We start from the raw sequence: 57,671 nt of genomic DNA, 5'->3' as shown, positions 1-57,671 counted from the left end.
AGTGAAAAAGTGAGTAAATAGATCGCTCATCTTTAATTTGTTTCAAACAATAAAGAAAAACTGCATCCCTATAAGAAATTGCCATTGGATCACCCAAACCTGATGTGTCTAATTTTTATTATTTCAACAAATACTATGTTCCTACCCTCATTTTATCATGAATCGACAATTAATGACGAAAACTTCTTATAGGATTATGGAGGATTATGGAGAATTTACCATAGAAAATTATTCTCAGTCTTTTTTATATTGAAAAGTTGGTGATACAGTTTTACAATAAACATGAGGCTTACGTTTTCACAAACATATTTTCGAAAACGATACCAAACTGTTTAAAATACGGGAGGTTTTTTTCATGGCAAAGTATACAATTGTTGACAAAGAAACTTGCATCGCATGTGGTGCTTGTGGCGCAGCAGCTCCAGACATCTACGATTATGATGATGAGGGTATTGCGTTTGTAACACTTGATGATAACGAAGGAATCGTTGAAATTCCAGACGTATTATTAGATGACATGATGGATGCTTTTGAAGGATGTCCAACTGATTCAATTAAAGTAGCTGACGAACCATTCGATGGTGACGCACTAAAATTCGAATAGTAGTTTGCTATAAGAAAAACTGAACAGTTATCAAAAGTAATCTTTTAAACTGTTAGGTTATAATAAAACCTCTACCTATTAGGCGGAGGTTTTATTTTTTACTGAATACAAAAAGCAGTGGTACATTAACCACTGCTTTTTAATTATGCACTTTTATACTGTTGGCTACTAATCCACGTATACATTTTCGAAAACAACAACATAAAGACCAATGAAATTAGTAATCCTTTAAAAATATTAAACGGCAAAATGCCTGTTACAATCATCGTTTTTAATTCAGGAGCAGCTATAGCAGGCGCATTTAAGAACAATGTATAAGCTGGCATGATTACATAGTAATTGAGGACACTCATGACAACACTCATGACCACAGTTGCAATTACTAGAGCAAGAGTCATCCCTTTTTTGGTTTTTAATTTCGTATAAATATAATAAGCAGGTAAGACAAACAAAATACCGGCTACGAAATTAGCAATATGACCAACGGGTACCCCAGTAGCACTTCCTGTCATAAAGTAATCCAAAATATTCTTAAACAATTCAACAAGCACTCCCGCAGCAGGACCAAAGATTAACGCTGCAATTAACGCCGGTATGTCGCTAAAATCAATCATTAAGAAGTTTGGGAATGGCGGTATCGGAAAATTTAATAACATTAACACATAAGAAATACTACTTAACATCCCAATTGAAACCAACGCTTTGACACTAAATTTTTTCATTTTCTTCCTCTCTCCTTTTTGAGATCCACCTCAAAGAAGAAAGGTTCAGCAAACAAAATGCACCTAAGAATTGAAAAACCCTCAAACCAAGGCTTGAGGGAGAAATTCAAAAGGAAGGTACACCTAATAAACATTCAAAAACATTGCATTTTTTGAATGCCTGCAGAACCTCCACCTTCTCCCATCCAGACTTTACTGTCGGCTTTGGAATCGCACCAAATCCTGCCTTTCGGCTCGCGGGCTTAGAGTTTGCACTCATCACCGCCGGTCGGGAATTTCACCACGCCCCGAAGATAGATCATATTTTTTTATTACAACTCTATTATACTTTAAAAACAAAAAATTGGAAAGTGTCATATCCGTGTCTATTTGTAATTTACAATACAGATAGGACATTAATATGTTAATCAAATAATCTCTATAGTTTGAAAGGACGAGGATACCAATCCTCGTCCTTTCGGTTTTATTGAAATCCTAATCAATAATCAGTACTTGTTTGGGGTGTATGACATTGGAGTCAAGTTTATTTTTATTAATAATTTCCTTTACACTAATTCCTGTTTTCCTAGAAATCGAACTCAGGGTATCTCCTTTCGCTACTATATAATGCTTTACCTGATTTATTTTGTTAACAACAAGTTCTTGTCCAACTTTTATATTGTTTTCCTTAATCTTATTAAGAGCTACAAGGGTGTCGACAGTCAAATGATATTTTTGGGCAATAAACCACAGTGTTTCTCCAGGCTTGACTATATGTGTAGTAACTAGTAAGTCTTCATGGTTGCCCCTATTCTCCTGTGCTGATAGTAATTTTTCTGTATTTTCTTCTGTCAGTGCTTGACTTGAAGTTTCTATTGAACCACCCGGATTTGCCCTACTTTGTGCAACTACTGCCTGTCCAACTTCAGTCAATCCCAATGCATGATCAGGATCAATCACATTTTCTTTACTGTATGTCCATTCATCTTGATGAACCTCGAAATGCAAATGAACTCCTGAGGAATCACCTGTATTTCCCATTACACCGATTTGTGTGCCTTGTTGGACGCTGTCCCCTTCATTAACATTTCTTTTATGTAAGTGTGCGTATACCGTCTCGTAGTCATTCTGATGCTTAATGAAAACGACATGACCGTATGTATCGGAATAGTAAGACTTGCTAACTACACCACTATCTACCGCATATATCGGGGTATATAACTCTGCCGCTATGTCAATACCCATGTGCATTCCATTTCTTGTACCAAAGGTATCTGTAATCTCACCATCCGCGGGCCAAATCCAATGCTCAGTTTGACCGGACACTCCTTCTGCCTTAGGACTCTTTCCCCCAAGAAAAAGTAAGCTAATACAGAGTGCAATCAACCCTGCTATCAGAAGACGCCTAATATAGTCTCTCATTATGATCCTCCCTGACCTTTGTACACTACTACCTCATACCGTATGAAAGCCTGTCCCAAAATAGAACTTTTTATCCAGACGAGAGAGATAAATAACAAACATGGAGTTATTATTTGGTAATCAGCGGCGACTTTATGCAAAAATTTGAGAAAAAAGGTTGTTTAATAAAGAGAATTGCTAAATTCCTAGAAGAATTTCAGTGACAGAACCTACGAGTTATGGGGCTTCCAACCGTTTGCAGGTACTTTTCTTTCATCATTGAAGGTTTGTTTCAAAATCAATGATGTCCTTGATGTCCAAAATAAAGTTCGAGAAAAGAGAATAAAAAAAGAGCCTGAAATCAATTCAGACTTAGTTTAGTTGTATTAATTTTTTGTTCGGGCCGACTGGTAAGAGAACATCTTCTGTTAAACTGAACGGTCCAATTTGTTCTATCCCTTGTCCTTCAACTCTTATTTTATCGTAACCAAAGCTTTTAGCCGTCAGCATGATTGCCTCAAAATTATATAAAAATTGATTATCAAGGGCAGACTCTTCTGCTACTTTAATTATTAGAGTTTGAGCATCATCTTCTGCAGTAGTAAAATCCATCTTGATACCTGTTGGAATTGAGGCTTGAAGACCAAGTTCAGCCTCATCCTTTTCCATCGCCGAGTATGCTTCCATAATGGAAGCAAATTTCTGCTCTGATGGAACCATATAGGGACGTGGATTGCTTCCCAAGTACGTGAAATAATAAGCACGGTTTTGGTATTCTTCCGTTTGAAGCTCATATATTTCACCATAATTGCCTAATACAATTCCTTTTTTCCCTTCAGTAGTAAACTTAATCGTTTTTACCTTTTCATTCGGAAAAGATTCCTGTAGAGTTTTTGTAAACATCGTTTCAGCAGCTGAACCATGCCCGTATTGGTGATTAGCCGGGACATCAACAAGAACTGTTTCACTTGCTTGGTCGTAGCTTAGGTTTACATCTAGTGGAAAGTATTCCGCAAGTCCCCATTTTTCCTCAGTCAACTTTGGCATCATCTCTTCAAACAGTTCGAACCAAGTTTTCTCTTCCATTTTCTCTATAAGCACCGTTACAGGTACTGTTAATAAAGCATTAGGATCAGGTATTGCGATCGTGAATGCCTGGTAAACATTTAAATCTTCTGGATATACAGCACTTGGCTCTTCTACTAGCATTGCCGTAAGCTCATTGATTTGTTGATCATTTCCCTCAGAAATCTCCAGCTTTTTTGCACCATACTCGCTGTCAGTAGACTTATTTTCAATGCTAGTCGAAGAATCATTTCTACTATTATCGCTAGCTGTATCATGTATCCCTGTCAACTGTGGGGAAAGAATAAAAATTAACAAAAGAACGATTCCAGTCGCGACCCCCGGGATAAGCCAAGTTGGTAAGCTCCTTCTTCTTTTCTCTTTGTTGCGTGAGATATTACGGTAAATTTCTCGTGGATGACGATTATCATTAACTTTTGGTAATTCTCTTAGTAGGTCTTCAAGGTCCTTATCACTTAATCTCGATTTTCCCACTAGGCATCACCTCCTTATCCAGGTCTTCCATTTTCTTACGCAGTGTCTTAATCGCTCTATGCTGCGTTGTTTTTACTTTACTTTCTGTCCAAGTTAGTGCCTCTGCTGTCTCACTTATTGATAATTCATGAATATACCTGAGAATGACGACCATCTTTTGATCCATTGTACATTCATTTAAACACTGATAGATTAACTTTATCTCTTCACGTTGTTGTGCGATTTCCTCAGGCAAAGGGACATCATCGCTTATCTGCGTGGTTGAAAAGTCCATCTTTTCAACCAACCACCTTTTCCACCCTTTTTGCTTACGAAAATGGTCAATTGCTACATTTTTTGCAATTGAAAATAACCATGTTTTTTCACTACTTTTCCCTTCAAAACGATCATAAGCTTTAAGAACTCGAATATACACTTCTTGGACCAGATCCTCAGCTAATTCTTTGTTCTTTACCATATAAAATAAAAACCGGTACAAGTCCTGGTGGTATTTTTGATATAAACCATCAAAAACGGAGTCCATTTCTTCACCCCTCCGTATCATATAAGTAGTCGTCGATTATGTATAAAAGGTTTCAATTTTACTATATTCTTTTAAACTGGAAATGGAAAGGATTAATTTTTCACCCTTTAAACCCTAAGAAAATAAAACCCCCTCTACTATTAGTAGAGAGGGTAGGTAATACTATCTTTTGTTCCTTGTGAATCAAGATAAGTCGGCAATATTTTTACAGCAGTTCATTATTTCGTGGAATAAAAAAGGAAAATGTCGTTCCTTGTCCCAATTTGCTTCGCACTGAAATATTGCCTTTATGCGCTTCAATTATATTGCGTGCTATAGCAAGACCAAGTCCTGTACCAGCACGTCCTCTAGTCCTAGACTTATCTCCCTTATAAAAGCGTTCAAATAAAAACGGAAGGTCTTCTTCATGTATCCCTGGTCCGTTATCACTTACCTCAAATAAGAGCTCTGGCCCGATTGATTTTACTTTTACTGTAATTGAACCCGATGTTTGAATATGTCTAATTGCATTATCAAGCAAGTTCGTTAGTACTTGTTCAATTCGATCAGGATCAAAAGGAAATTCTGCAGTTTCCGTTTCGATTACGGTGTTCAATTGAACATCTTTGTCCTTTGCCAAAGTTTGAAACTTCCGTGTAATCCTGTTAATATATGATTCCAAATCTACTTCTTCCAACTCTAGCTGAATATGACCGGATTGCATACGAGCCAAATCCAATAGTTCATTTACCAGGCGTCCCATTCTCAGAGACTCATCATATATGATCTGAGCCATTTCTTGTTTTTCTTCATGTGTTTCTGCTATCCCATCCACAATCGCTTCACTATAGCCCTGCAACATCGAGATTGGAGTCCGCAGTTCATGTGAAACATTTGCAATGAAGTCATCACGGAGCTTATCAACTTTCCGTTCTTCAGTCATATCACGAACGACGGCTACGGCTCCTCGAATTGTTTTCTTATTAAACAAAGGACTAATAATAATGACAAATGATCGCCCTTGAAGGGTAATCTCCCCTACCTGCTCATTGACAGTATTAACAGCAAGTTGAAAAAGCTCCATCACTTTTGATGGTACGGCGTCTGTATTTTCTGAGGCGCCCTGTTCATAATACCAATATCGTAAAAAACGTTCAGCTGGTGGATTCGTAATTAGGATTGTTCCGTCCCGGTTGAAGGTTATTACACCATCTGCCATACTACTTAATATGCTTGAGAGCTGCTCTTTTTCCTGACTCAAAGCATTCATATTAAATTTTAATTGGCGCCCCATTTGATTAAAAGCTGTTGCCAACTCACCAATTTCATCATTCGTAAGAATTGGTACCTTTGTATCAAACTTTCCTCGCGCAACCTCGAAGGCTGCTTCACGCATTTTTCGAAGTGGGGCATTTATTCTTGTTGATAGAAAGAAAGCAAAAATTGTTGTTAGGACCAGACCCACACCTGCTGATATCAAAATAATCTGTGTAGTCTGTTGCATCGTTTTTTCCATTACTTCAAGGGATTGATATACAAAGACTGCTCCATCTCCACCCTCAAAATTTTGGAGCGGGACACCGATAATTAAAAACTGAGTTTCAGTTTGATTGTCTAATGGATAGGTAATAATCTTATCGATTCCTTTATTCTCTTCAAACACAGACAGCATTTCTTGATCATTTAGAAAATAAGGGACCGGGATTCGCCTTGTTTCATCTTCCCCAGGAGAATTATAGTAAGTGGTCTCATCCTTAATTACTACTGCATTCGTTACTTCATCTAAGAGACCCCAGGTTATTTCAAGCCCTATCCCAAGTTCCTCTCCACCATGTTGCTGAAGATTTGCTGAAATCTTTTCTGCTGTATACGTCAAATCTTGCCTTGTTTCGTTGATGTTATAGTTCTCAAAGAACTCTAGCAATAAAACGGTTAAGATGGAAAGTACAAAGGCTACAAGCAAAAGAATGGTAAACCATAGCTTACCTACAACACTTCGCAAGAACATCATTCATTGACAACCTCGAATTTATATCCGACACCCCAAACCGTTACAATCATTTTTGCAGCTTGTTCGGATACCTTATTTAGTTTTTCTCGAAGTCGCTTCACATGGGTATCAACTGTTCTCAAATCACCAAAGAATTCATAATGCCAGACTTCTTTTAATAATTGTTCTCGATCAAAAACTTTATCTGGAGCTTTTGCCAGAAAATACAGTAATTCATATTCTTTAGGAGTTAAGTTAACCTCTTTGCCATCAGCGGATACCCGATGGGCGTCATTATCAATGGTCAAATGAGGGAAGACAATAACATCCTTTGTCGTTGTCTCTGTTTGTAAATAGCTTGTACTTGATGAACGGCGAAGCATCGCTTTCACCCTTAGTACAACTTCTCTTGGGCTAAAAGGTTTTACAATATAATCATCTGTTCCTACTTCAAAGCCTTGAACACGATTCACTTCTTCACCTTTAGCGGTTAGCATAATAACAGGAGTTGACTTTTTCTCCCTTAAATCCCTACATACTTCAATCCCATCTTTACCAGGCATCATCAAATCAAGCAGGATGACATCATATTCATTCGTGAGTGCTTTGTTGAGAGCCTCATTACCGTCTTCTGCTTCGTCAATGATGAAATTTTCACGCTCTAGGTACATCTTTAATAACCTTCTAATTCTTTCCTCATCGTCTACTATTAAAACTTTAATATCCTTCTCCATTTGATTAATCCCTCCTGTGAATAATTTTACTTAATGAATTCCCATGTTGCTATTGTTTTTTATCTTATTCATAATGTTAACCTGTGTCTTCGCCTTAAAATAGACATAATTTCAATATTGTATGTATTTTCCAGTGTTTTTTATAAATATGGCTCTATTAAGTGCTTTTTCACAATCAAGTTTTAGTTATCTATCTGTTCATTAAAAGAGCCTTTGGTTGTTTTTCTTAGTTCATAATAAAAGCCTTCACTATAAATTAATAGTGAAGGCTCCGGAAGGAATGGGCATTAAGAGCCCGCATAAGAGTGTAATCCAGCAATCACTAGGTTCACGACAATTAGATTAAACATGATAATGAAAAATCCGATAATAGCAAGCCATGCCGATTTTTCTCCATGCCAGCCTTTAGACAAGCGGAGATGCAAGAAAGCCGCATAAAATAGCCAAGTGATTAGAGCCCAGACTTCTTTTGGATCCCATCCCCAGAACCTCGTCCAGGCAATTTGAGCCCAAATCATTGCAAAAATGAGCGCTCCGAGTGTAAAAACAGGGAATCCTATTAAAACCGACCGATAGCTAATTTCATCCACCAAATCCAGATTGATGTTTTTCACTAGAGGTTGTAAAGATGCAGCAATACGCTTCCGTAATATTAATCTTAAAATCCAATAGAGAGCAAGTCCTACTACTAATGACCAGATGACCGTATTTAATTTTTTCGAATTGATGATAGCAGGTGTTTCAATGAGTGGCTCAAATCTGCCTTCTGTGATTAATTTCCCCTCATTTGGTCCAATTATTGCAGGAATTTGGTATTCATAAACTGCTTCTACACCCTCTTTATCAATATAATTAAATGTTGCTCCATAATTAGCCATTGAAAAGCCTGATGTCACCAGAATAAACCCTACAACACTTACTAAGGAATACATGACCATTTCTAGCCAAAACGTTCGCTTGCTTCTTACAGACTGATCAACCGCTTTAACTAGGTAAATAATACCTGCTGCGAAGGAAATGGCTAAAATGGCTTGTCCAAGTGCCGCTGTTGTCACGTGAATATGAAGCCAGTCACTTTGGAGTGCCGGGATAAGTGGCGAAATATCCCGCGGGAACATACTTGCATAAGCAATAATTAACACTGCTACCGGAAGCGTGAATACTCCGAGCCAAGGTGTTTTGTATATATAATAGATAAAGATGAATGCCCCCACTAAGCACATCCCGAAAAACGTTGTAAATTCAAACAAATTACTTACAGGTGCATGTCCAGCTGCAATCCATCTAGTAATAAAATATCCTACTTGTGAAACAAAGCCAATTATCGTGATGATTATGGCTAGTTTTGCCCATTTATTTTTACCTTCAACTTTTTGGCCATCTTTTTTCGCTTTAATTGAGCCTCCAAAAAAAGCTGTGGCAACTAAATAAGCAATAAAAGCGACATAAAGTAAATTTCCGCTTAATTCAACCATGGTTCTCCCCCTTAACCTTTCCTTCCATCTTCATCTTGCTGTTGGTCCTTTGGTACATTAAGACCAGTACCTTCAAATATTACCTCAATTTCCCTTTTAAGCCCATGCCAATTTTTATTCGTATGACCTGCTACCCAAACCTTGTCTCCTATTCTTCTAATCCAAATACGTCGGTGGTTCCAGTAAGCACCTTGGGCTACACCAATCATAAAGATGATCCCACCTATGCCAAGAAACCAAAGAGTTGAGTCTTTTCTAACTGTCAACCCAGAGACATTCTTGGTTTCTACGGATTTAAAGGCCATTTTATACTTATTATCACCGAGGGGCTCTATTGTCTCTTGGATTGCAACAAAACTTACTTCCCCTTCAGGCTTATCTGGTGCGGTCATTTCAAAGACAAACGCAGGGTTATTCGGTACTCTAGATTTGGTCGCTGGTTCGCCGTCTTCGTTAAATTCAAAATCCGGGAAATAGCTTTTTACGTGTACAGAATATCCATTTTCGAGATCATACTTTTTTTCTGGATTATTAAGGTCAATGAGAATTTCACCAAACTCCTCACCCGTCTCTTTATTTTGTAGAGTAAACGACATCTTATGAAGTTCGTTCAATTTATAATCTACTTGATAAAGCGCAAGTCCCTCTATTTTAAGAGGTTCATTCACCCGAATTTCTGCGTCTCTAACCTTTTCAAGCTCTGGTTGTTCTCCAGCTACAGTTTCTCCCTGCCGCTGATAAAGAGTGACATCTGCTTGATAGGTCTTTACAACACCACCAGCACGGTCGAGAGCTTGTTCAAATACTTCTCCATCCTCTTCCTTATCGTACAACTCAACAATAAATTGATTGTTCTTTAAATAATATTGTCCATCTGTCGCTGGTATCGTTTTCGTTTCACCTTCTCTTAACCAAAGGGTCTCATCGACATACATTCCAGGCACGAAGCGTAGCATTCCACCTATTAGGAAAATAATAAGACCTATATGGTTTATATATGGACCCCAACGAGCAAACCGGTTCTTTTCGGCAAGGATGTTTCCGTTTTCTTCACGGATTTTATATCGTTTGGATTTCATATTTGCAATAACAGTAGTAACCATTTCCTGATTTTGCGGTACATCAGAAATGCCATATAAACGCTGACGTTTCAGAAAACCTTCATGTCTTGCAACGCGCTGATTATTAAGTGCTCGATACAATGGAATAACACGATCAAGACTACAAATTACAAGTGAAACACCTATTAGTGCAATGAGTAGTAAATACCACCATGAACTGTATAAATTATGAAAACCAAGCTCATAATAAAGTCTTCCAAACCATCCATATTCATTTTCATAATGTTCTACCGCTGGGATCGTTTGTGGAATATACATGGACTGAGGCAGGATGGTCCCAAGAATGGAAGCCAACAAAGTAATAACAATTAGCCAAACACCGACTTTAACAGATGAGAAAAAGTTCCAGATTTTATCAATTATCGTTTTATTATAAGTTTGGGACCTTCTTGCGCTCCCCTCATATCTCATATCCAGAAGCTTCTTATCTTTTTCTTTTTCCTCTAGTACCTTCCCACACGATTCACAAAGAACGGTCCCATGTGGATTCACGTGACCGCATTCGCATTTTACATTCATCTCCAAAAACTCCCCATTTTTCACTGGTTAGATAAAAAATATTCTTAGAATTTTCCGCTTTTCTTATTGTCCAGCTCCAGCGCTTAGGGGCTCGGGTCATAAGCCATTCCATCAAGCAGGTTAAAGAACAACCTCCCTGCTGGCTCGTCTTATGCCTTTCGCCCCTGGACAAAGCGCTTCCGCTTTTCTTTTTGTCCAGCTCCAGCGCTTAGGAGCTGGGTCATAAGCCATTCCGTCGAGGAGGTTAAAGAACAGCCTCCTGGCCGGCTCGTCTTATGACTGTCGCCCCTGGGCAAAGCGCTTCCGCTTTTCTTTGTCCAGCTACAGCGCTTAGGAGCTGGGTCATAAGCCATTCCGTCGAGGAGGTTAAAGAACAGCCTCCTGGCCGGCTCGTCTTATGACTGTCGCCCCTGGGCAAAGCGCTTTCGCTTTTCTTTGTCCAGCTCCAGCGCCCAGCGACTAGTGGACTTCGCCGAACGGGCGCTTTCGCTTTTCTAGTTTAAGGCTGTATTTCTTCCATAAATTCATTGACGGTAGCTTGAGTAAGCTCACCTGTATGTGAACGCACTACTTCTCCATCCTTATTTATTAAAAATGTTATTGGCAGTGGATTAATTCCATAAGCTGTTTGCACTTGTCCATCTTTATCAATCATAACTGGAAAGCTAAGATTATGCCTTTCAATAAAATTACTAACTGCCAAGTCTGACTCCCCAACATCTACAGTAAGTACCTTAACTCCCTTTTCCTTAAACTCTTTGTAGGACTTGTCGATATAAGGCATTTCCCGCTCACATGGCTTACACCAGGTTGCCCAAAAATTAAGGAAGACACCTTGGCCACGATAATCCGAAAGTCGATGTTTCTCCCCGTTCATATCCACCAACGCAAAGTCAGGTGCTGTTTTTCCAATCGCTACCTTTTGAACGGTATCCTTGGTAAAGTTTGCGTATAGCGTGTAACCAACCGCTGCGGCAAGAATCACTAGTATAACCGTTCGAATGACTAGTCTTCTCTTTTTCATTCTCTCTCGCCTCCCCAATCTCAAAACATTATATCATTTGCCTTTTTGAAAAGATGAAGTTATTTATTCTTTTTTTTCATTGCTAATACTCTTAACTGCTTAACCTCATGCGGAGTCAATTCCTTTGCTTCCCCTGCATTCAATCCATGTAACGTCAAGGTACCATAACGTTCTCGTTTTAGTTTCAAGACTGGATGTCCAATTGCTTCAAACATTCTTCTTACTTGGCGGTTTCTACCTTCATGAATAATTAACTCAACAATTGCTGTCTCCGCCTTTTTATCAAATGACATTAGTTTCACTTTTGCAGGGGCTGTTTTTCCATCCTCTAGACGAATTCCTCTTTCTAAACTTTTTAATTTTTCCTTTGAAGGAATTCCTTTTATTTTCGCTACATAGACCTTTTCAATTTCACTACTAGGATGCATTAATAAATTAGCGAACTCACCATCATTGGTCAAAAGAAGTGCTCCTGATGTATCATAGTCCAGTCTTCCCACTGGGTAAATTCTCTGTTCGATATGCGTAAAATAATCAGTAACAACTTTTCTACCTTTGTCATCACTAACACTAGAAATGACTCCTCTTGGTTTATAAAGTAAGAAATAAACCGGTTGCTCTCGTTCCAACGGTACACCATTGACCGAAATCTTGTCAGATGCCCCTACCTTAACGCCTAATTCTTTTACTACACTTCCATTCACCGAAACTTTTCCCTCAAGAATCAATTCTTCCGCTTTTCTTCTTGAAGCAATTCCTGCATGTGCGATTACTTTCTGCAGCCTTTCCATGCTGATCACTCCTATATCGTATCGACATTTTTAGATTATTTTCCTACCATAGCTATCCTTAAGAATTATGACACAAATTCACCTGTTTTCAAAGTAACGACCCCTAACAAAGTAAAACAAAAAAAAGATACCCTCAAAAAAGGATATCTTTTGTGTTATTTTACATTCCAAACATTAATGTAACAACCACTATAGCCGCGGCGAAACCAGCTAAATCAGCAAGCAATCCTACCTTAAGGGCATCGCCCATTTTCTTAATGCCTACCGCTCCAAAATAAACCGTTAGTACATAAAACGTAGTGTCTGTACTCCCTTGAATAGTGGAAGCAAGCCTTCCAATAAACGAATCAGGGCCATGGGCTGCAATTAAATCACTTGTCATTCCTAATGCAGCGGTGCCGGAAATGGGTCTTATTATCGCGAGTGGGAGAATGTCAGCTGGGATTCCGAATTTCTCTAACCCAGGGCGCATCCAGTCAATCATAAAATCGAGCGCTCCGGATGCACGAAAAATGGATATAGCTACCATCATCCCTACTAAGAAAGGGATGATCGAAAAAGCCATTTTAATTCCCTCTTTCCCTCCCTCAACAAATGTTTCATAAGTTGGTACTTTTTTTACTGTTCCGTAGAGGAGAATAAATCCAATTAAAACTGGAATAAACCAAAGAGAGATTATCGAGACTATATGCATAGGGCTGTCATCCTTTTCTACTTCTTCGATAATAAAAATACCTATCTATTAAAATAGCAGCAATGGTCGAAATACTCGTTGCGATTAAGGTTGGTCCAACAATTTCGGTCGGAGATGCCGAATCATACGTAATCCTAATAGCAATAACTGTTGTTGGGATAAGAGTAATACTTGAAGTGTTAATCGCCAAAAATGTAATCATCGAACGACTAGCAGAATCTTTGCCACCATTTAACCTTTTCAGCTCTTCCATTGCTTTAATTCCTAAAGGAGTTGCTGCATTTCCTAGACCAAATACATTTGCCATCATATTTGAAAGGATATACCCCATAGCTGGGTGTCCAGCCGGCACCTCTGGAAACAACCTTGTGATGAATGGTTTAAATAGATTTGCTAGTTTCTCTAAAAGACCAGCATTTTCAGCTATCCGCATCATACCTAGCCAAAATACCAATATACTGATTAATCCGATACATAAGGTAACAGCTTCCTGAGCCCCTTTAAAGACGGCCTCATTGACCTCCGACATTGTCCCATTCACGGCTGCAAATACTAAGCCAATTATTGTCATGCCTACCCAGATATAATTAACCATTTTCTTTCAGACCTATAACTGTAGTGAAGATATTTCTGAAGAATTCCAAGAAAGACTTGTTCTCTTCCTTATGCTGATGCTTATAGTAGACTGGCAGTTCTTTAATTTTATCTTCCCCTAGATAAATCTCTGCTTTACCGACTACATCTGGAATTTCTCTTTCATCATTTTCCACCGGCTTAAGTAACTTATACTCTACCTTCACTTTCTCCTCTTCCTCGGAGGTTAGTGGATATTCAAACGAGTGATCCAGATAAACCTTTCCTTTATAGAAAGTGTCTTTTATCTGCTTAATGTTCCCCTCTGTAACAATTTCAGCGATATCGTACTGGTCAAACCCACCTTCGAACATATAGATATGGTCATTCCAATCGTCTGGACCATTTAAGGTGACTGCTATTAGCTCAAAGTCATCCTTTGCAGCTGTAGAGACTAAAGTTCTTTTCGCTCTCTTTGTATAGCCTGTTTTCCCACCTGTTGAGTGCTTATATAGTCCAGTTAATAGTCTGTTCTTATTCTTCCAGACTCTATCCCAAGACTCATTTGGATTTGGGGCACGATGAACCTTTGTACCAGAAATTTCCCGGTACGTATCATTATTCATCGCGTATCGAGTTAACAATGCCATGTCATACGCAGTGGAATAATGGTCTTCATGATCATCTAATCCATGTGGATTGGCGAAATGACTGTTTTTCATCCCAATTTCCTCCGCCTTTTGATTCATTAAAAATACGAATCCATCAAGGCTCCCACCTACATGTTCCGCTATTGCAACAGCAGCATCATTTCCCGACCTGAGCATCAATCCATAGACTAGGTCCTCAAGTAGAATTTTTTCACCTGATTGTAGATACAAGGAGGATCCCTCCGTACCCGCCGCACGTCCACTTACCTTAACTTGGTCCTTCATCTTCCCTGATTCAATCGCCAAAATTGCAGTCATAATTTTGGTTATGCTCGCTATTCGTTCAGGCTTATGGGCACTTTTCTCATAAAGCACGCGTCCGCTTTGCTGTTCCATTAGAATAGCGTTTCTCGCGCTAACTGAACCTACAGCCTCTGCAGATACAGGAAAATGACTTAAAAGTAACATACTTAATAAACATACAATTATCCATTTCCTCTTCATTGAACAGACCTCGTCTCTCTTTGGGGAGTTTGTACAAGTTTATGCAGGACAAGGGTGGTTATGACTCCAAAATAAGAAAAGCGGAAGTGCCCAAGGTCAGACTAGTAACGGGTTCCGTTACCTGTCGCATAATACGAAAATGCAGCCTAATTTGAACTGCTTTTAAAAAATAAAATAGCTCAGTTCACTGAGCCATTTTAAATCCATATTTGGTGCCCAAACCAATAAAAAAATGAGTGATCAATTTTAATAAAAAAATTGATCACTCATTTTGACTTATTATTTAGGATTAATATGGTATCCGTTCGTATATCGCACTTTGATTTTATTTAGAATGTAGCATCTTCGTGCGATAATCTGTCTCATAATACTCAAGTTCTTCTCTGATTCGCTGAAAGTCACCTTCAACTGAGCGGATTAATTCCTTTATACTCAATGGAACATTCTCTCTGAATTTAATTGAGTTTTTACCTGTATAAGCTGACCTGCTATCTTCATACCAGACATCACTTTTCGGTGAAAAGAACTCTTCTATACAATGATTATAAATACTATAAAGCGTTCTTTCAGCTGCTGCCTTCGAAAATGGTTTTGCCTTGTCAATAACCTGACAAGCCTCTAAGCCTTCCTCACAGAACACCGTGAGCTTTCGGATGGTTGAAAGGACCCGCTTATAATATTCAGCAGTCCCCGTCAATTCTTCCGCTTCTAACCCTTTTATCGTTGTAGAGTTTAGAAATCCCTCTAAATCTGTGACAGTTTGTCCGAGAAAACTCTTGACATCCTGTAGTTGATTTTCAAGTAGCTTATTGCCCATAAAAAATGCACCCCCAAAATTTAAAAACAACAAACCCTTTTATGCTGGTTGAATCATAAATTCCATGGAAGACCGGATTTCGTACTCCTTTTTTTGTTCAATCTGGTTGAAAATTTCACCGATTTTATTGAAATCAAGTCCTTGAAGGATAGAAGCGAACTCTTTTTCTGAATTTATATATATTCGTTTACGATTACGTAATTCTGGATTTTTCAATAAACAGGCAAGGGCAATGAGGTCTTTGAAATATATGTCACGGGTTCCTGCCTTATAAATAGGATCTTGTTGAAAGGGTGTGAACGTACTAATCATCTCGTCAAAATACCGCAAATATAATACGTAAATTGTCTTTTCTTCATCACCTTCAGTACGATAGGTGACCTCACTGCGATTGAAAAAATCCTCAGATGTATTCGATTTTTCCTTTTCAAGTTCATATCCACTGCAATGTCTAATAAACATACTTATCCTCCCTGTTAGTCTGGAGGTCCAAACGGTACCTCTAATATGATAAATATGCAAAAGCCCCTACTAAAGCACCTAATGCCTTTTATAATAATATTCTAATTTTACCATATTCTCTGAACTTTGTCTTAAACTAAATGAACCTACTGAAATCTATAGTTCATTAAATTTTTCAAAGAACAAATCGGCTTCAGCCTGAACTTCCTCATCTTCAATTTTTTCTGGAAGTGGTGGCAACTCGGCAATGTTTTTCAGTCCAAAATAATCTAAAAACTCTTTTGTTGTCCCATACAAATAAGCACGACCGGCGCCTTCTGCACGACCCACTTCCTTTATTAAGGCTCTAGAAGCTAAGGTTTGAAGGGGTCGTTCTGTTTTCACACCACGTATTTCCTCAATTTCTATTCTTGTTATTGGCTGTTTATAAGCAATAATCGCAAGGGTTTCGAGTGCAGCCTGTGAAAGATGAGAGGTCCCCGGCGATTCTACAAGACGCTTTAAATATTCTGCATGTTCCTTTTTTGTTGCAAGCTGAAACACTCCTGCAATTTGTACAAGCAGAATGCCACGGTTTTCGTCCTTTTCGTATTCATGCTGCATTTCACTAATGATTCCTTGGGCCTTAATTTCATCAACTTCTAAAACAGTGGCGATTTGTTTTAAGGAAAGTCCCTCATCTCCGGCAGCAAATAAGACACTTTCAAGTATGCCTTTCCAATTAACGATTTCCAACCTTACCTGCTCCCTTCTGTGATGTCACAAAAATCTCTGCAAAGTTCTGCTCCTGTTCAACATGAACTTCCTGGCGTTTCATAAGTTCCAAAACTGCAAGAAAAGTTACCACAATATGGCCGCGATCATGCACAGGGAAAAGCTCTTGAAACCTCTTTCGTCCGCCTGAAGCTAGTTGGTCAATGATTTCAGCCATCCGTTTCTCAATTGGAATTTCCTGCCTAGTAATTCTTGTCGCTAACGGCTTTTGAAGTTTCTTTCGTCGCATGAGCTTTTGTAATGCTGCGAGCATATCATAGATACTCACATCCACATCACTTTTCTCAATTTGTGTATCCTTCGTAAATTCAGATAAATCACTAGGTGGTTTTGTATACATTAAACCACGGTCCTTTTCAAGCGACTTAAATTCTATTGCCGCTTCCTTAAACTTTTTATACTCAATTAATCTCTCGACTAGTTCATCCCTTGGATCTTCTTCATCCTCATAACTAAAAGCTTCTTCTGATTCATCCTCATGCTTTGGTAGAAGCATTTTACTTTTTATAGCTAGCAATGTGGCTGCCATTACAAGATATTCGCTCGCTATATCTAGCTTAAGCTCTTTCATCGCATGGATAAAAATTAGATACTGTTCAGTTATCTCCGCAACTGGAATATCATAGATATCAATTTCTAGTCTATTTATTAAATGGAGGAGCAAATCTAGCGGCCCCTCAAACGCTTCTATTTTGACATTATATTCATTATGTTCCATTGTTTCCTCACCAAAATCTGTAGTAGTTTGTCTAATGTCTATGTAGTTCTTCCTTAGTATAGAGGATTGGATGGGTCATATCCATAAATTTATTGGGATGAAGATACATGACGTCTGTTCCTTTTACATAAATATGTTAAGCTAAAGATAATTTTATTAAGAGGGGGAAGATGCGATGGTTCCAAAGGCTTTTATTCAATATCTTGTCCACTTTCATGGCGACCGAGATTACTTTGAATGTCATGAAGTCCTAGAGGACTATTGGAAAGAAGTGGACTCTGGAAATAAAGAATCTATTTGGGTTGGTTTTATTCAGTTAGCCGTTTCATCCTATCATTACAGAAGAGGAAATTTTTCTGGAGCATTAAGAACACATAATAAATCTGCAGCGATTTTGACCAGTCAACCACAAAAGTGTACTCAACTCGGAATCAATTATTCCGAACTAATAAAGCTGATGGAAGAAAGAAAAGCAAAAATAATTTCACGTCAGCCGTACAGGAGCATTGATTTACCTGTAGACGATCAGGTTTTGATGAAACAATGCTTGAGTGAATGTGAAAAACTAAAGTTACATTGGGGAAAGGGTAGCAATACTCTAGATAAAACCTTGGTGGACAAACACTTAATGAGAGATAGAAGCGATGTAATCCTTGAGAGAGAAAGGGCAATAGAGGAAAGAGAAAATAAGAAAAGGCAGTGATTCAACTTAATCACTGCCAAGCTTATTATCATTACTTCGAATCGCTCCGCACTTTTCAATAAATCCTGCTGTTTCTGCATTTGGGACTACCAACTTATCTGCATATAGTTCCTGCAATGCACAGACCATTCTTCTCCCTATCCCTTGATGTCGATGGGAAGGATTAACAGAAATATGCTGAATTTGCAGCGAGTCCTCATTCACAAACTGGACGCCTAACAGACCAGTGATATCTTCATCTTTCCATAAGAATAACTGCCAGCGCTCATCTGATTCATATTGCTTTACCGTTTGCTGTAGCTTCTTTAATTCCTTCTCATTAGGCATAAATGAAAGAAGGCCCATTGCTATTTTCTCAAATGCTTTTTTATAACGAATCAACATATTAATCCCTCATTATTGAACTATACATAAAATAATACTTTAATAAGCTAAAATTTTTTATTATAACAAATTCAGTTTTCCCACAACTGGATGATTTTAAACCTTATGTAGCTTATGCATGAACTAGATAGCAGGTTCACTAAATGGAATAAATCCACTCATCTTAATCAACAATTTTTTTATTGATTAGGAACGATAACAAACCAGTAAAAAACACCCCAAGCCAATGTAAAAATGAGCAGGAGTACAAACAACAGCCAATTATTCCTTTTCATCTGTCCAACCTCCCACAGATATTCTACCGCAACATTATCGAAAAGCCAATTAATAAAAATAATGGTACTTGAGCACATATTCTAAAAACTGCTATGTTATACGAGGGGTTGACTGCCACCCTAGGGAATAGTTATTAAACACAGATAAAAAAATAAAGCCACCAAGCGGTAGCTTTATTTTTTTATAATTTCTTTAAGTGGCAAATCAAGGCGAACCATATCCTCGTATGATTCACGTTTAACCACAAGTCTCGCTTTTCCATTTTCAACAAAAACAACTGGTGGTCTAGGGATTCGGTTATAATTATTTGCCATGGAATATCCGTACGCACCTGTACAAAAAACGGCTAAAATATCAGCACTTTCTGATTTAGGTAATGGCAAGTCCCAAATTAACATATCCCCTGATTCACAACATTTCCCAGCAATAGACACCGTTTCTTCTGGTTCTTCAAGGGCCTTATTAGCTAGAATCGCTTCATACTTTGCCTGATAGAGTGCAGGGCGTAAATTATCACTCATCCCACCATCGACAGCTAGGTATTGTCTCACATTAGGAACTTCTTTTCTTGACCCGACCCGATACAAGGTGGTACCAGCATCTCCAACCATCGAACGGCCTGGCTCAATCCAAATTTCCGGCATAGTCATCTGATAGCGATCTGCATGCTTCCTTACCTCACCAATGATCTCCTCAACATATTGGGAGGCTGGAATTGGATCATCTTCACTAGTATAGCGAATCCCAAAACCACCACCAAGATTTAACACCTTAGCCTCAAAGGATTTTTCATCTTTCCATTCCTTGAGCTTTTCGAATATCTTTTTAGCAGCAACAAGGAAACCAGTTGTTTCAAAAATTTGCGACCCAATATGACAGTGGACGCCCAAAAGGTTTAAGTTCTTTGCACTCATCGCTATACTAATCGCTTCATCCGCTTGCCCGTTTAACAAACCAAAACCAAATTTTGAGTCATCTTGCCCTGTTAAAATATAGTCATGAGTATGTGCTTCTATCCCTGGTGTTACGCGAAGGAGAATGTTCACTACTTTTTCTCTCGCTCTACAGAGTTCATCTAATAGTTCTAATTCATAAAAATTATCGACGACAAAACAGCCTATTTCTTTTTCAATTGCCATGTCTAATTCTTCAAGGCTCTTATTATTTCCATGAAAATGTATTTTCTCAGCTGGAAAACCTGCAGATAATGCTGTAAAAAGTTCCCCACCTGAGACAACATCAAGGGATAACCCTTCTTCGTCTGCAAGCTGAACCATGGCCACAGTTGAAAAGGCCTTACTTGCATAAGCCACCTGAGCTTTTACCCCTAGTGTCTCAAACGTTTTTTTAAAGCTTTGGGCACGTTCCCGAATTAACGCAACATCATAAACATACAGCGGAGTTCCAAATTGTTCTACAAGAGCTACGGTATCCATGCCGCCTATTTCGAGATGCCCACGATTATTTACTTTTGCTGTTCCATGCAATTGCATGTATCTCCCTCATTTCTTTCTCCCTAAAATTATGAATAAGAATAAGAATAAGAAATTCCCCCTCCTATTCCTTATTCTTTACTACGGCAACTAATTAAAAATTAAAATTACTTTACCATAGTTTTAGGGAACACGCAATTAAGCTAATCTAGTTTTTCGCAGGCTGTCTTGATCGATTTTGTGCATGAACAATGCTCGGACGGATCTTAGCACCTGGAACAGCTCGACGGATAAGAATTTGCATAAATGCTTTCGGTGCAAAAGGTAAAAATGGCCATAGGTATGGTGTGTTTAAAGATCTGATACTTGCGAGTAATAGTAACCAAACGGTTATCCCTACAACGAACCCTGGAATGCGGAAAATCGCAGTTACAATTAGCAAAAAAATTCTACCGATTTTATTTGCCATACTTAATTCATAACTCGGAGTAGCATAGGTGCCAATGGCTGCCAATGATACATAGAGAATAACCTCTGGTACAAACAACCCTACATCGATGGCAATCTGCCCAATTAAAACAGCAGCAATTAAGCCCATTGCCGTAGAAAGGGGGGTGGGAGTATGTATCGCAGCTAGCCTTAAAAATTCAATTCCAATATCCGCAAAAAATATCTGTAAGAGAATAGGGATATTTGATTTATCATTTGGTCCTATATAGGATAGAGCATCTGGCAAAAGGTCTGGGTTCTGAACAAATAAATACCAAAATGGCAGCAGAAGCAGTGATGCTGCAACTCCCAAGAAACGTATCCATCTTACCAATGTTCCTACACCCGGAGACTGTCTATACTCCTCGGCATGCTGCAAGTGGTGGAAATAGGTAGTCGGTGTAATGATGACACTTGGTGATGTATCAACATAAATAAGAACATGCCCCTCTAATAAATGGGTAGCAGCAACATCTGCTCTTTCCGTATATCTTACCAGCGGAAAAGGGTTATAGCCTTGTTTTACAATAAATTCTTCCACTGTTTTATCTGCCATAGTAAGACCGTCAATGTTAATGGCGTTTAGTTCTTTTTTTATGACTTCGACTAAAGTAGGATCTGCGACATCCCTTATATAGCCGATAGCAATATCTGTTTTTGACCGTTCTCCCACTTTCATAATTTCGAAACGGAGACGCTCATCACGGATTCTTCTTCTTGTCAATGCAGTATTGACAATGATATTTTCAACGAACCCATCCCTAGAACCACGTACTACTTTCTCAGTATCAGGTTCTTCAGGTTGACGACCAGGGTAGCTCCTAACATCAACAACTAGACCGATTCCTTCCCCCTCTGTAATAACAACTACTAATCCCGATAAAACCTGGTCAACCACTTCGTCCATCGTTTTAACCTGTTCAACAGATTGGTGGACAATTCTATTTTCAATAATACTCTGTAACTGTGTAGAAATTCTTTCACGATCATTTATCCCTACTAATTCTTTTACCATTTCAATAATAAATGAGGTATCACATAACCCGTTCACATAATAAATATGAACGCCTTTTTTTAGGATGGTTAGCTTCCTTACACCTAAGTCAAAGCTGTTTCCTAAACCAATCCGATTTTTCATATAGGATTCAACTTCTGATAATGATTTTGAAATTGGCAACATGTCATTCGGTTTACTCACTAAACTCCACTCCTTTCAAGAACTTGCCTTTCTTGAACAATCTCCATTGTCCTCTACTGGTCGATAAAATACATCCATTGAAAAAGTGAACCCGCTATCTTTCCAATTACGATGGCCATAATAAGAATAACGATTCGATCCTCGACTCGAATACGTTTTGCAAGGATTGGAAATACATTTAGCGCTTCGGTTAACCCCGCGGCTAACATCCCAACAAATGTTCCAGCGGCTAGACCAATTGGAATTGTGATGAATGCAGTAGTATGGAAGATTGGATCTCTTAGACTGCCTAGTGTCCCTCCTACTGCACCTAAGACAACTGCCCATTCATACAGGTAAATCATTTTCATGGTTTTGGTAAGCTGTGTCAGCCTTGGTATCACTCCAAGGACGACAAGAAAAGCAACAAAGCCCGCTCCCACCGCAAGCCCCCCTGCAAGTCCAACTAGAAAAACAAGGAGAATACTAATCGTCATCTAGACGCTTCAGGCTTTCCTTGTTTTCATTTAAAATGACATATTGATCAAGAGCTTGCTGATAATTAAACATCTCAACCTCCAGTGGGCTAGGTTCTTCATTGATCCTTTTCTTAAAAAAGTGGTTGAAAAATAAAATCATTCCAAGACCCAACCCGAATGAATACGGTATCTGAAGTAGGAGCGGTTTGCTTTCCTGTTTCCCAGTAATCATTGTATAAATTCGTTGGTGAACAGCCTGCATACTTACATCCTCATGAAAGTTCATAATGGTAATCGCCGAGCCAATAAACAGAAGGAACCATACCACCATAAAAAGTGAATAAGATACGGGTCGCCTCTTAATCATCACTTCAATGATTGTTTGGGGCGGACCAATCGCTTGGACCTCAACAGATGGATATTGTTTTGTAATCATTCTAACGACCATCATGGCATCAATAATAATGATATTATTGTCCTCTAGTGAAACCTTGTGAACCGGTAGTTTTTCTAGTGTAGAATGGATTTCTTCTCTTGAGATGATTTGAGCAATATCCTTTAGGGATATCGAATCATTTGGTTTTACCTGAACACGGTTTCGCATCCGAATGTAGACTGTATTTTCCATCCCTTTCACATCCAACACATTGTTTTCCTTGTATAACTAGTATTGGTTGGTAAGCAATTTTCATGAAGTCCAAAAAATGGATACATACAATTTCAAAATCTTGTTGATAATCACTCTAAATTACCCGAAAATAATGCACAAAAAAACCCGTATGGAGTTATTGATCCATACGAGTTTTCATTTGCTGTAAAATTTTCTTTTCCAACCGCGATACCTGTACCTGAGATATTCCTAATCTTGCAGCTACTTCAGATTGAGTCTGGTCTTTGTAGTAGCGAAGATAGACGATGAGTTTTTCCCGCTCATCTAGTTCCATAATAGCCTCCTTTAAGGCTATCTTATCGAACCATCTACCCTCTTCTCCATTATCAATTTGGTCAAGTAAAGTAATGGGGTCTCCGTCGTTTTCATAAACGGTTTCATGGATGGATGACGGAAGGCGACTAGCTTCTTGGGCAAGAATGATTTCTTCAGGAGAGAGTTCTAAGAACTCTGCCAGTTCGTTTACTGTGGGAATTCTGCCAAAGTTTTTAGATAACTCATCCTTTGCTTTTCGAATTTTATTCGCCATTTCTTTCAATGACCGACTAACTTTTACCGTACCATCATCTCTGATAAAACGTTGAATTTCTCCAATAATCATTGGTACTGCGTAAGTAGAGAATTTTACATCATAAGAAAGGTCGAATTTATCAACGGATTTAAGGAGACCGATGCTCCCTATTTGAAACAGATCATCCGGCTCATAGCCCCGATTTAAAAATCGTTGCACCACTGACCAGACAAGACGCATATTCTTCTGAACAATTAAATCTCTAGCATCTTGGTCTCCCTCATGACTCCGCTTAATCAGTTCCTTGACTTCATGGTCCTTCAAATAGGCTTGACTGCTATCGTTTTTTACCTCAACATCCATAAGCAGGACTCCTTAATTGCACAGTGCTTTGCTTTTTAGTAAGTGTTTCTTCATACGGATTTCAGTGCCGAAGCTAGACTCCGATCGGACCTCTACCTCATCCATGAAATTCTCCATGATGGTAAATCCCATCCCAGATCTTTCTAGTTCTGGCTTGGATGTGTACAATGGTTGTCGTGCTTCTTCAATATCACGAATGCCCACACCCCTATCCCTTATTACTAATTCAACGGTACTATCTTCCAGCAACACAGAGATATAGACTTTTCCATCCGGATTATTCTCATATCCATGGATAATCGAGTTTGTAACTGCCTCTGAAACCACTGTTTTGATCTCTGTCAACTCATCCATTGTTGGATCAAGCTGGGCAATGAATGAAGCAACGGTGACTCGGGCGAAAGACTCATTTTGGCTTAAAGCACTAAATTGAAGATTCATTTCATTTTTCATCTCTGTCACGCAACCCCCAATCTTTCTAAAGCAAATTCTTCTGACTCCTCAAGCCTTACAATTTTAAAAAGGCCTGACATATCAAATAGCCGTTTGATTGGAGGGGAGACAGCACATACGATCATTTCTCCATGTAGTTGCTTAATGTGCTTATATCTTCCTAAAATGACCCCGAGACCCGAGCTATCCATAAAGGTCAAGTGCTCAAGATTAAGAACAATATGACGCACGTTTTGTTCCTCTAGGACACTTGTTGCTCGCTGACGTAATTCATCGGCTGCATGGTGGTCCAATTCACCGCCCAGACGAATGCATAAGACGTCATTTCTGATTTCCATATTAATGTTAAGACTCACGGATTCATTGCCTCCTTATCTGGTATAAGGAGTCAAATTCGCCATAGTAGAACGAATTCCTTCTCTACGGACAAAACTAGTTACTATTCGATAAAACTAGTTGCTAGATTTGTCTTTTCGACAGTATCACCCATTATCACAGTAAAAAGGAGGAATCTATTCTCCTGTTCTTGTAAACATTCCAAACGCGCGTTTATATAACTGCCACCAACTAGCCTTTTCAACTGTTTCGTTGGCTACTAGCTTTGTTTTAACAAGTGTCTTTCCATCTTGAACAAGCTTTAACGTTCCAACTTCATCGCCTTTTTGAATAGGTGCTTTTATGTTTTCTTTTAACTTAATCTTTTCCTCAATATTTTTAATATCTTCTCCTTTTTTCGTCAGGATGGAGATTCTTTCAGACGTAACTGCTTCTATGTTCTTTTCACTTCCTTTGCTAATTTCCGCTTTTCCTAGCACACGCCCCTTCTCATACATTGGGTGTGACTCATATTGACTAAAAGCATAATCTAGCATTTTGGTTACTTGAGCGTTCCTAGATTTCGAAGTAGGGGCACCGAATACTACGGCCACCACCCGCATCCCATCTTTTTGAGCTGTAGCAGTTAAACAATATTTCGCTTCATTAGTGAAGCCTGTTTTCAAGCCGTCAACGCCTGGATAAAACCTTACTAAACGATTTGTGTTGACTAACCAGAATTTCTTATCGGTATCCTCGCGAAGATAATCTTCATATTTTCCTGTAAATTTGGTGATTGTTTCGTATTTTAAAAGTTCTTTTGCCATGACCGCCATATCATTTGCTGTGCTGTAATGATCTTCTGTTGGGAGACCAGTTGCATTTCTAAAAGCGGTATCTTTTAGGCCGAGTTCCTTTACCTTTGCATTCATTAACTTTACAAATTCTTCCTCTGAGCCAGCCAACCTTTCTGCCATCGCAACAGAAGCATCATTTGCTGAGCCAATTGAAATTCCTCTAAGCATTTCTTCGACTGTCATTTCTTCCCCTGGTTCAAGGAAAATCTGCGACCCACCCATTGAGGCTGCATATTCGCTTGTGCGAATCTTTTCATCCATCTTGAGTCTACCCTCATCTAAGGCTTCCATGATTAAAAGCATTGTCATGATTTTAGTCATGCTAGCCGGTGGGAGTTGTTCATTGCTGTTTTTCTCATACAGAACCTTGCCCGTGTCCCGTTCAATTAAAATCGCTGAAAGGGAATCATCAGCAAGTTGTACCCCATTTTCTTTTGCAAATGCTGGTGAAGCGAACATTGATGTAATCAAAATGGAAACGATAATCAGACTGAATATACCTTTATGTCTCATGGCCATAAACCTCCTATCTTTATAAGGACTATTTTTTCCACGAAAACCATTTTTATACAAATAATTGGAATAAAGTACTACTTCCTTTAATTACGAATGATTACTTGCTCTTTTGAGGCAAAAAAAAGAAGCGGAGACAAACTTAATGAAATTCGAGTTTGCCTACAGTCTTTTTATTTGGGTTTATCGAGGTAAGGGGGCTGTTGATTTCCGTTCCAGGCGCTTCGCTTTCCGCGGGGCTGGCGCTGAGCCTCCTCGTCGCAAGCTCCTGCGGGGTCTCACCTGTCCAGCTGATCCCGCAGGAGTCTGCGCGCCTTCCACTCCAATCAACAGAGTTTAGTAAATTAGTGTAGTTGAAAATTCCACCTTGTTTTAAATTGAATTATATAATCCTTGAGGTGATAAAGACGCTTTCGAAAAATACTCCAATCCAAAGAGCACAACTAGAAATGGTAGCTTTAGACCAGCTTGTTCCACTGGACCACTTAGTCCGTAAGATTGAAGTAGCCCTTGACCTCATTTAGGTTCTTTTCTCAGACTTTGTTGCTTTTGGAGACAAAATTGACTTGGTAGAGGATGGATATTCGGAGAGTAGGGCGCCCAAGTATTGACCCTGTTATCTTAATTAAACTCACTTTCATTCAATACACTTTTGGGATTCGTTCAATGCGTCAGACCATCTAAAGATAGCAAAATGGACATGGAGAGATCCGGAAATGAGCTACAAAATGGCTACGGGACCCCTTTATAGGATAAAAACTCATAATCTCCACTAAAAAACGAAAAGGGGTTCGGAATGAGACCATTCCGAACCCCTTTTGTCTACAAACTGAAGCGAAGACAAGTCTTCGCTTCTTTTTAACTTATTCTGTTATTTCTTCATGGATAAGGATAGGCGCTTCCACAGCTTCCTTTGAAAGTCGAATATTCTCATATAGGATTTCCTTCACTTCTTGTACATCCTCGAAATTACTATGGATCGTTAGAAGCGACTCTCCTTTTTCCACTTTATCACCGATTTTCTTTCGCAACACAAGACCAACAGCTAAATCAATTTCCGATTCTTTTGTAGCTCTTCCTGCACCTAAAAGCATGGCAGCTGTTCCAATCTCATCGGCAACGATTTCAGAAACATAACCTTCTTCTTTTGCTTCTAGCTCGATTTTATATTTTGCTTGCGGTAGTCTTGACATATCATCAACTACCGAAGCATCTCCACCTTGTGAGCTTAAGAATACCTTAAACGATTCAAGGGCAGAACCATCAGAAATGGCCTTTTCAAGCAATGCTCTAGCTTCTTTTAACGTTGCCGCTTTCTTAGCTAGGAAAACCATATGACTTCCAAGCGTTAAACATAACTCAGTTAAATCTTCTGGCCCTTCCCCTCTTAAGGTATCAATCGCTTCTTGAACTTCGAGAGCATTTCCAATCGCAAACCCAAGCGGCTGACTCATATCAGAAATAACTGCCATTGTATTTCGGCCAACATTATTTCCAATCTGGACCATAGCTTTCGCCAATCGACGTGAATCCTCGAGCGTCTTCATAAATGCCCCTGCTCCTGTTTTTACGTCAAGCACAATCGCATCAGCGCCAGCTGCAATCTTTTTACTCATAATCGAGCTTGCAATTAGTGGAATACTATCAACAGTTGCCGTTACATCACGAAGAGCATAAAGCTTTTTATCAGCAGGCGTTAAATTTCCACTTTGACCAATAACCGCAACTTTATTTTTATTCACAAGTTGGATGAACTCATCGTTATCAATTTCTACATGGAAGCCTTCAACCGCTTCAAGTTTATCAATCGTGCCTCCTGTATGACCAAGACCTCTTCCTGACATTTTAGCGACAGGAACTCCTACTGATGCAACAAGCGGCCCCAGAACTAAAGTAGTGGTGTCTCCAACTCCACCAGTAGAATGCTTATCAACTTTTACGCCCTCAATTTTTGAAAGATCAATCTGATCCCCCGACTCAACCATCGCCATGGTTAAGGTGGCCCGCTCATTTTCAGTCATTCCTTTGAAGTAAATCGCCATTGTCAATGCGCTCATTTGGTAATCAGGAATAGAGCCATCAGTGTAGCCTTTAATGATATACTTGATTTCTTCTGAAGAAAGTTCTAATCCATCACGCTTTTTCTCTATTAAATCAACCATTCTCATTTATATCACCACTTACTAAGTATTTTTAGTCTGTATGTTTTGATTTAAGGTTTAAGCTTTTCCAATTTCTTTTACAAGTTCTTTCACATATAACAGAAAGGTTGCTTTCACTTTTTCAGTTGTTTCAATAACTTCATCATGGGAAAGTGGCTGATCTAGGATTCCAGCTGCCATGTTTGAAATACATGAAATCCCCAACACCTTCATAGCTGAATGACGTGCCACAATGACTTCCGGAACAGTTGACATTCCTACAGCATCTCCACCGAGAGTACGTAGCATGCGAACTTCTGCAGGAGTTTCATATACTGGACCTGAATTCCCTACATATACCCCTTCTTGAACAGAAATATCTAAACGGCTAGCCGTTTCTCGCGCTAGCTTTCGTAAATCCTTGGAGTATGCTTCGCTTAAGTCAGGAAATCTCGGTCCTAATTCCGAGTCATTCGGACCTACTAATGGGTTAGTGCCCATATTATTAATATGGTCTGAAATCAGCATTAAATCTCCTGGTGAAAAGCTTTCATTTACGCCACCAGCTGCATTTGTAACAATTAAGTTCTCAATTCCTAGCTCTTTCATAACTCGAACTGGAAACGTCACTTTATCCATGCTATAGCCTTCATAAAAGTGGAAACGCCCCTGCATCGCTGCAACTACAACTCCGTTTAACGTTCCAAACACTAATTGCCCTGCGTGTCCTTCAACGGTTGAAACCGGGAAGTCTGGGATTTCACTATAAGGAATCTTTACTGGATTTTCAATTTCATCCGCTAAAATCCCTAGACCTGATCCTAGAATCAAGCCTATTTGAACTTTTTGATTAAACTTTTCTTTTAAAAAATCTGCTGCATTTTTAATTTTGCCTTTATCCATCATATCCACCTCTTACTTTATTTCTTTTAAAAAACTTGTGCCGTAATCCGGCATCTTGACTTGAAAATTTTCTGCGACTGCTGCCCCGATATCTGCGAACGTCTTGCGTAGAGGAAGTTCTTTTCCTTCACTCATTCCCTTTGAATAAACAAGAAGGGGTACATATTCACGAGTATGGTCGGTTCCATGATGCACAGGATCATTCCCGTGATCTGCCGTAATAATTAGGAGATCATCTTCCTTTAAGTTTTCGAATACTTCTGTAAGCCTAGCATCGTATTCCTCTAATGCCTTTCCATAGCCAATCGGGTCACGACGATGGCCAAATAATGCATCGAAGTCAACGAGGTTTAAGAAACTAAGTCCTGTAAAGTCCATATTCATTGTATCTAGCAACTTATCCATACCATCCATGTTCGAAACCGTCCGTAGCGACTGAGTTACCCCTTCTCCGTCATAGATATCTGAAATTTTTCCGATTGCTAGTACGTCTAAACCTGAATCTTTTAATTCGTTCATCACTGTCCGCCCAAAAGGTTTCAAGGCATAATCATGGCGATTTGCTGTTCTCTTGAAGTTTCCTGGTGATCCTAAGAATGGACGCGCAATTACACGACCAACCATATATTTTTCATCAAGTGTTAATTCTCTTGCTATTTCACATATTTTATAAAGTTCATCTATCGGAACAATCTCTTCATGGGCTGCAATTTGTAAAACAGAGTCTGCAGAGGTATAAACGATTAATGCACCCGTTTCCATTTGCTCGGCGCCTAATTCATCTAGAATTTCAGTTCCACTAGCCGGCTTATTTCCGATGACCTTTCTTCCTGTCCGAGACTCAATTACCGAAATTAATTCATCCGGAAACCCATCAGGAAAAACCTGGAAAGGCGTATCGATGTTCAGACCCATTATTTCCCAATGGCCAGTCATTGTATCTTTCCCTACTGAGGCCTCTTGCATTTTCGTATAATACGCGAGCGGCTTAGTTGCCTTTTCGACACCTTTGATTTCGCTAATATTGCTTAACCCGAGCTTAGCCATATTAGGCATATTTAACCCATTCATTCGTTCTGCGATATGCCCTAGTGTATTAGAGCCTAAATCTCCAAATTGTTCTGCATCGGGAGCCTCTCCAATTCCTACGGAGTCCATCACAATTAGAAAGACCCTTTTATATGTATATGACATTTTTATCTCCTCCTTATAAGGTTTGGATTCCAATAATCTGAAACGTCTTTGTTAAAACCTCATTTTATAATGCCCCATTTAAAACACACCTATAAAATTTCTATACGTCGGAAGTCTGACAACTAAATCTTACTAATCTTCCTTCAAAAAAACAAGAAAAAGCTGCCTTTCTTTTTGGCAGCTTTTCGAACTTTTCACCATCTCTCTATATTCCCAACAAAAAATATGGTCTACATTTCTATTTAACTATTAAGCTCGCGGATGAAATTTACTATAAACATCTTTTAATCTCGTTTTCGTAACGTGCGTATAGATTTGTGTTGTAGAGATATCAGCATGTCCCAACATCTCTTGTACTGCTCGCAAATCGGCCCCGTTTTCCAGTAAATGTGTTGCAAAAGAATGTCTTAATGTATGTGGTGTCAATTCTTTTTCAATATTCGCTTCTTTGGCAAGTCGTTTTAAGATTTTCCAAAAACCTTGTCTTGTCAATCTTTTCCCATGATGATTCAGAAAGAATGCCTCGTCTTTATACCCCTTTGATACGAATTTTGGTCTCCCTTTTACAAGGTACTGCTCCAAAGCCGTTGAAGCTGTTCTACCTAACGGAATGATCCTTTCCTTATTCCCTTTTCCAATACAGCGAATAAACCCCATCGTTAAATGGATATCATCCATATTAAGACCTATTAGTTCACTTACCCTAATTCCAGTTGCATACAGTAATTCGAGCATCGCCTTGTCTCGATAGCCATAATGATCGACCAACTTTGGAGACTCTAACAGAATTTCAACCTCTTGGAGACTTAGCACCTTAGGCAAATTCCGTTCCAACTGTGGACTTTCGATATGGACGGTCGGATCTTGTCCAACCACTTTCTCCCGCAATAAAAATTGATGAAAAGCACGCAAAGAAGCGACATGTCTGGCAATGGTTTTTGCAGACTTGCCACTGTCTTTTAGGTGAGCTAAAAAATGGATAATCTGGCTCCGTTGAATTGCATCCAATTCAGTCAATTTTTCACTGTCTTGCAGGAAGCTCAGATAGCTTTTCAAATCACGTTTATACGACACCATTGTATTTCTCGAAAGTCCTTTTTCAACCACCAAGAAATGAATAAAATCTTTGAGATGCTCATTCATTATGATTACTCCCCATTCAAATAAAACAAAATCAGCCGGTCAATCATTCCAGTCTCTTCGGATGAATTCCCACCGGAAACCTTTATTGCCGCGCCTTCTGGTTCATCGTAACGATGATAGTTCTGATATTCTTCATTTACCCACATAATACCATAATAAAAGAGAATCGTGCATCCAGTGAAGAACACAAACACCTTACACGCATGTAATATAACCGAAATCAGTTTCATATAAATGCCCCCGAAAATGCTTAATAGTACAAGGTATGCCAAGGGAGACAAATTATATACATAAAATTTACAAGAATGGGCAAGCCTCAATAATTAACTATCTGAAAAATTACTACTAACAAAAGATACGAAACCTCATTCGACTCTCATTTCTATTTTTCAGCCTCATTCTGTCCGAATCCTTTCCAACCTATAATTATGTTTATGTTACATCTTTATTGAACAACCTAGATCCTCTTTTACAACCGAACGTTACCCACAATAGATACCTTACTAAGTCCCTAAACAAAAATAAAAACCCTTCCTCTGGTTGGAGAAAGAGTTTGTCATTTATGCTTGTTCAGCTTTTTCATTTAGTTCGTCTTGTGTTTCACTATCTTTTGCTTGGCAGCGGTGGCAAATACCGTGGAACGTCAAACGATGGTCTTTTATTTTAAATTTCCAGTCCCGTTCTACAATCTCCTCAACATCATCAAGCAAATCTTCTTGGATTTCATCCACTGCACCACATTCAATACAGACAAGATGGTGGTGAAAATGGGCTGCTCCTTCTCTGCGAAGATCATATCTGGAAACGCCGTCGCCGAAGTTAATTTTATCAACAATTTTTAATTCTGTTAAAAGTTCAAGAGTCCGATACACCGTTGCGAGACCAATTTCAGGGGATTTTTCTTTTACAAGTAAATAGACATCCTCTGCACTTAAATGGTCTTCTTCATTTTCTAAAAGGACACGTACAGTTGCTTCACGTTGCGGTGTTAATTTATAGCTGGACGAATGCAGCTGCTTTTTTATTCTTTCAATTCTACTTTCCATTTCGATAGTCTTCACTCCCCCGCCCACTGTCATTTACATTATAGCAGAATGAAAAGGAGATGCATAATAAAATTATTACAAACTAGGTAACACAATCATTCTCACTTTAAAATCATTATTAGCTACCAGAAAGGATGACTGCTTTTAGCAGTGCAGGAGAGATTAACGCTTCAATTCCCGCAGCACCAGCAACGATTACCAGAGCAGCTAGGAAAGAGAAAACATACCTAAAAAACAAGGGCAAAACGGGCTGACTGATCTTTTTCATAAACTGATTGCGTATCATTCTCAATGAAAACATGACACTTAACGCCGCCATAATAATGAAAACAGGAATGATAATCAAATTTTGAGGCAAAATCGACACAAACGAAAGCAAAAAGCCATTCCACCCCATTTGATTGACAAGAAAACCGACTGTAAAGCCGACTGTCACTCCTTTTATAAATAACATAATGAGGATAATCGGAAGTCCTATAATTGAAATCCCTAAAATCCAAATTAAACCAATAAATTTACTGTTATGAAAAAAGCTCTGGAGAAACAAATCTCGTGCTGCGTTGCCTTCTCCCTCGGCTGCCTGTCCAAAAAATTGCGAAAGATAATAAAATAAATCTTCTTTTTGCGTAAAGCTAAGACTATTGACAATAACCGCTCCAAAAATGACTCCCATCAAAAATAACACAACAACAAACAGATAAATAGAGGAATATTCACGGAGATGATTTGCTGCGACGTTTTGGTATTTTCTTTTCTTCATAGCTCTTTTCCTCCTGCACGATTGGATATTAGATTTTATGCAGGAGATGAGGTTCTATGACTAGCATTTGAAGATGCTACTAGAAAACTTTACTAGAGAGAGTCTTTTATATTTCCTCTTATTCGCATTTCATCATACCTATTCTTGAACGATTTTCCCATACTTTCCACCACCCCCAGCATGGACTTTTAGCTCTCCACTACGGGCTTTAACAATTAAATCCGCTATTTTTACGGGAACAACCTCCTTCAAGGCTGAATAGGGAACCTCGTGTAATACGGCCATTTCTGTCCCAAAATGATTCATTAGCTTTTCTAATAGTTTTGGTCCTAGACCTGGAATAAATTCAAGCGGAACCTGATGGACATATGATGGTCTGGTGGCTTGTTGGTGATCTACAGATTTAAGCTCAGAGATTCGGTCTGCTACCCCTTTAATAAATTTGCTTTTCCCACATTCTAGACATGCTTCTCCTTCCGATACGGGAATAAGACAGTTTGCACAAACTGTCCGATGGTACTTCCCTAATAGAGGGTCCAGCCCGTAATTGGCAAGAACCTTTCTTCCCTCTTCCGTTTTTAATGCTTTGGTAAACTCTTTAAATGAAATCTCTTCCATGTTGATTTTCTGGTATTCTCTAGCAATCTTTGCAAGAGAATGGGCGTCTGAATTGGTTAAGAACGTATAGTCCTCTAACTCAGCTAACTGTTGAGCCATAGAAGTATCTGAACTTAACCCAAGCTCTACAGCATCAATCTTCTTGGGATCAAAAACTTCTGTTAGAGACCGCTTCACACCTTTTCCATATAAACTCTTAAACGGTGTGAACACATGTGCTGGAATAAATAATCCATCTAATTCCTTTGTTTTCTCTTGAAGTTCTTTTCCAGTAACATAAACACGCTGAGAGCTTAAATGAACATTTTTCAAGTGAAGCTTCAACCATTCTGAGAATGCTGCCATTGTTTTAAGGTATGGGAAAAAGCAGAGCACATGGATTGGCCCTGTTGTTTCCTCACTATTGATTTCTAACTCTGACCCAAGGAATATCCCTAATGTACCGTACATTAATCCCCCATCTGGGTGTTCTGTTATTTCTCCAGCGGCTATTAAATCTTCTAATTCAGTGATTACTTCAGGTGAATGACAGTCGATAATTCCTACTATATCCAACCCTTTTATATCCCGTGCATGTCGAATAATATTCGTTAGTGTTAATGTCCTCGCTCCAGTAATTTTCACGGCCCTACCTGAATTTGTCCTTCCGATATGGATATGTAAATCAGCGTAAAATTCACTCATTTTATTTAAGCGCATCCTTTAACTGTAAATATTGAACGGCAAAGGCGGTTTTTGCGTCATATATTTTTTGCTCCTTCATGAGCTCTAACGCCTCTTCGAGAGATACTTCAACTAAGTTTACAAATTCATCCTCGTCAAGTGTTGCTGCATCTAGCTTCTTTTTCAACCCTGTTGCCACATATAGATGGACCAATTCATCAGCAAATCCTGGTGATGTATAGAATGAAATTAACCAATCCATCTTTTCGCATTCATAACCTGTTTCCTCTTCTAATTCACGAATCGCACAACCCTTTGGTTCCTCCCCTTTTTCAAGCTTTCCGGCAGGAATTTCAATGATTGTACGTTCCAAAGCTTTTCGATATTGCTCAACCATGACAATTTTCTCATCTTCGGTGATCGCGATTACCGCTACTGCACCAGGATGCTTAATAATTTCCCGTTTGGAGGTTTTTCCGTTTGGAAGCTCAACTTCTTCAACCTGAAGACTGATTACTTTCCCTGAAAAAATTTGTTCTGTACGTAACGTCTTTTCTTCAAGTGATTTCATTTTTCCACTCCTGTTCTATTCCGATACTAAATGCTCATACATTTTATCATACTCGCATATAAGGTGGGATTTGAGATGAAGGTTTATGTATATGAGAATGGGTTTATGATGACCGGTAAAGCTTGGGAAATTAAACGGAAATTAAAAGACTATGGCAAAGAATACGTTCTAGTAAAAGATTGGGTAGAAGCAGTCTCTAAGAGCGTGCCCCGTTCATAATGGTTGTAGTCACCCTGTTTTCTTCGATAGAATAATAATTAGATCTCTAAAGTAAACAAAAGACAGGGTGAGTAAAAATGAAGAAAGTGCAATTAGGAAATTCAGATTTGACTGTTAGCCAAATAGGTCTAGGCTGCATGTCTCTTGGAACGAACGAAAAGAAAGCGCAAGAAATCATTGAAGCAGCCCTTGAAGAGGGAATCAATTATTTTGATACCGCCGATTTATATGATTTTGGCCAGAATGAAAAAATAGTAGGTCAGGCCTTAAAGAATGTTCGGGACGATATCATCCTTGCAACAAAAGTAGGCAACCGTTGGAACAATTCAAAAGATGGTTGGAGTTGGGATCCATCGAAGGAATATATTAAGGAGGCTGTTAAAAAGAGTCTTCATCGTCTACAGACAGATTATATCGATCTTTATCAACTACACGGGGGCACAATAGATGACCCCATTGAACAAACGATCGAAGCTTTTGAGGAATTAAAAGCAGAAGGTTTGATTCGGTATTACGGAATCTCTTCCATCCGACCAAATGTCATACGAGAATACACAAAGAAATCAAACATTGCATCCGTGATGATGCAATACAGTATGTTAGATAGGCGACCCGAAGAGGAGGCTCTTCCTCTACTCGAACAAAATGGAGTCAGCGTCGTCACTAGAGGATCCGTTGCAAAAGGATTGTTAAGTGATCAATTTCGTAACAAGCTATCCGAAAAGGGTTTCCTTGACTACACCCATGAGGAACTAACAGAAATTCTCCCCATGTTAAAAGAAAAACTAGCCTCTTCAAAATCTCTTGAGGAAGTTGCTTTGCAATATAATTTAGCACATCCAGCTGTAGCTTCGGTTGTGACCGGTGCAAGCTCTGTTGAGCAGGTTGTAGCAAATGCGCGAGCAGTTAACCATCAACAGTTTACTGCCGAGGAAATTACCTTGATTCATAAGCTAACCAATGCAAACCGGTATAGTGAGCACCGATAAAAAAAAGGATTCTCGCCCCAAATAATGGGTTGAAAATTTAAAATAGCAAATAAAAAAGGCAGCTCCAACTGCCTTTTTTATTGTTTTAGTCTCCATCTCAACGCCTCTTGCTCTAGTTCTTTTATAATAGGCTCTTTCTCAATCATATAGGTTTCAATATCATAAGGGTTTCTTGCGGCTGCCTGCTGCTTCACTTCTGCATATTTGGCCGCTTTTTCCGGGTGGATTCGTAAATAATCGCGGAATACTAGATGGCGATTGATCTCTGGATTGCCTTTTTTAAAAGCATGTACATGATAAAGGCGCACCCCATTCTTGTTGCTTTTTTGAAAAAAGCGGCGACCGGCTATCCCATTTTCCCCTTTCGCTTCGTAACCCGCTCTTTCAATATCCTTCGTAATCAAATCAATCAACTCCAAGGTTTCCACCTCAATCAAGACATCGATGATTGGTTTAGCACTTAAACCAGGGACTGAGGTACTGCCAATATGATAAATCCCAACCTCGTTCTTTCCGAACAGCTCCTTTAACAGAACCTGTTCCCTGGTAAAAAGATTTTCCCAAACCGAAGAATAGGGGACAACTTCCACCTTCCGCTTTATCATTATTTATACTTCTCCCAATTCATATCGCTTTTTTCCAACAATTCCTCAAAAGACATATTTTTCTCTCGTTGTCGCTGTTCTTCTCGCCTCTTTTTTGCTTCTAGCTCTTTTTGTTCTTGCTTTTGTTTTTCTTCTACTTCCTTAAGCTCTTTTTGTTTTGCCTTTAGCTGTGACATGAGGTCATTGTTCAGTCTATCTCCTAAGGTTACCGGTTTATCTTCCTTTTTCACTTGTTGTCTTGTTTGCTTTTTCTTCTTCATGCTGTTTCCCCTCTTTCTCTTTTTTGTTGATAGTAAAATTATAACAAGCCAAATAAAAAATAGAAACGCCTCAGCTTGAGACGTTTCTATAATTAAACTGACACCGTTTTCAAAAAGGAAGTTAATAAAATTTATGCAAGTTCTACGACTGTCGCAACTCCCTGACCGCCCCCAATACATAGAGTTGCTAGTCCCGTTTTTGCTTTTTGACGTTGCATTTCATGGATTAATGAAACGAGAATTCTTGCTCCACTTGCCCCTATTGGATGTCCAAGCGCAATTGCTCCGCCATTCACATTTAATCTTTCTTTATTAAAATTCAATTCGCGGTCAACAGCGAGGGATTGTGCAGCAAAGGCTTCGTTGGCCTCAATTAGTTCAATATCCTCCAGTGTCATTCCCGCCTTTGTTAGAGCCTTTTTCACTGCCTTCACCGGTCCAATCCCCATAATACTTGGGTCCACACCAGCACTGGCATTAGCTTTTATGGTGACAAGCGGTTTGATGCCTAATTCATCTGCCTTCTTTCTACTCATAACCACCAACACAGCTGCCCCATCATTAATTCCAGAAGCATTTCCCGCTGTTACACTTCCATCCTTCTTAAACGCCGGACGAAGCTTTGATAATTTTTCAGCTGTTGTTCCTTTTTTAGGGTACTCATCTGTATCAAAAAGGACCGGTTCACCTTTTCGTTGTGGGATACTGACTGGGATAGTCTCTTCACTAAACTTCCCAGCTTCTATAGCTTGTACTGCTTTCTGCTGACTCTTTGCTGAGAACTCATCTTGTTCCTCGCGGGTGATTTCGTATTTATCACAGAGATTTTCCGCTGTTATCCCCATATGATAATCATTAAAAGCACACCATAATCCATCGACAATCATGCTGTCAACCAGCTTCTGGTCACCCATTTTAAAACCTTCACGTGCATTATTTAATAGATACGGTGCTTGGCTCATATTCTCCATTCCACCCGCCACAACAACCTCCGCATCCCCTGAGACGATTGCCTGCATGGCAAGGTGGACCGCTTTTAATCCAGAACCACATACTTTATTAATCGTCATGGCTGATACAGTCTCTGGAAATCCTGCCTGTATTGCAGCTTGCCTTGCTGGATTTTGACCTAAGCCAGCTTGTAGGACATTCCCTAAGATTACTTCATCTACTTGACTAGCTTGTAATCCTACTTTTTCTAAAGCTCCCTTCATAACAGTTGCTCCAAGCTCTGGTGCAGAAATATTCTTCAAGCTTCCATTAAAACTTCCAATTGCTGTTCTTGCTGCACTCACAATGACTACATCATTTTGTGACATAATTTTCCCCTTCCCCTCTTTTGTCTTTTTTATTCTTACTATTTCGACTACACTTTCCTTTTTCCCTTTCATATTTAGGAGAAAGTTTGTATCCTCCTAATTCTAATAAGTAGAAAGGAAAGCGCACTATTTAATTCATATGCATAAGCAGACCGCTAGAAGCCATCTTATTAGTGAATGATTTAAAAGAAGGGGGTTCTTATATGAGTAAAAAACAAGACAAGGGCTACAGCCAGTCAGGTAAACCTAACGCTGATAATGTTAAACAAAAGATTGCTGCCGAAGAGCTTGAACGTGCGATTCATCCAACCAATCGCCAAAGTAGAAGTGAAGGGTTTGGAAGGCCAAACCTATAAGAACAAATACTTTAATAAAAGCCGCCCCCCAAGGAGCGGTTTTTTTTGTTTTCGTTTCCGCTCTAAATGATAAAATGAAATAAAAGCTCTTCCGGAGGTTCATGATGAAAAGATTGTTTCGTTATATCCTGACTTTTTTCACTTTAATCACGGTAATTGGGATTTATTTTACAAACCGTATTATGTTTATTAAACAGAAGCAGGAGGAAGAGATTCTTAAGCGTGATGAAGAAGCAGGGTTCCTTAAGCCCACTGAATTCAAAGCCCTCCCTAAAAGAGAGGTCATCATCCCATCCCCCTTCGGCTATTCTTTAAAAGCGATTGTTGTTGAGCCCTGGCAAACGAATCGGTACATGATCTTCTGTCACGGGGTGACGGAAAACAAAATGTCTTCCGTTAAGTATATGAACCTCTTTATAGAAAGAGGTTTTAATGCCATTATCTATGACCAACGTCGACATGGAGATTCAGGTGGAAAAACAACTAGCTATGGGTTTTATGAAAAATTCGACCTAAAGGCGGTAGTCGATTGGCTAAGAAAAGATAAGGGAGCAAAACTCTTCCTTGGAATCCACGGAGAATCAATGGGTGCAGCAACGATGCTACAATACGCGGGCATGCTTGAAGATAGCGCAGATTTCTACGTTGCCGACTGTGCCTATTCAGACTTCGGAGAACAGTTAGCCTACCGAGTAAAAGAGGAGGTAAAATTACCTCCTAAGCTGATGCTTCCGATTGCTGTGCTATTTTTGAAACTCCGTGATCGCTATCCACTCAAAGAGGTTTCACCCATTTCCGCTATTGATCAGATTGAAAAACCTATCTTGTTCATCCATAGCAAACAAGACGACTATATTTTACCGGATATGACGGAAAAGCTTTTCATGCGCAAAAAGGGTCCAAAACAACTATACCTTGCTGAACATGGTGTTCATGCTAGATCCCTAACTGAAAATCGCGAAGAATATGCGCAAGTTCTTGATGATTTTCTTCAAAACCTTGTCTATAACAATCATCACTAATAGAAAAGTGGGCCTCCATTATTGAGACCCACTTTTCTTTCTTTTAAGCTTTAATCGTTTTGTCAATTAAACCCATGCTGGGATTAAAATACTGATTTGCGCTCTTCAACTGAAAGCAGCCCCTGCTTTCAACATAATCAATCTTCATTTCCTCATCAAAGAAGATTGTCTTTGCTTTTTCAATATAAACAGGCAGTCCATTTGTCTGCACCTCTTGGTCTAAGTCACTTGGTTGATCAATAAACCACAGCATTGCAGTTCCATTAACAGAACAACAATTTTCTGTATCATACTCTATTTTCAAAACGCCTTGTTTTCCGGCTGTTCGTTCTGTAAGTTTTTTTTCAGCTGTTTCTGTAATGATTATCTCCATTGTTAACCCACCCTTTTGTTTTCATCGTTTTATTTTACCATGAGATTGTATACGAATCCTTATATTGCGCTTGCATTTTGTCGTATTCAATTTTACCATTGAAGGAAGTACAAGATGGAAATTATAGGGAGGTATTCTTATGTCTAAGGTTCAGATTAAGGTAAATGATAATGGCTCGCTTAGGGTTACAGGAGATGTTGAGCTAATTGATGGCGAGGGGAATGTATTTGAAACGAAGCCAACCTTTTCACTATGTCGCTGTGGAATGAGCAACAATAAGCCATTTTGTGATGGTACCCATAAAGGAAAATTTCAATCGACTGTCCGCGCGCCAAAATAAGATTTAGATTACCGTGTGAGCAATGGTTCTTGCCATTGCTCTTTTCGTATTTAATAACCTCATAACTAGCTGTTCTTACGCTAAAATTGGTTTTTAGAGAACTATCTTTTACGAAACTTATTCATCCACCACTCTAACGTCTGCAATACTCGAAATTCCAATGCGGTGAAGCTCTGAAAAGCTGTCAACAATATGAAGCTTGTTTGTGAGTGGGTCCCAATAATGAATTTTACCTATGAGAATTTCATATTTCTGCTGCCGATAGTGGGTGATCGCAACTTGCTGGTTTAACTCCATAGCTTCCAGAATCATTTCATTCATCACTTCTAGCTGTTGCTCATCCACCTCCTTCTCCTTTTCGTTCTCATCTTCTTTCGTCCAGTCTCTTAGCATTTTCACATGTTCAGGTAACATCATTGATGTCCATTTTATCCTGCCTCTATCACGAATCATTCGCTTTTCCTCCATAATCTATTGTTCATTTGAAACGTCTTAAAAGGTAACTAAGGAAAAATCCCCCTTCGTTCGTTACCCTTTATGACCTCCAACTAGCTTTGCTCTGTGTAACGCTGTGCCTGCCGTAGTATAAGAAACAGCCCGAAGCAGTGCCGTTGAACCATGCCGAGCGCGAATTTGGTCCATTGTGTAGCCTAACTTATGTCTCCGCCAACCATCTGGGTCAAAAAGATCGAGTTGAAATTGAGTATCTGGAGCTAGGTTTCCAAGTGAAATCGCAATGCTCCGCACCGTCTTGCCAGTGTAGTTTTTTGAAAATAAATCGAGACATACTTCGTAAAGCTCCATGGTAATATTGGTTGGTTGTTCAATTGTTTTTGAGCGGTGAAACCCTCCCCCGAATTCATCTTGACTATACCCAATACCAAAACTTATTGTCCGCCCGGCTTTTCCGTGGTTTCTAGCTCGGCGAGCAACTTCCTCACATATTTCGAGAATGACATGTTTAATTTCCTCTTTGTCCTTGTAATCACGAAGGAGTATTTGACTTTTCCCGAAGCTAATCTGTCCCTCAATGATAGGAGCGCCGATTTCCGAGAAGTCAATTCCCCAAGCATGGTGGTACAGTTGATTTCCCATAATCCCGAATTTTTTCTCTAGCTTTTCAAGGTCATACCGTGCAAGCTGACCAACGGTGAATATTCCCATCCCGTTTAGTGTTTTTTCCACACGTCGGCCAATTCCCCACATCTCTCGTAGCGGTGACACCTTCCAGAGCTTTTCTTGGACATCCTCGTAGGTCCATTCCGCAATCCCGTGCTTTTTCGCCTCGAGGTCCAGGCAAAGTTTGGCTAACAACATATTAGGACCGATGCCGACAGCACATGGGAGCTGAAATTCTCGTTCAATATCGGACCTGATTTTTTGGGCAATCGTCTGGGCACCACCAAAAAGCTTTGCTGTTCCATCTACTTTTATAAAGCTTTCATCCACACTATAAGTATGAATGGCTTCTTTGGGAGCATAGCGATTAAATACCTTAGAGATTTCAGTAGAAATTCTTAAATAGGTTGACATTTTAGGATCAACAATTTGAATCCGTGGATCTTTTGGGATTTCAAATAGCCTTGAACCCGTTTTAATGCCAAACTCTTTTTTCAATCGGGGCGAAGCAGCGAGAACAACACTGCCAGAACGGTCAGTATTGCCGACAACTGCCAGATAGCAATCTAGAGGGTCGAGCCCAAGCATTACCGCAGAGCAACTCGCATAAAAGCTCTTCATATCCACACATAGAATTTGATTTTGCGGCATGTTGCTATAATCAAACATTTCTCTGACTCCTCTCTGATGCTTTTCTGTAATTGCGAAAGAACGTTTGTTCTAATATTATTATACTCATTATATTAAGCGAATATGCGTTCGGTTTCAACGGGAAATTTCAGCCAATAAGAAAGCGCAAGCTCCCTAGTCAGCGGCGTATGGCCTGGATCGCTCCAACTGAGATAAAGTTTTTCTTAGGCTTCATCCCTTAGTTACGGGCAGTTCTATAAGCTACTGCCGTTAGAAAGTGATAAAGGAACACGAAGAGCAATACGTTATCGTTGCGGAGAAAAGCGAAGGACACTAACCGCATGGCGCTGGAGCGGACAAAAAAACCAGCTGGCACCTCCAGCTGGTTTTTTGTCCTATTTTTGATTAAAGGCACGCCTCCCAATTCGTTCAAACATCCGGGGAAAAAGTGCGTAAATCACACTGCCGGCATTCATCCAACGCGGCAAATTAATTTCTCTTGTATTGGTCATCATCCGCTCGACCACTTGTTTGGCGACATACTCAGGCTTCAGCATAAAACTTTTGATGTTTTTAACATAGGTACCTTGCTCATCGGCAATTTCAAAAAAATTGGTTGCGATTGGACCCGGGTTAACCGCAGTAACAAAAATACCCACCTCGCGAAGCTCCATGCGAAGGCTATTCGTGTAGCCAAGGACTGCATGTTTAGTCGCCGAATAAACACTAGATTTGGGTGTTGCAATTTTACCAGCTTGGGAAGCAATGTTGATAATGTGCCCACTGCCTCTCCTCCTCATGCTAAGCAGAACAAGCGAGGTGCATGCCATCAACCCGATTACATTTACCTCAAACATCGCCTTAATTTCGTCCAAGTTTGCTTCGTGAGCATGGCGGAAAACACCAAACCCTGCGTTATTAACAAGAATATCAACATGACCCATTTCAGCCATAACCTCAGTAAAAACATCAGTAATCGCATCGGTGTTCGCAACATCAAGACTTCTAACAATAATTGAAACTTTATATGATTGTTCGAGTTCTGTTTTTAAACTCTGAAGCTTATCCACACTACGGGCAAGAAGAACAAGATTAGCACCTTGCCTAGCAGCCAGACGTGCCATTTCTGCTCCTATTCCCCCAGAAGCCCCAGTGATGATAACATTCTTCCCTTGCAAACGATTCTTCACCAAAAAACCTTCACCTCATTTTGCAACATAGAGGAGAGATGGGCCTTCCTCGACTACGGCAATTTCTTCAAGAGACATTAAATAATCTAGTTGTGCAGCCGTTTCTGAAATCGTCAAGTTTAGCTCCTTCTGATAAACTGTCGGGAAGAGACTTTGGCAAATTTCAAAAGCGGTCTTTGGTTCCTCTTCAACCATAGATTTCACCTTCATGGCTCGGTCATGCTGCCTGGATAGCCTGTTATCTATTAAAGGCCCTGTGCCAGTAAAGTCTTGACCATGTCCAGCATAAACTAATGAAATTGGGTATTCTTGCAGCTTCTTTAAGGTCTGATTGTATTGAAGCTGTGGTTTAGGACGTTCCGTTTCCCCTGGATAAGGCGGTTCTAATATGGGGTTAGGCGAGATATGGGCAAGCAATACATCCCCACCAATCAATATTCCATCTTCTTCACGCCAAAGAGCGATATGCCCTTGAGCATGACCATGAGTCTCAAGTACCCTCCACCCCTCAAGGCCAGAAGGAACATCGTTTTCAAGCAAATAACCCGCTAAAGAACACTCACTAGAATACCGAAGATTCTTTTTCATTTCGTTAATTGTTGGTGCCAGATATTCCCGTGGGACCCCAAATTGTTGGTACAACCTCAAATAGAAGTCATCGTGCTCCGCTGAAAAGCTTTCAGTCCGCTTTAACCATCGTTCATTTAACGGATGAGCGTAAACCTCAATCGTTTTAGGGAGGTAATGAAGCAGTCCAACATGATCGGGATGATGATGAGTCAGAATGACTTGCTCAATATCCTCCGGGGTTAACTTAAGCTCCGCTAACTGCACTTGTAATGCTTCCCATGCTTCGTCAGTCTTGACTCCAGCATCCACAAGAGTCAACCTATCTCCCTTAATTAAATAACAATGAACATCACCCACCGCAAACGGGGTCGGCACTGTTAATTTTGCAATTCCATTTTTCCACTTTTCCATACATATACCCCTTACCATTATATTTCCATAAGGCTTTTCTTATCATACGCATCTGAATAGTCAGTAAAATAAGTTTAACGAAAAAGTTGTGTGCTGTCATTATTTTAACAAAATATTTTCTGAAAAAACAAATAATTAACCAAAAGTACCTTGACAGATTTCCTGTTTTTTAGCAAACTAAGTAATTATTCAAACAAAATTTTAGAGGCAAGCTCGTTATTATTGGAGCGTTCAGTGTGCCGAAACAAATAAGCAGACTAGGTAGATACTAGTCTGCAGTGTCTTTTCTTAGTGGGATAGGTACCTCTAAAAAGTCTTCCGCTATAATGGTCTCGGGAAAAACCGTTCTCGCCTCTTGAACAAGTCGTTCCCACGCTTCCGGATTATAGCGGGAACTAATGTGGGTAAGACAAAGCTTCTTCACCTTCGCATTCCGAGCAGCTTCTCCTGCCTGAAGGGTTGTAGAGTGGAAATATTCGTGAGCAAGCTCCGAGTCCTCTCCCGAAAAGGTTGCTTCATGGATGAGCAAATCGGCATGAGCTGCAAGTGATTCTACGGCCTCACATGACCTTGTGTCGCCAAGGATGGTAACCACCCTTCCTTGTTGAGGAGAACCAAGAAATTCACTTGCTTCAACCCTTCGTCCATCTGGTAAATTGACCGGTTCTCCATCCTTAATGCTTTTATAAATCGGCCCTGGTGGAACCCCTAAGGCCTGCAGCTTATCAACCAGCAGTGTTCCAGGACGGTCCTTTTCCACAATCCTATACCCAAAAGATGGAAGACCATGTTCCAACAACTTGGCAACAACGGTAAACTGATCGTCATCAAAAATAATGCCTTCTTCAATTTCAACAATGTTAAGTGGGTACTTCAAGTAGGTTTTACTTACTTTCAGACTGACTTCAAGAAATTCCTTTAGCCCTTTAGGGCCATAAACCGTTACAGGCGATTCTCCGCCCTGAAAGGAACGACTAGCCAAGAGTCCTGGCAAGCCATAAATATGGTCTCCATGCAAGTGAGTGATAAAAATTTTTTCAATCCTACGCGGCTTAATGCTCGTATGTAAAATTTGATGCTGGGTAGCCTCCCCACAATCAAATAACCAAATGGACCCTCGTTCCTCAAGAAGTTTTAAAGCAATGGCTGTCACATTCCTGAGTTTTGCGGGGACTCCAGCTCCCGTTCCTAAAAAAAACACATTCATCTTGATAACTCCTTTTAAGCTAGGCACTCTTTGTCGAGGTTTCTTAAACCTCAAATGATGCTATTACTATAACACAATTGTCAGGATAAATTAGAACAAGTAGATGAAAACTATCCTTAATCCTATTGTTTGCTAATTTACATCAAAAAAGTTAAAATTTTATACTTGTATGATGCATGTTACATAACATATCAATTACAGAAAAAGCGAGGTTCTTGACTTTGGGACAAAATAATAAGCCTACAGCATTAATCATGATTTTCGGGGCAACTGGGGACTTGGCAAAGCGAAAGCTATTCCCTTCCCTATATCGGTTATTTAAGAAAGACAAACTCGGTGATTTTGCCGTTATCGGGGTCGCAAGAAGATCGTTAACAAATGATGAATTTCAAGCTAGTGTAACGAAGTCCGTTGGCTCTGAGGAAGATTCGAATGGAAAGAAGGCCGAATTTGTATCAAAATTTCATTATCACTCTCATGATGTTACCGATTCAGATTCTTATTCTTCCTTAAACACTCTTGCCAAGGAACTAGACAACACCTACCATCTAAACGGAAACAGAATCTTTTATTTAGCAATGGCTCCTGAGTTCTTTGGAACGATCGCCGAGCACTTAAAAACCGATGGATTAACAGATACACACGGATTTAAAAGATTGGTGATTGAGAAACCATTCGGGCACGATCTTGAATCGGCTAAAAAACTAAATAGCCAAATTCGTACAGCCTTTACCGAAGATGAGATATACCGAATTGACCACTATCTTGGGAAAGAAATGGTCCAAAACATTGAGGTCATTCGCTTTGCAAATGCGATATTTGAACCGCTTTGGAACAACCGTTTCATCTCAAATATTCAAATCACATCAAGTGAAACACTAGGGGTAGAGGAGCGAGGGCGTTACTACGAGAAAAGTGGTGCGTTAAGGGATATGGTACAAAACCATATGCTTCAAATGGTCTCCCTTCTAGCAATGGAGCCGCCAATCAGCTTAACAACGGATGAAGTACGCTCTGAAAAAGTGAGAGTGTTCCGCGCATTAAGGCCGATTAAAGGGAATGAGGTCAATGAATATTTTGTCCGTGGTCAGTACGGAAAAGGAATTATCGCTGAAAATGAAGTTCCTGGCTACCGTGAAGAAGATATGGTTGATCCAGAATCCAATACAGAAACGTTTGTTGCAGGAAAGCTTCTAATTGACAACTTCCGCTGGGCTGGAGTCCCTTTCTACATTCGTACAGGAAAACGGATGGAAGTAAAAACTACAAAGATTGTCGTAGAATTTAAAGATATCCCAATGGACTTATACAACAAGCAAGAGGGTTCTGTTAGCCCTAACCTCCTTGTAATCCATATTCAGCCTGAAGAAGGGATTACCCTTTATTTAAACGCCAAAAAGGCCGGACAACATATGAATTCTACTCCAGTAAAGCTAAGTTATGCAAACAAAGGAATTGATGGTCTCAACACGCCTGAAGCCTATGAAAAACTTATCTATGATTGTCTTAGAGGAGATGCAACTAACTTTACTCATTGGGATGATGTCGCCCTATCATGGAGTTTTGTTGACAATATTTCAGAAGTATGGGAAAACGAAAAAGAGAAAAATTTCCCTAACTATGAATCAGGTTCAATGGGGCCAAAAGCTTCCGACGCGTTGCTTGAAAAGGATGGCTTCTTCTGGTGGCCTGTTACTAATTTAGATGTTGAAAAATGTTAAAATAAGCCCGGACGGACAGCATCTGCTGTCCGTCCGTTTTTTTGATTTTTCTCAACCTTTGTTGTTTTTCAATACATAAGAGGAAACGAATAAAAAAAACAGCGAACACTTCTGTCCGCTGTTTTTCTTTTTTCTTTGCTTGATTATTTTAACCATTCTGTGTGGAATACGCCCTCTTTGTCTACACGTTGATACGTATGGGCACCAAAATAGTCTCTTTGTGCCTGCAGCAGGTTTGCAGGAAGAGTTTCAGTTCGGTAGCTATCATAATAAGCTAAAGCAGACGCAGTACAAGGAACAGGAATTCCTTGCTGAGCTGCAATGGAAACAATTTCTCTTAATGCGCCCTGATAGCTCTCAACAATCTCCTTAAAATAAGGATCTAGCAATAGATTCTTAAGTCCAGGTTCGCGGTCATAAGCGTCCTTAATCTTTTGTAAGAACTGCGCTCTGATAATACATCCGCCGCGGAATATCATCGCAATATCCCCATAGCGTAAATCCCAACCAAATTCGTCTGATGCTGCCCTCATTTGCGCAAAGCCTTGCGCGTACGAGCAAATTTTACTCATATAGAGTGCCTTGCGAATCGATTCAATGAATGCTTCGCGATCTCCAGTAAATGGTTGTGATTCAGGGCCACGGAGCATTTTACTTGCAGTAACACGCTCGTCTTTTAACGCTGAAATAAAGCGTGCAAACACAGATTCTGTAATTAGAGGCAGTGGCACTCCAAGGTCTAACGCATTTTGGCTCGTCCACTTCCCTGTGCCTTTCTGACCCGCAGTATCCAAGATTACATCAACTAATGGCTTACCTGTTTCTTCATCTGTTTTAGTGAAGATATCCGCAGTAATTTCAATTAAGTAGCTATCGAGTTCACCTTTATTCCACTCAGAGAATACTTGATGAAGCTCTTGTGCGGATAAACCTAAAACGTTTTTAAGTAAGAAATAGGATTCAGAAATTAATTGCATATCTCCATATTCAATTCCATTATGTACCATTTTCACAAAATGACCAGCACCGTCCGGACCAATATAAGTGGTACATGGCTCATCATTTACTTTTGCAGAGATATCCTTAAAAATTGGAGCAATTAAATCATAGGCTTCTTTCTGGCCACCAGGCATAATGGAAGGACCTTTTAAGGCGCCCTCTTCGCCACCAGAAACTCCTGTTCCAATAAAATGCAAGCCTAATTCACTTAACTCTCGGTTTCTTCGCTGAGTGTCAGTGAAGAGCGTATTTCCTCCATCGATTAGAATATCGCCTTTATCTAAGTAAGGTTTTAACTCTTCAATCGTTGCATCAGTTGGAGCCCCTGCTTTAACCATCAGCATAATTTTTCTTGGTTTTTCCAATGAATTCACAAATTCTTCAATAGAAAAAGTACCGAAAATATTTTTTCCTTCTGATTCTTTTAGCATTTCGTCGGTCTTTTGGCGGGAACGGTTATACACAGACACAGAATATCCTTTGCTTTCCATGTTCCAAGCCAAATTTTTCCCCATGACCGCAAGCCCAACTACACCAATTTGCTGTTTCGCCATTCTACTACGTCCCTTCTATTCAATCAATACGATTGGTGGTCAAATAAACAAACTCTAATTTAGCAGTAAAAAGGTAAGTTTGCAAACATCTGAATTTTCTACTCTTATATTTTGACTCTTTGCTAAAAAAATACCCTTTGGTTAGTCTTTTCTAGGTAATCCATTTGATTTCTTTTCTTGTAGGAAATCTTTATTAAAACTCGTGTCATGACCAGAATCAGTCAGCAAAGGTTTCCGATTCAATCGACTGCTTGCAGTACCAATAATATTTTTCCCGTATTTATTTTTCAACTTAGACATGGTATTCAAAAGCGGTTCTTTTTCTGCTTCTTTCTCATAAGAAAAAAGATCAAGTTGTTTGACCGCTGTATCAAGCTCCTGTAACCCTGTCATGGTGATACCAAGGAGTCTAACAGAGTTCCCCTCCCAATGACGTTCAAATAAAGCCTTTGCAGCCTTAAAGATTTCATTCTTTTTTGCGATTGGGTTATCCAGCTTCTGGCTCCTTGTAATGGTTTGCCTATTTTTGTACCGTATCGTAATTCCAATAACGGTTGCCACAACTTGTTTCCGGTTCATTCTTGCTGCAACCTGTTCGGAAAGTTTATCAAATACTCCAATTAACTCTCGCTGATTGGAGATATCTCGCGGCAATGTCGTCGAATTTCCAATACTTTTAAAATCATAAACAGAGTCAGGATCCACAGATCTCTTGTCAATGCCATTGGCTCTCTCTCTAAGTTTTACGCCATTAATCCCAAGCAACGCCTTTACCTGTATTTCGTTTGATTGAGCTAAATCTCCGATTGTAGAAATGCCGATTCCTTTGAGTTTATCAGCTGTTTTTTTACCAACGCCATGCATCTCTTCAACATCTAATGGCCAGAGGATTTTAGGTACATCACGTTTTCTTAAAATAGTAATTCCCATAGGTTTCTTCATATCGGAGGCAGTTTTGGCAAGGAACTTATTAGGGGCAATTCCGATACTACAAGGTAAATCTAGCATCTCAAGAATACGCTTTTGAATCAGCTCAGCAATGAGAGGTGGTGACCCTAGCTCTTGACAGTTGGTTATGTCGACATAGCCCTCGTCAATGGAAACGGGTTCAACTAAGCTTGAGAATTGTCTGAGAAGATCAAACATAGCCGCAGAAACGGTCCGATATCTCTCAAAGTTCGGCGTTTTAATGATTAGATTAGGACATAGCTTTTTAGCTTCCCAAAGGGGCATCGTCGTTTTGATTCCGAGCTTTCGCGCTTCATAGCTACATGTGATGATAATCCCTCTTCGCTCCTCTGGATTCCCAGCAATCGCTAACGGCTTTCCCTTTAATGAAGAATCATAAGCCATTTCAACCGAAGCATAAAAGCTATTCATATCCACATGAAGTATCACTTTTCCGTTTTTAGGATACATTTCGTTTATTTTCACCACGTCCCAAAATAGGTTCGAGCTTATTTTACCATTTCTGAATAAAAAAGACCCACATCGCTGCGAGTCATTGAATTCCTATAGGGATATCGTACCTTTTGCCATTTCTTTTGCAGATTTTACAGCTTGTTCCTTGGCTTTTGCCATGATTTCAGGAATTTGCTTAGGGAAATGGTCCATGCCCTCTGCTACAATTGTGTCCATGACGTCCATCCCTAAGAAGCTAAGAGCCTTTCTTACATATTGGTCGCCCATTTCAAACTCAACCATTGGTCCAGTTGAGTAAATGCCTCCACGTGTCTGGATGTGGATCGCCTTTCTATTTGTAAGCAACCCTTTTGGTCCTTCTTCTGTTGTAACAAAGGTTTTATTAATTAGGAACATATTATCCATAAACTCTTTTAAAATTCCTGGTGCACCTAAATTCCAAATCGGGGTAACAAACACATAATAATCAGCTTCAATAAAGCGGTCTGCTAGCGTATGCATCGCAGTAATTTTTTCTCTTTCAGCATCAGAAAGCTGGTCGAATGTGTAACCCATAAAAGACAGCTTAGCACGTGCATATAAAAGGTCCATGTCAATACGCGGGATATCCATATCATATAAGTGCATTCTTTCAATTTCGGTTTCCGGTTGTTCTTTTTGGAAGGTTTCCAGAAATATTTCACCAATTTGTGCTCCTTTAGAAAGACGCACTTCTTTCTTTGGATTGACGGTTATATAGAGTAACTTCGACATTTTAGCATCCCTTTCCATGTTAATAAGCTTAACCTACTCTAATTTTACTTAAAACATCCATGTGCAGGGTTGAACAAACAAAGAAAGTATTGAACAATTTGTGACAAACAAGGAAGGAGTATACGCTCTAATAACCAATGAGAGGACATAATTAAATAGATAACGAGCAAATAGAAAGAGGCTGTCGAGTTTTCTCGACAGCCTCAGAGTATCCAAAATACTCTGCTTTTTTCTTATTGTGCGGCTACTTCTTCAATAATTGCTATAACCATTTCTCCAAGCTTTTCGAGCTCTTCAATCGGCATTTTTTCATTCGTTGTATGGATATCTTCGTAACCAACAGCTAGGTTGACGGTCGGAATGCCAAAACCGGCAATCACATTAGCGTCACTACCGCCTCCACTTTTCAACAACTCACAGCTGCGGCCAATTTTTCCAGCAGCTTTACGCGCAATCTCAACCACCTGATCGCCTTCACCGTATTTAAACCCAGGATACATTACGTCAACCTTGACATCTGCCTTACCGCCCATTTGTTCGGCAACGGTTTCAAATGCTTCTTTCATTTTAGCAACTTGGGCTTCCATCTTTTCTGGTACAAGTGAGCGTGCTTCAGCCAGAATTTCAACATAATCGCAAACAATATTCGTTTGGGTTCCACCTTGGAAACGACCGATATTCGCTGTAGTTTCTTCATCGATTCGTCCAAGCGGCATTTTAGCGATCGCCTTAGCGGCAATTGTAATTGCTGAAACTCCTTTTTCCGGTGCGACACCAGCATGAGCTGTTTTCCCATGAATGACCGTCGATACTTTCGCTTGCGTCGGCGCGGCAACGATGATGTTTCCTACCTTCCCATCACTGTCTAAAGCATAGCCATATTTTGCAATGAGGCGGGATGGATCCAAAACCTTCGCCCCAACTAAACCAGACTCTTCACCAACCGTGATAATAAATTGGATTGTTCCATGCGGAATTTGCTGTTCTTTTAAAACTCGCACAGTTTCCAACATAACAGCAAGGCCCGTCTTGTCATCTGCACCAAGGATTGTCGTTCCATCTGTAACAACATATCCATCTTTTATCGAAGGTTTTACACCACGAGCAGGAACAACAGTATCCATATGAGAAGTGAAGTAGATTGGATCTACGCCCTCTTTTGTACCTTGAAGCGTACAGATTAAATTACCTGCACCATGACCTGTCTGATCCTTTGTATCATCCTCAAATACTTCAACACCAAGATCTCTAAATTTCTGCTTTAATACCTTAGCAATTTCAGTTTCGTACTTAGTTTCTGAATCTACTTGAACCAACTCAAGAAATTCATTTAACATGCGTTCGTTGTTTATCATCTATGAGACCTCCAAGTTTATGTATATACCATAATAGTATACATTTGTAACTTTCTCCTAAGCAAACTTTCGATTCGAATCGTTACAATGGAATATTCCCATGTTTTTTCTTTGGACGGCTCTCTTTTTTCGAACGTAACATTTCTAATGATTGAATAATTTTAATTCTTGTTTCTCTTGGATCAATCACGTCATCGACCATCCCTCGGCTTGCAGCCACATATGGGTTCGCAAATTTTTCACGATACTCATCAATTTTTTGCTGTCTGGTTGCCTCTGGGTCATCACTATTTTGAATCTCTTTAGCAAAAATAATATTAGCTGCGCCTTGTGGTCCCATAACAGCAATTTCGGCATTTGGCCAAGCAAACACTAGGTCAGCTCCAATCGATTTACTGTTTAAGGCTACATAAGCACCGCCATATGCCTTTCTCAAAATAATAGTCAGCTTTGGAACAGTTGCTTCTGAATAAGCATAGAGAATCTTTGCACCATGACGAATGATTCCACCATGCTCCTGCTTAATTCCTGGGAAAAATCCAGTCACGTCTTCAAAGGTAATGATTGGAATATTGAAAGAGTCACAAAAACGGATAAATCGCGATGCCTTATCGGAGGAGTCAATATCCAGACCACCTGCCATAAATTTTGGCTGATTGCAAACAAGACCTACGACTTCCCCTTTAACTCTAGCAAGACCAATCACAATATTTCGTGCAAAGTCTTTTTGAATTTCCATAAAGGAATCAGCGTCCACTACCTGCTCAATGACAATTCGAACATCATAGGGTCTGACGGCATCAAATGGTATTAAATCTGTCAAATCAGGTCGATAATCATCCTCATGGTCTACTTCGAGTCTCGGTGGTTTTTCCTCTTGACTCTGCGGCAAATAGCTTAGTAGTGCACGAACCATTTCTAAAATCTCAGCCTCTGTTTCTGCTCGAAAATGGGCATTACCACTTACCGTGTTATGTACCTTTGCTCCACCAAGGTCCTCAGCAGAAATTTTTTCCCCTGTCACCGTTTCAATTACCTTTGGACCTGTAATAAACATTTGACTTGTTTTTTCAACCATGAACACAAAGTCGGTAATCGCAGGAGAATAAACAGCACCACCTGCACAAGGTCCCATAATGACAGATATCTGCGGAATGACTCCCGAATAAATAGAATTTCGGTAAAAAATCTGTCCATACCCATCTAGAGAAACAACGCCCTCTTGAATTCTTGCTCCTCCCGAGTCGTTTAACCCAACAAAAGGCGCTCCATTTTTAGCTGCAAGGTCCATCACTGTAGCGATTTTATGTGCATGCATTTCTCCTAGAGCACCACCAAACACAGTGAAATCCTGAGAGAATAAATAGATGGGGCGGCCATTAACTTTCCCATATCCAGTCACGACACCATCTCCGGGACCTTTTTGGTTTTCTAACCCAAAGTCAACAGAGCGATGCTCAATAAATGGATTGAGTTCTACGAAACTTCCAGGGTCAACTAGCAATTCAATTCTTTCTCTCGCCGTTAGTTTTCCCTTTTCATGTTGCTTCTCAATCCGCTCATCTCCACCGCCAAGTTCAATTTCCCGCCTACGGTCATAAAGATCATTAATTTTTTCATAGATGTCTGTCATTCTACTCTTCCAATCCCTTCTTTTCACAGAGTTCAACAAGAACGCCTCCAGCGGACTTAGGGTGCATGAATGCGACTGATGCATTGCCCGCTCCGTTTTTTGGCTTATCATGAATCATACGAATCCCTTTTTCTTTCATTTCATTGATTCTTTCTTGAATGGAATCAACCCCAACAGCCAGATGGTGTATTCCTTCGCCCCTTTTTTCAATAAAACGCGCTACCGTGCTCTCCTCTGAAGTGGGTTCAAGCAATTCAATTTTAGATTCGCCAATTTTTAAAAAGGCCACCCGAAGCATCTCACTTTCAACCTCTTCAATCCCTAATAAAGGCAATTGCAAGACTTCCGTATAAAAAGGCAGGGCTTGTTCAATGGATTTAACCGCTACACCAATATGGTCAATCTTTTTAATCATCTATTTCCCTCCATTTATGTAAAATTGAATTTACTCAATACTCTTTATATTCGCTATAAATCGTCATAATTCCTGCAAAATAAGGAGTTGAACAAACAGTCATTCAGATGTAGTATAGTAAATAGAAACGATGAGCCATTTCGAAAGGAGAATGACACTTGGGTAAAAGAAAAACCCGTAAAATCATTATTTATGTCATGCTATTTGCGATGCTTGCCTCCACACTCTTTACGGGGATAGCAGCTTTTCTATAATCTAATCTAAAAACCAAAAATACATTTACTACAAAAATAAAAAGGACTATTCCGTGAGAATAGTCCTTTTTGCTATTTAATCGCTCCATATTCTATTGCTAACTGTTGGAAACTTTTATCGGTAGTGATAACCAGTATTTTCGTACCAAGAGGGATATAATCATATAAAGATTCTACTGCTTCATTCTGCAATCGTATACATCCTTGTGAAATGTACTTCCCGATTGAGGAAGGATCATTCGTACCATGGATGCCATATGTCCGACCATCAGTATCCCTAGCATTAAAACCAATCCATCGTTTTCCCAAAGGATTACGAGGATCCCCACCAGGTATATCTTTTTTCCTATAATAAGGGTCAATGGCTTTAACCGTAACAGTGAACAAACCTTCAGGCGTCATTTCCCCTGTTTTCCCAGTAGCAGCACCTACAACGGTTTGAACTCGGTTCTCATTAATAAAAGCTACTTCATTTGTTTTTTTATTAATAATAAGAAATGGATCTCCTGGGAGTGGGTTAGCACCTAATGGCCAAATTGGTGAGACAACTAAGAGAATGGCAAAAATAAGACCTTTCAACTGTATCACCTGCCTGCTTTTCCCTTAGTTTACTACCTTGCTTGGATTCTGATTCGTTTCCTCTGGAGTTTTTAACCCCTTAAACGAACGTTTTAACAGGAGGTATTGCTCCATTTCCTGAACAAAATGCAACAGAGCAGCCCTAGCTTCAAACTCTTCCCTTGTTTTCGGCAGCTCCATCCCCTCAAATTCAGTCCTCATCCTGTACAATTTTTCTAGATAATAAACAACAGTATTTCCAGGTTTAACGCCCTTAGAGAGTTGCTCTACAAACTCAGCTATTAAATGACCTTGTTCCACCTGATGAGGAATGGAGGTAATTGATGGAAGCACTCTTTCAATGATTTCAAATTGTTTTTCACGAATCTTAAAATACTGATAATACAGGTTTTCATTACGCAACAAATTATTCTCGACATCTTGTGAAGCGAGTGCTTTTGCCCTCTCTAACCACTTAGCCGTTTCTGTTAGCTCCTCTCCTCCCCAGTCACTCTCCCCATTTCGTAAAAAAGTAGCAATTTCAGTGAAAATTCTTTTGAAATTTTCTTCAATCTTGATTTGATACTCTTCTAGCTTTGCATCGGAACTAGGCATATACAGATTCATAATGAGTGCAATGCCAATCCCTATCAGAACAATCCCAAGTTCGTTTACTAACAAGCTAGCAGTGACCTGTCCGGCGGAGTAAATATGTAGCATGATAACACTGCTAGAAACAATCCCATCTGCTGCCCTAGCCATGACCGCTACTGGAATGAAGACAAGAAGCATAAGTCCAATAACAAGAGGATGATACCCAATCAGTTCAAAAAACAGTGACGAAAAAAGCATTGCAATAAGACAAGCTAGAATACGATCCCAGGAAGCACGCAGTGACCTTTTTTTCGTCACTTTAATACAAAGGATTGTTAATATCCCGGCGGATGTGAAATTATGCAATCCTATGTATTGCGCTAAAATAATGGAAAGAGCTGTTCCCAAAGCAGTTTTAATGGTACGGTAACCAATTTTAAATTTCATTTGCTTATAATCTCCTAATAAATAAATAAAAAGATGATTTATGCAATCATCTTTTTATTCTACCAGAACTTTTATTTAGTTAAACAAATCCTTAAACTTCTTCACAATATTGTTCGAAAGCAGTTTGTAGCTTTTGAACAACAGCCATTGGGTCATGCCCTTCAATATCATGACGTTCAATCATCGTCACAATTTCACCGTTTTTTAATAGAGCAAAAGATGGAGAGGATGGTGGATAACCCGTGAAAAAGCTACGTGCTTTTTCAGTTGCTTCTTTATCCTGCCCAGCAAACACCGTAACAAGTTGATCTGGTCGTTTATCATAATGTAAAGCATGTGCTGCTGCAGGACGTGCAATTCCACCAGCACAACCACACACAGAATTGACCATGACTAGTGTTGTCCCTTCTTTCTTAAGAGTCTCTTCCACTTCTTCTGGTGTCGTTAACTCCTTATATCCTGAAGCACTGATTTCTTGACGTGCTTGGCGAACAACATCATTCATAAAAAAATTAAAGTCCATACTCACCAATAATCACTCCTTTTAGTAGGTTTATGTTATAAACATACCTATATCATACCAAGATATAGATAATTTTTACAAACACTAAACTTTTTTTCAAAAAAGATGTTTACTTTAGCAAGATTCGGGAATAGTAACATTACAGCTAGATCCATACCCCTAAACTCCCTAGATGAAAGACAGCGCATGATGCGCTGTCCTTTTTTTTGCTGTCTGATTTCTGCTTAATCATTTTGTCTATTAGTGGTGGTCTTTATGGACATTTTCCTTACTGCTCTCTGTCGTTTTGTTCTTGAGCCGTGGTCTCATAGACATTTTTCTTCCTGCTCCCTGCCGTTTTGTCCTTGAGCGATGGGCTCATAGACATTTTCCTTACCGCTCTCTGTCGTTTTGTCCTTGAGCGATGGTCTCATAGACATTTTCCTTGCCGCTCTCTGTCGTTTTGTCCTTGAGATGTGGTCTCATAGACATTTCCCTTACCGCTCTCTGTCGTTTGTCCTTGAGATGTGGTCTCATAGACATTTCCCTTACCGCTCTCTGTCGTTTTGTCCTTGAGC

The 57,671-nt window shown here is 39.5% G+C and carries 63 protein-coding genes, 1 pseudogene and 1 riboswitch; of the genes and pseudogenes, 10 read left to right on the top strand and 54 right to left on the bottom strand.

The window, feature by feature from the left end:
* Positions 1-355 precede the first annotated feature (355 nt).
* Positions 356-604: a ferredoxin gene (locus tag H0185_RS06825; protein WP_221872444.1), complete on the top strand. Its 249-nt coding sequence runs from the start codon at positions 356-358 to the stop codon at positions 602-604.
* Between the two features lie 143 nt (positions 605-747).
* Here the strand turns inward: H0185_RS06825 and H0185_RS06820 are convergent, their stop codons facing one another.
* From H0185_RS06820 to H0185_RS06740, 17 genes are all read right to left on the bottom strand, one after another.
* Positions 748-1,326 (bottom strand): ECF transporter S component, encoded by a 579-nt coding sequence (locus H0185_RS06820; protein ID WP_221872443.1) that lies wholly within the window; start codon positions 1,324-1,326, stop codon positions 748-750.
* 169 nt (positions 1,327-1,495) lie between these two features.
* A riboswitch (FMN riboswitch) is annotated at positions 1,496-1,625 on the bottom strand.
* Between the two features lie 175 nt (positions 1,626-1,800).
* Positions 1,801-2,727, bottom strand: a complete 927-nt coding sequence (locus H0185_RS24235) for a peptidoglycan DD-metalloendopeptidase family protein (RefSeq protein ID WP_221872441.1) — start codon at positions 2,725-2,727, stop codon at positions 1,801-1,803.
* A 351-nt stretch (positions 2,728-3,078) separates the two neighbouring features.
* Entirely contained in the window at positions 3,079-4,266 is a 1,188-nt protein-coding gene (locus H0185_RS06810) for a negative regulator of sigma-X activity (protein ID WP_221872439.1), read from the bottom strand.
* Complete coding sequence (sigX, locus tag H0185_RS06805; RefSeq protein ID WP_221872437.1) at positions 4,244-4,789, bottom strand: RNA polymerase sigma factor SigX; 546 nt, start codon at positions 4,787-4,789, stop codon at positions 4,244-4,246. Before sigX ends, H0185_RS06810 begins: the two co-directional genes overlap by 23 nt.
* A gap of 205 nt (positions 4,790-4,994) precedes the next feature.
* A complete protein-coding gene (locus H0185_RS06800; RefSeq protein WP_221872435.1) occupies positions 4,995-6,779 on the bottom strand; it encodes an ATP-binding protein in 1,785 nt (594 codons plus the stop codon).
* Positions 6,776-7,492, bottom strand: a complete 717-nt coding sequence (locus H0185_RS06795) for a response regulator transcription factor (RefSeq protein ID WP_221872433.1) — start codon at positions 7,490-7,492, stop codon at positions 6,776-6,778. Before H0185_RS06795 ends, H0185_RS06800 begins: the two co-directional genes overlap by 4 nt.
* Positions 7,493-7,779: 287 nt before the next feature.
* Positions 7,780-8,967, bottom strand: coding sequence for a c-type cytochrome biogenesis protein CcsB (ccsB, locus tag H0185_RS06790; protein WP_221872431.1), 1,188 nt, complete (start codon positions 8,965-8,967; stop codon positions 7,780-7,782).
* A gap of 11 nt (positions 8,968-8,978) precedes the next feature.
* Positions 8,979-10,607: a cytochrome c biogenesis protein ResB gene (resB, locus tag H0185_RS06785; protein WP_221872429.1), complete on the bottom strand. Its 1,629-nt coding sequence runs from the start codon at positions 10,605-10,607 to the stop codon at positions 8,979-8,981.
* Positions 10,608-11,106: 499 nt separating this feature from the next.
* Positions 11,107-11,631, bottom strand: coding sequence for a thiol-disulfide oxidoreductase ResA (resA, locus tag H0185_RS06780; RefSeq protein ID WP_221872426.1), 525 nt, complete (start codon positions 11,629-11,631; stop codon positions 11,107-11,109).
* A gap of 59 nt (positions 11,632-11,690) precedes the next feature.
* Positions 11,691-12,422, bottom strand: a complete 732-nt coding sequence (gene rluB / locus H0185_RS06775; protein WP_221872424.1) for a 23S rRNA pseudouridine(2605) synthase RluB — start codon at positions 12,420-12,422, stop codon at positions 11,691-11,693.
* Between the two features lie 160 nt (positions 12,423-12,582).
* The gene (locus tag H0185_RS06770; RefSeq protein WP_221872423.1) at positions 12,583-13,116 is read right to left on the bottom strand and encodes a spore maturation protein; all 534 of its coding nucleotides are present in this window, start codon (positions 13,114-13,116) and stop codon (positions 12,583-12,585) included.
* A gap of 7 nt (positions 13,117-13,123) precedes the next feature.
* A complete protein-coding gene (locus tag H0185_RS06765) occupies positions 13,124-13,711 on the bottom strand; it encodes a nucleoside recognition domain-containing protein (RefSeq protein ID WP_221872421.1) in 588 nt (195 codons plus the stop codon).
* A complete protein-coding gene (locus H0185_RS06760; protein ID WP_221872419.1) occupies positions 13,704-14,843 on the bottom strand; it encodes a D-alanyl-D-alanine carboxypeptidase family protein in 1,140 nt (379 codons plus the stop codon). Before H0185_RS06760 ends, H0185_RS06765 begins: the two co-directional genes overlap by 8 nt.
* Positions 14,844-15,168: 325 nt before the next feature.
* Positions 15,169-15,660, bottom strand: coding sequence for a DUF3907 family protein (locus tag H0185_RS06755; protein WP_221872418.1), 492 nt, complete (start codon positions 15,658-15,660; stop codon positions 15,169-15,171).
* A gap of 39 nt (positions 15,661-15,699) precedes the next feature.
* Positions 15,700-16,122: a hypothetical protein gene (locus H0185_RS06750; RefSeq protein ID WP_221872416.1), complete on the bottom strand. Its 423-nt coding sequence runs from the start codon at positions 16,120-16,122 to the stop codon at positions 15,700-15,702.
* A gap of 156 nt (positions 16,123-16,278) precedes the next feature.
* The gene (gene scpB / locus H0185_RS06745; protein ID WP_221872414.1) at positions 16,279-16,857 is read right to left on the bottom strand and encodes an SMC-Scp complex subunit ScpB; all 579 of its coding nucleotides are present in this window, start codon (positions 16,855-16,857) and stop codon (positions 16,279-16,281) included.
* Complete coding sequence (locus tag H0185_RS06740) at positions 16,844-17,614, bottom strand: segregation/condensation protein A (protein ID WP_221872412.1); 771 nt, start codon at positions 17,612-17,614, stop codon at positions 16,844-16,846. Before H0185_RS06740 ends, scpB begins: the two co-directional genes overlap by 14 nt.
* A 175-nt stretch (positions 17,615-17,789) precedes the next feature.
* Here H0185_RS06740 and H0185_RS06735 point away from each other — a divergent pair, with 175 nt between their 5' ends.
* Positions 17,790-18,317, top strand: a complete 528-nt coding sequence (locus H0185_RS06735) for a DUF309 domain-containing protein (protein ID WP_221872410.1) — start codon at positions 17,790-17,792, stop codon at positions 18,315-18,317.
* A gap of 6 nt (positions 18,318-18,323) precedes the next feature.
* Here H0185_RS06735 and H0185_RS06730 read toward each other — a convergent pair whose 3' ends face one another.
* From H0185_RS06730 to H0185_RS06690, 9 genes are all read right to left on the bottom strand, one after another.
* Positions 18,324-18,701 carry a GNAT family N-acetyltransferase gene (locus H0185_RS06730; RefSeq protein WP_221872408.1) on the bottom strand — a complete coding sequence of 126 codons (378 nt, stop codon included), beginning with the start codon at positions 18,699-18,701 and terminating at the stop codon, positions 18,324-18,326.
* 449 nt (positions 18,702-19,150) lie between these two features.
* A complete protein-coding gene (gene lysA / locus H0185_RS06725; RefSeq protein ID WP_221872406.1) occupies positions 19,151-20,470 on the bottom strand; it encodes a diaminopimelate decarboxylase in 1,320 nt (439 codons plus the stop codon).
* 148 nt (positions 20,471-20,618) lie between these two features.
* The gene (locus tag H0185_RS06720) at positions 20,619-22,079 is read right to left on the bottom strand and encodes a spore germination protein (RefSeq protein ID WP_221873063.1); all 1,461 of its coding nucleotides are present in this window, start codon (positions 22,077-22,079) and stop codon (positions 20,619-20,621) included.
* A 71-nt stretch (positions 22,080-22,150) separates the two neighbouring features.
* Entirely contained in the window at positions 22,151-22,573 is a 423-nt protein-coding gene (locus H0185_RS06715; protein ID WP_221872404.1) for a stage V sporulation protein AB, read from the bottom strand.
* A complete protein-coding gene (locus H0185_RS06710) occupies positions 22,563-23,183 on the bottom strand; it encodes a stage V sporulation protein AA (RefSeq protein ID WP_221872401.1) in 621 nt (206 codons plus the stop codon). Before H0185_RS06710 ends, H0185_RS06715 begins: the two co-directional genes overlap by 11 nt.
* Before the next feature lie 157 nt (positions 23,184-23,340).
* Entirely contained in the window at positions 23,341-24,099 is a 759-nt protein-coding gene (gene sigF, locus H0185_RS06705; protein WP_221872399.1) for an RNA polymerase sporulation sigma factor SigF, read from the bottom strand.
* Positions 24,100-24,111: 12 nt separating this feature from the next.
* Entirely contained in the window at positions 24,112-24,552 is a 441-nt protein-coding gene (gene spoIIAB, locus H0185_RS06700) for an anti-sigma F factor (protein WP_221873062.1), read from the bottom strand.
* Between the two features lie 5 nt (positions 24,553-24,557).
* Positions 24,558-24,908: an anti-sigma F factor antagonist gene (gene spoIIAA, locus H0185_RS06695; protein ID WP_221872397.1), complete on the bottom strand. Its 351-nt coding sequence runs from the start codon at positions 24,906-24,908 to the stop codon at positions 24,558-24,560.
* Positions 24,909-25,064: 156 nt separating this feature from the next.
* A complete protein-coding gene (locus tag H0185_RS06690; protein ID WP_221872395.1) occupies positions 25,065-26,237 on the bottom strand; it encodes a D-alanyl-D-alanine carboxypeptidase family protein in 1,173 nt (390 codons plus the stop codon).
* Positions 26,238-26,686: 449 nt separating this feature from the next.
* Between H0185_RS06690 and H0185_RS06685 the strand changes: the two are divergent.
* Positions 26,687-26,918 (top strand): annotated as a pseudogene (locus H0185_RS06685) (transposase); the annotation flags it as partial.
* 182 nt (positions 26,919-27,100) lie between these two features.
* Here H0185_RS06685 and H0185_RS06680 read toward each other — a convergent pair.
* From H0185_RS06680 to H0185_RS06640, 9 genes are all read right to left on the bottom strand, one after another.
* Positions 27,101-28,405, bottom strand: a complete 1,305-nt coding sequence (locus H0185_RS06680) for a pyrimidine-nucleoside phosphorylase (RefSeq protein WP_221872393.1) — start codon at positions 28,403-28,405, stop codon at positions 27,101-27,103.
* A 51-nt stretch (positions 28,406-28,456) separates the two neighbouring features.
* Positions 28,457-29,281, bottom strand: a complete 825-nt coding sequence (locus H0185_RS06675; RefSeq protein WP_221873061.1) for a purine-nucleoside phosphorylase — start codon at positions 29,279-29,281, stop codon at positions 28,457-28,459.
* 12 nt (positions 29,282-29,293) lie between these two features.
* On the bottom strand, positions 29,294-30,475 hold the full coding sequence (gene deoB, locus H0185_RS06670; RefSeq protein ID WP_221872391.1) for a phosphopentomutase: 1,182 nt from the start codon (positions 30,473-30,475) through the stop codon (positions 29,294-29,296).
* 249 nt (positions 30,476-30,724) lie between these two features.
* Positions 30,725-31,618, bottom strand: a complete 894-nt coding sequence (xerD, locus tag H0185_RS06665) for a site-specific tyrosine recombinase XerD (protein WP_221872390.1) — start codon at positions 31,616-31,618, stop codon at positions 30,725-30,727.
* A gap of 5 nt (positions 31,619-31,623) precedes the next feature.
* Positions 31,624-31,848, bottom strand: a complete 225-nt coding sequence (locus H0185_RS06660; RefSeq protein WP_221872388.1) for a YqzK family protein — start codon at positions 31,846-31,848, stop codon at positions 31,624-31,626.
* Positions 31,849-32,178: 330 nt separating this feature from the next.
* The gene (gene fur, locus H0185_RS06655) at positions 32,179-32,664 is read right to left on the bottom strand and encodes a ferric iron uptake transcriptional regulator (RefSeq protein ID WP_221873060.1); all 486 of its coding nucleotides are present in this window, start codon (positions 32,662-32,664) and stop codon (positions 32,179-32,181) included.
* Between the two features lie 118 nt (positions 32,665-32,782).
* Complete coding sequence (gene spoIIM / locus H0185_RS06650; RefSeq protein WP_221872386.1) at positions 32,783-33,424, bottom strand: stage II sporulation protein M; 642 nt, start codon at positions 33,422-33,424, stop codon at positions 32,783-32,785.
* Between the two features lie 138 nt (positions 33,425-33,562).
* On the bottom strand, positions 33,563-34,726 hold the full coding sequence (locus tag H0185_RS06645; protein ID WP_221872384.1) for a TIGR00375 family protein: 1,164 nt from the start codon (positions 34,724-34,726) through the stop codon (positions 33,563-33,565).
* A gap of 1 nt (position 34,727) precedes the next feature.
* Positions 34,728-35,276, bottom strand: coding sequence for an NUDIX hydrolase (locus H0185_RS06640; protein ID WP_221872382.1), 549 nt, complete (start codon positions 35,274-35,276; stop codon positions 34,728-34,730).
* Positions 35,277-35,351: 75 nt separating this feature from the next.
* Between H0185_RS06640 and mciZ the strand changes: the two genes are divergently transcribed.
* Together mciZ and H0185_RS06630 are read left to right on the top strand one after the other, a co-directional pair.
* Positions 35,352-35,495, top strand: a complete 144-nt coding sequence (gene mciZ, locus H0185_RS06635) for a Z-ring formation inhibitor MciZ (RefSeq protein ID WP_221872380.1) — start codon at positions 35,352-35,354, stop codon at positions 35,493-35,495.
* A gap of 77 nt (positions 35,496-35,572) precedes the next feature.
* Positions 35,573-36,484 (top strand): aldo/keto reductase, encoded by a 912-nt coding sequence (locus tag H0185_RS06630; RefSeq protein WP_221872378.1) that lies wholly within the window; start codon positions 35,573-35,575, stop codon positions 36,482-36,484.
* Positions 36,485-36,561: 77 nt separating this feature from the next.
* Here H0185_RS06630 and H0185_RS06625 read toward each other — a convergent pair whose 3' ends face one another.
* From H0185_RS06625 to H0185_RS06615, 3 genes are all read right to left on the bottom strand, one after another.
* Positions 36,562-37,089 carry a GrpB family protein gene (locus tag H0185_RS06625; protein ID WP_221872376.1) on the bottom strand — a complete coding sequence of 176 codons (528 nt, stop codon included), beginning with the start codon at positions 37,087-37,089 and terminating at the stop codon, positions 36,562-36,564.
* Positions 37,089-37,349, bottom strand: a complete 261-nt coding sequence (locus H0185_RS06620) for a YqkE family protein (RefSeq protein ID WP_221872374.1) — start codon at positions 37,347-37,349, stop codon at positions 37,089-37,091. The genes H0185_RS06625 and H0185_RS06620 overlap by 1 nt, the downstream gene beginning before the upstream one ends.
* Before the next feature lie 131 nt (positions 37,350-37,480).
* Complete coding sequence (locus H0185_RS06615) at positions 37,481-38,668, bottom strand: acetyl-CoA C-acetyltransferase (RefSeq protein WP_221872372.1); 1,188 nt, start codon at positions 38,666-38,668, stop codon at positions 37,481-37,483.
* A 203-nt stretch (positions 38,669-38,871) separates the two neighbouring features.
* Here H0185_RS06615 and H0185_RS06610 point away from each other — a divergent pair, with 203 nt between their 5' ends.
* A complete protein-coding gene (locus H0185_RS06610) occupies positions 38,872-39,024 on the top strand; it encodes a hypothetical protein (RefSeq protein ID WP_221872370.1) in 153 nt (50 codons plus the stop codon).
* 104 nt (positions 39,025-39,128) lie between these two features.
* Positions 39,129-40,046, top strand: a complete 918-nt coding sequence (locus H0185_RS06605) for an alpha/beta hydrolase (protein ID WP_221873059.1) — start codon at positions 39,129-39,131, stop codon at positions 40,044-40,046.
* A 43-nt stretch (positions 40,047-40,089) separates the two neighbouring features.
* Here the strand turns inward: H0185_RS06605 and H0185_RS06600 are convergent, their stop codons facing one another.
* Positions 40,090-40,419 (bottom strand): iron-sulfur cluster biosynthesis family protein, encoded by a 330-nt coding sequence (locus H0185_RS06600; protein WP_221872368.1) that lies wholly within the window; start codon positions 40,417-40,419, stop codon positions 40,090-40,092.
* Positions 40,420-40,558: 139 nt separating this feature from the next.
* On the opposite strand from H0185_RS06600, the gene H0185_RS06595 reads away from it, so the two are divergent.
* Positions 40,559-40,759, top strand: a complete 201-nt coding sequence (locus H0185_RS06595) for a CDGSH iron-sulfur domain-containing protein (RefSeq protein ID WP_221872366.1) — start codon at positions 40,559-40,561, stop codon at positions 40,757-40,759.
* A 117-nt stretch (positions 40,760-40,876) separates the two neighbouring features.
* Here H0185_RS06595 and H0185_RS06590 read toward each other — a convergent pair whose 3' ends face one another.
* The 5 genes from H0185_RS06590 to rnz form a co-directional block, all read right to left on the bottom strand.
* Positions 40,877-41,212 (bottom strand): YolD-like family protein, encoded by a 336-nt coding sequence (locus H0185_RS06590; protein ID WP_221872364.1) that lies wholly within the window; start codon positions 41,210-41,212, stop codon positions 40,877-40,879.
* Positions 41,213-41,287: 75 nt separating this feature from the next.
* A complete protein-coding gene (locus H0185_RS06585) occupies positions 41,288-42,547 on the bottom strand; it encodes a Y-family DNA polymerase (protein ID WP_221872362.1) in 1,260 nt (419 codons plus the stop codon).
* Between the two features lie 356 nt (positions 42,548-42,903).
* The gene (locus H0185_RS06580) at positions 42,904-43,698 is read right to left on the bottom strand and encodes an SDR family NAD(P)-dependent oxidoreductase (protein WP_221873058.1); all 795 of its coding nucleotides are present in this window, start codon (positions 43,696-43,698) and stop codon (positions 42,904-42,906) included.
* A 15-nt stretch (positions 43,699-43,713) separates the two neighbouring features.
* Complete coding sequence (locus tag H0185_RS06575) at positions 43,714-44,679, bottom strand: MBL fold metallo-hydrolase (RefSeq protein WP_221872360.1); 966 nt, start codon at positions 44,677-44,679, stop codon at positions 43,714-43,716.
* A gap of 268 nt (positions 44,680-44,947) precedes the next feature.
* Entirely contained in the window at positions 44,948-45,886 is a 939-nt protein-coding gene (gene rnz / locus H0185_RS06570; RefSeq protein ID WP_221872358.1) for a ribonuclease Z, read from the bottom strand.
* Positions 45,887-46,140: 254 nt separating this feature from the next.
* On the opposite strand from rnz, the gene zwf reads away from it, so the two are divergent.
* Entirely contained in the window at positions 46,141-47,607 is a 1,467-nt protein-coding gene (zwf, locus tag H0185_RS06565) for a glucose-6-phosphate dehydrogenase (protein ID WP_221873057.1), read from the top strand.
* A 143-nt stretch (positions 47,608-47,750) separates the two neighbouring features.
* On the opposite strand, the gene gndA is transcribed toward zwf, so the two are convergent.
* The 6 genes from gndA to mce all read right to left on the bottom strand — a co-directional run bounded on the left by gndA (position 47,751) and on the right by mce (position 54,738).
* Positions 47,751-49,160, bottom strand: coding sequence for an NADP-dependent phosphogluconate dehydrogenase (gene gndA / locus H0185_RS06560; RefSeq protein WP_221872356.1), 1,410 nt, complete (start codon positions 49,158-49,160; stop codon positions 47,751-47,753).
* 141 nt (positions 49,161-49,301) lie between these two features.
* Complete coding sequence (locus tag H0185_RS06555) at positions 49,302-50,588, bottom strand: DNA polymerase IV (RefSeq protein ID WP_221873056.1); 1,287 nt, start codon at positions 50,586-50,588, stop codon at positions 49,302-49,304.
* 84 nt (positions 50,589-50,672) lie between these two features.
* Positions 50,673-51,335, bottom strand: coding sequence for an FMN-dependent NADH-azoreductase (locus tag H0185_RS06550; RefSeq protein WP_221872354.1), 663 nt, complete (start codon positions 51,333-51,335; stop codon positions 50,673-50,675).
* Positions 51,336-51,568: 233 nt separating this feature from the next.
* Positions 51,569-52,690, bottom strand: a complete 1,122-nt coding sequence (locus tag H0185_RS06545; RefSeq protein WP_221872352.1) for a M20/M25/M40 family metallo-hydrolase — start codon at positions 52,688-52,690, stop codon at positions 51,569-51,571.
* A gap of 82 nt (positions 52,691-52,772) precedes the next feature.
* A complete protein-coding gene (locus tag H0185_RS06540) occupies positions 52,773-54,323 on the bottom strand; it encodes an acyl-CoA carboxylase subunit beta (protein ID WP_221873055.1) in 1,551 nt (516 codons plus the stop codon).
* A gap of 1 nt (position 54,324) precedes the next feature.
* On the bottom strand, positions 54,325-54,738 hold the full coding sequence (mce, locus tag H0185_RS06535) for a methylmalonyl-CoA epimerase (protein ID WP_221872350.1): 414 nt from the start codon (positions 54,736-54,738) through the stop codon (positions 54,325-54,327).
* A gap of 158 nt (positions 54,739-54,896) precedes the next feature.
* Here mce and prli42 point away from each other — a divergent pair, with 158 nt between their 5' ends.
* Positions 54,897-54,992 (top strand): stressosome-associated protein Prli42, encoded by a 96-nt coding sequence (prli42, locus tag H0185_RS06530; RefSeq protein ID WP_170843842.1) that lies wholly within the window; start codon positions 54,897-54,899, stop codon positions 54,990-54,992.
* Between the two features lie 72 nt (positions 54,993-55,064).
* On the opposite strand, the gene H0185_RS06525 is transcribed toward prli42, so the two are convergent.
* The 4 genes from H0185_RS06525 to H0185_RS06510 form a co-directional block, all read right to left on the bottom strand.
* Entirely contained in the window at positions 55,065-55,571 is a 507-nt protein-coding gene (locus H0185_RS06525; protein ID WP_221872348.1) for a L,D-transpeptidase, read from the bottom strand.
* Positions 55,572-55,595: 24 nt separating this feature from the next.
* Positions 55,596-56,591, bottom strand: a complete 996-nt coding sequence (locus H0185_RS06520) for an aromatic acid exporter family protein (protein ID WP_221872346.1) — start codon at positions 56,589-56,591, stop codon at positions 55,596-55,598.
* 91 nt (positions 56,592-56,682) lie between these two features.
* Positions 56,683-57,120: a BrxA/BrxB family bacilliredoxin gene (locus tag H0185_RS06515; RefSeq protein ID WP_221872344.1), complete on the bottom strand. Its 438-nt coding sequence runs from the start codon at positions 57,118-57,120 to the stop codon at positions 56,683-56,685.
* Positions 57,121-57,486: 366 nt separating this feature from the next.
* The coding region (locus H0185_RS06510) for a hypothetical protein (protein WP_221872342.1) at positions 57,487-57,671 on the bottom strand (185 nt) is incomplete at its 5' end.

This window comes from Mesobacillus maritimus, assembly GCF_019749255.1.
GTDB classification, from domain to species: domain Bacteria; phylum Bacillota; class Bacilli; order Bacillales; family Cytobacillaceae; genus Mesobacillus_B; species Mesobacillus_B maritimus_A.
The sequence above is the reverse complement of the archived record's forward strand: the minus strand, read 5'-3'. Positions and strand labels throughout refer to the sequence as shown.

Bases quoted from the DNA above. Each gene is read 5' to 3' on its own strand.
- mciZ (WP_221872380.1), top strand. From the start codon at position 35,352: ATGAAGGTTTATGTATATGAGAATGGGTTTATGATGACCGGTAAAGCT.
- H0185_RS06645 (WP_221872384.1), bottom strand. From the start codon at position 34,726: ATGAGTGAATTTTACGCTGATTTACATATCCATATCGGAAGGACAAAT.
- H0185_RS06720 (WP_221873063.1), bottom strand. From the start codon at position 22,079: ATGTTGCCAATTTCAAAATCATTATCAGAAGTTGAATCCTATATGAAA.
- H0185_RS06540 (WP_221873055.1), bottom strand. From the start codon at position 54,323: ATGACAGACATCTATGAAAAAATTAATGATCTTTATGACCGTAGGCGG.
- mce (WP_221872350.1), bottom strand. From the start codon at position 54,738: ATGATTAAAAAGATTGACCATATTGGTGTAGCGGTTAAATCCATTGAA.
- zwf (WP_221873057.1), top strand. From the start codon at position 46,141: ATGATTTTCGGGGCAACTGGGGACTTGGCAAAGCGAAAGCTATTCCCT.
- xerD (WP_221872390.1), bottom strand. From the start codon at position 31,618: ATGAATGAGCATCTCAAAGATTTTATTCATTTCTTGGTGGTTGAAAAA.
- H0185_RS06735 (WP_221872410.1), top strand. From the start codon at position 17,790: ATGGTTCCAAAGGCTTTTATTCAATATCTTGTCCACTTTCATGGCGAC.
- H0185_RS06625 (WP_221872376.1), bottom strand. From the start codon at position 37,089: ATGATAAAGCGGAAGGTGGAAGTTGTCCCCTATTCTTCGGTTTGGGAA.
- H0185_RS06585 (WP_221872362.1), bottom strand. From the start codon at position 42,547: ATGTTTGATTATAGCAACATGCCGCAAAATCAAATTCTATGTGTGGAT.
- H0185_RS06640 (WP_221872382.1), bottom strand. From the start codon at position 35,276: ATGAAATCACTTGAAGAAAAGACGTTACGTACAGAACAAATTTTTTCA.
- sigX (WP_221872437.1), bottom strand. From the start codon at position 4,789: ATGGACTCCGTTTTTGATGGTTTATATCAAAAATACCACCAGGACTTG.
- deoB (WP_221872391.1), bottom strand. From the start codon at position 30,475: ATGTCATATACATATAAAAGGGTCTTTCTAATTGTGATGGACTCCGTA.
- H0185_RS06675 (WP_221873061.1), bottom strand. From the start codon at position 29,281: ATGGATAAAGGCAAAATTAAAAATGCAGCAGATTTTTTAAAAGAAAAG.
- H0185_RS06680 (WP_221872393.1), bottom strand. From the start codon at position 28,405: ATGAGAATGGTTGATTTAATAGAGAAAAAGCGTGATGGATTAGAACTT.
- H0185_RS06820 (WP_221872443.1), bottom strand. From the start codon at position 1,326: ATGAAAAAATTTAGTGTCAAAGCGTTGGTTTCAATTGGGATGTTAAGT.
- sigF (WP_221872399.1), bottom strand. From the start codon at position 24,099: ATGGATGTTGAGGTAAAAAACGATAGCAGTCAAGCCTATTTGAAGGAC.
- H0185_RS06620 (WP_221872374.1), bottom strand. From the start codon at position 37,349: ATGAAGAAGAAAAAGCAAACAAGACAACAAGTGAAAAAGGAAGATAAA.
- H0185_RS06800 (WP_221872435.1), bottom strand. From the start codon at position 6,779: ATGATGTTCTTGCGAAGTGTTGTAGGTAAGCTATGGTTTACCATTCTT.
- H0185_RS06690 (WP_221872395.1), bottom strand. From the start codon at position 26,237: ATGAGACATAAAGGTATATTCAGTCTGATTATCGTTTCCATTTTGATT.
- resB (WP_221872429.1), bottom strand. From the start codon at position 10,607: ATGAATGTAAAATGCGAATGCGGTCACGTGAATCCACATGGGACCGTT.
- gndA (WP_221872356.1), bottom strand. From the start codon at position 49,160: ATGGCGAAACAGCAAATTGGTGTAGTTGGGCTTGCGGTCATGGGGAAA.
- H0185_RS06730 (WP_221872408.1), bottom strand. From the start codon at position 18,701: ATGTTGATTCGTTATAAAAAAGCATTTGAGAAAATAGCAATGGGCCTT.
- resA (WP_221872426.1), bottom strand. From the start codon at position 11,631: ATGAAAAAGAGAAGACTAGTCATTCGAACGGTTATACTAGTGATTCTT.
- H0185_RS06575 (WP_221872360.1), bottom strand. From the start codon at position 44,679: ATGGAAAAGTGGAAAAATGGAATTGCAAAATTAACAGTGCCGACCCCG.
- H0185_RS06740 (WP_221872412.1), bottom strand. From the start codon at position 17,614: ATGGAACATAATGAATATAATGTCAAAATAGAAGCGTTTGAGGGGCCG.
- H0185_RS06595 (WP_221872366.1), top strand. From the start codon at position 40,559: ATGTCTAAGGTTCAGATTAAGGTAAATGATAATGGCTCGCTTAGGGTT.
- H0185_RS06715 (WP_221872404.1), bottom strand. From the start codon at position 22,573: ATGACGATTAGTATTCTCCTTGTTTTTCTAGTTGGACTTGCAGGGGGG.
- H0185_RS06825 (WP_221872444.1), top strand. From the start codon at position 356: ATGGCAAAGTATACAATTGTTGACAAAGAAACTTGCATCGCATGTGGT.
- H0185_RS06630 (WP_221872378.1), top strand. From the start codon at position 35,573: ATGAAGAAAGTGCAATTAGGAAATTCAGATTTGACTGTTAGCCAAATA.
- H0185_RS06710 (WP_221872401.1), bottom strand. From the start codon at position 23,183: ATGGAAAATACAGTCTACATTCGGATGCGAAACCGTGTTCAGGTAAAA.
- H0185_RS06765 (WP_221872421.1), bottom strand. From the start codon at position 13,711: ATGGTTAATTATATCTGGGTAGGCATGACAATAATTGGCTTAGTATTT.
- lysA (WP_221872406.1), bottom strand. From the start codon at position 20,470: ATGCAATTGCATGGAACAGCAAAAGTAAATAATCGTGGGCATCTCGAA.
- H0185_RS06660 (WP_221872388.1), bottom strand. From the start codon at position 31,848: ATGAAACTGATTTCGGTTATATTACATGCGTGTAAGGTGTTTGTGTTC.
- H0185_RS06795 (WP_221872433.1), bottom strand. From the start codon at position 7,492: ATGGAGAAGGATATTAAAGTTTTAATAGTAGACGATGAGGAAAGAATT.
- H0185_RS06600 (WP_221872368.1), bottom strand. From the start codon at position 40,419: ATGGAGATAATCATTACAGAAACAGCTGAAAAAAAACTTACAGAACGA.
- H0185_RS06545 (WP_221872352.1), bottom strand. From the start codon at position 52,690: ATGATAAACAACGAACGCATGTTAAATGAATTTCTTGAGTTGGTTCAA.
- H0185_RS24235 (WP_221872441.1), bottom strand. From the start codon at position 2,727: ATGAGAGACTATATTAGGCGTCTTCTGATAGCAGGGTTGATTGCACTC.
- H0185_RS06590 (WP_221872364.1), bottom strand. From the start codon at position 41,212: ATGATTCGTGATAGAGGCAGGATAAAATGGACATCAATGATGTTACCT.
- rluB (WP_221872424.1), bottom strand. From the start codon at position 12,422: ATGGAAAGGCTGCAGAAAGTAATCGCACATGCAGGAATTGCTTCAAGA.
- spoIIAB (WP_221873062.1), bottom strand. From the start codon at position 24,552: ATGAAAAATGAAATGAATCTTCAATTTAGTGCTTTAAGCCAAAATGAG.
- H0185_RS06755 (WP_221872418.1), bottom strand. From the start codon at position 15,660: ATGGGCAATAAGCTACTTGAAAATCAACTACAGGATGTCAAGAGTTTT.
- H0185_RS06550 (WP_221872354.1), bottom strand. From the start codon at position 51,335: ATGTCGAAGTTACTCTATATAACCGTCAATCCAAAGAAAGAAGTGCGT.
- H0185_RS06520 (WP_221872346.1), bottom strand. From the start codon at position 56,591: ATGAAATTTAAAATTGGTTACCGTACCATTAAAACTGCTTTGGGAACA.
- fur (WP_221873060.1), bottom strand. From the start codon at position 32,664: ATGGAAAGTAGAATTGAAAGAATAAAAAAGCAGCTGCATTCGTCCAGC.
- H0185_RS06610 (WP_221872370.1), top strand. From the start codon at position 38,872: ATGAGTAAAAAACAAGACAAGGGCTACAGCCAGTCAGGTAAACCTAAC.
- H0185_RS06760 (WP_221872419.1), bottom strand. From the start codon at position 14,843: ATGAAGAGGAAATGGATAATTGTATGTTTATTAAGTATGTTACTTTTA.
- ccsB (WP_221872431.1), bottom strand. From the start codon at position 8,967: ATGGTTGAATTAAGCGGAAATTTACTTTATGTCGCTTTTATTGCTTAT.
- H0185_RS06750 (WP_221872416.1), bottom strand. From the start codon at position 16,122: ATGTTTATTAGACATTGCAGTGGATATGAACTTGAAAAGGAAAAATCG.
- H0185_RS06615 (WP_221872372.1), bottom strand. From the start codon at position 38,668: ATGTCACAAAATGATGTAGTCATTGTGAGTGCAGCAAGAACAGCAATT.
- H0185_RS06605 (WP_221873059.1), top strand. From the start codon at position 39,129: ATGAAAAGATTGTTTCGTTATATCCTGACTTTTTTCACTTTAATCACG.
- rnz (WP_221872358.1), bottom strand. From the start codon at position 45,886: ATGAATGTGTTTTTTTTAGGAACGGGAGCTGGAGTCCCCGCAAAACTC.
- spoIIM (WP_221872386.1), bottom strand. From the start codon at position 33,424: ATGAAGAAAAGAAAATACCAAAACGTCGCAGCAAATCATCTCCGTGAA.
- H0185_RS06770 (WP_221872423.1), bottom strand. From the start codon at position 13,116: ATGCATATAGTCTCGATAATCTCTCTTTGGTTTATTCCAGTTTTAATT.